The sequence below is a fragment of the Bacillus daqingensis genome, assembly GCF_042654445.1.
Classification (GTDB): Bacteria; Bacillota; Bacilli; order Bacillales; family Salisediminibacteriaceae; genus Alkalicoccus; species Alkalicoccus luteus.
In genome coordinates, this window is record NZ_JBHSGK010000021.1 from 57086 (window position 1) to 114756 (window position 57671).

Below are 57671 nucleotides of genomic sequence, written 5' to 3' on the forward strand. Positions count from 1 at the left end.
GATCAGTTTTTCTTTTATGTTCTCCGCGTAGTCTAGATATTCCTGCCTTGTCACATGTGCTGCCGAAGGAACCGGGACAAGAACGTAGGCCACTGCATGTCCTTCAGGTGCGAGTGACGCATCAATTAAGCTCGGCTGAAATACATAGAAAGAAGGATCTTCTTCCAGCTTCTTATTTTTGAATACGGACTGCATATGTTCATCAAGGCTCTTTCCCATGTAAAAACTGTGCACGTGCTCTGTCTGAAGGGGCTTGTTCAAGCCGAAATAAAGAAGCAGACATCCGGAAGACGGTTCATAGTTTCGAACTTGTCGTTTACGCACCAGCTTCTCCACTGCTGGAAACTCACCATTCATAATGACCCTGTCACAAGCAATTTCTTCTCCATTTACCTGGACACCCTCAGCGTGCAGCTCATCCTCAGACATTCTCAGACCGTTTACACTTGCTCCCGTGCGAATAACAATGCCTCTTTCCTCCATTGCTTCCTGAAGCACTTCAGCAAGCCGGGCATATCCCCCATCAACATACCAGATTCCGTGAAAATGCTCGCTGAATGGAACGAGCGAATACATAGCAGGAGTAGCATCCGGAGCTCCTCCTATATAGAGCGTCTGCAGCATGAACGCTTCCTGCACCCGCTTATCTTTGAAGTATGTTTTCACCTGCTTTTTTACGGACTGGTAAGCCTTGAGCCTCAGCAGATGCTGAATGTTTCTGCCTGTCCAAAAGTCTTTTTTCTTTACAAATGCTCTGCCGAGAAAAGAGGCACTTCCGATTTTAAATCGTTCTTCCATATCGGTCATATAAGCGGGAAACGCCGCCGCATCTTTTTCAGAGAACCGCTCCAGTTCCTGCTGCTGCTGTTCAATTCCGCTCATTTTCAATAACGTCGATCCATCCTGAAAATACATTGGATAAAGCGGATTGATCCTCGTCATAGCTATCCGGTCCTGCAGGTTGAGTTCTTCCAGTATGGTATTAATCATGTCAGGCAGCAGGACGATCGTAGGGCCTTCATCGATTTTATAGTTTCCGCGGTCATGATAGGCGAGCCGCCCTCCTAATCGCGGCTTTTTTTCAAACAAGATCACCTCATGCCCTGCCTGATTTTCATAAAGTGCGCTGATCATCCCGCCTATACCGCCGCCGCAAATGATCGTTCTCATGCTTTCACCTTCTTCCTGTCATGAATGGCTATCAAAGAAGAAGTAATCCGTGCAGATTCAAAAATTGTTGGCAAGCCGCTGCCAGGATGTGTGCCTCCGCCGGTCAGCCATAGTCCTTTGATATCATCGAACTCATTATGTGGCCGGAAATACATCATCTGCCCTAAATTATGCGCTAAATTGAAAGTAGCTCCTTCGTAAATAAGCTTATCCTCTTCCCAGCCTTGTGGAGACAGAACACGCTCCACTTCAATTCTGCTCTCCAAATCAGGGATACCTGCACGATCAGCCACCGTTTGGAGTACCAGGTCACGGAATGCTTTTTCGTGTGTTTCCCAATCGATGCCGCTCATATTGTTTGGAACAGGTGCGAGTATATAGAGCGCTGACTTCCCGTCCGGAGCAACCGTACGGTCAGTAACAGCGGCATTTTGCACATAGATGGAAGGATCATCCGGCAGCACTTGTTCTTTCATAATTTCATCTACGTTGCGTTTATAGTCTTCAGCGAACAGGACGGTATGGTGGTCCAAGTCCACCTCTCCGCTCACTCCTAAATAAATCATAAAAGTAGAACAGGAGTATTTTTTCTTCTTCAGTTTCTCATCGGAATATTTTCTCCGCTGGCCATTATCAATGAGGTGTTTCATGCTGTGCGCAAAATCAGCATTCATGACGATATGATCAAAGCGGTGAATACTCCCATCCTCAAGCTCAAGGGATTCTGCACGCCCATTCTCAATATTGATTTTTTTTACACCTGTTCCCGTTCGGATATCAGCCCCTTCTTCCTCAGCAGCTCTGGCCAGTGCCTTCGTCAACTGATTAACTCCGCCTTTAGGATGGAAAACACCGTACTCATGCTCCATAAAAGAAAGAATCGTAAATGCCCCGGGACAGTCCCACGGTGACATCCCCAAATATTTTGATTGAAATGTAAATGACAGCTTTAATCGTTCATCATCAAAATATCTGGACAACACGTCATAGAGAGAGCTGCCAATCTCCAGCTCCGGTACTGCTCTCAAACTTCGAGGACGAAGGTAGTCCAGAAGAGAGGCGTGCTTCTCCTGCAGGATCGGTGATAGAACAGCCAGCTTTTTTCTCGTATCTTTCATAAACTTGATGTATGCAGGACCGTAGCCCGGGAAATGCTTCTCAATTTCAGCAGACATCTGATCTCGATCGCTGCTTGCGCGAATAGTTAAATCTGAAAACTTCAATGTATACATCGGATCAAGACGGATTAACTCCACGTAATCTTCTAATTTTTTGCCTGCTTCTTGAAAAACTTCTTCCAAGATGTGCGGCATACTAAAAAATGTTGGACCTAAGTCAAAAGTGAAGCCATTTTCTGAAAAGGATGACGTTCTGCCGCCTACGTATTGCTGTTTCTCAAACGTTGTCACCTTGTACCCTTTTGATTGAAGCAGCATAGATGCTGCAAGGCCTCCGGGACCTGCCCCGATAACTGCCACTTGTGTCATTTTGAACACCTGCTCTCCTGCTTATCTAAATACATATATAGCTTTCCCCGATAAAGCATGATATAAACGCCACCGTATAAGTTTTGTTTATCTTTTTTACATACGAAATGATACGTTCTTTCCTTATACTTACAGCTCGTAAAAAAGCTGCCCTTGGGCAGCCGGCGGTCCGTTATCGCTTTTTCTTCATCGTGATTAAATACCATCCGCCTTCACGGATTAACGGCTTCATATCGGCAATTCGAAAGCCGGTTTTATCAGCATACTCTTTTAAATCATCCGGTGACGGAAGCGGGTATAGATTTTCATGGGCAGACATAAACGTATTGAATGCGCTCGTAAATGCCGCTCCGTATTTCGCTTTAACCAGCGGACAAATAATCGTAACCGTTCCCTCTCTTGCCAATGCCTGGTGAAATGTTCGAAATAAGTCGACCCGTCTTGACGGTTTGAAATAATAAAGCAGATTATGCGCCATAATCATATCAGTGCGACCATCAAAATTTTCCAGAAACTCTTCAATTTCGCTTTCCCTGATATCTATCTCATCCGGAAGCGAGGCATTTGCCTTTTTAACTACATCAGGGCTCAGCTCCACTCCGATCAATTCCGTTTTCGGGTACTTCGTGTGAATCGCTTTTAAGTACCCCCCAAATCCGCAGCCAAGATCGATCACACTTGAAGGCTTTTCCTTCTTTACCCAGCGTAAAATTGGTCCAACAGCCGCTTTTTCGAGCAGGGTGGACGTTTCCGCTACAATTTCAGCGAACTTATCGGATAAATATGTAAGCCGTTCATCCGATTCCATTATTTCGGGATACTCAAGCAGCGTAGGAATATGCAGCTCCATCATTTCGCTCAATAAGATGCCGACAGATTCACTGCTTTTCTTTGAAGCGTATTTAACCATTTTTCGTTTCGAGCTGATCTTTCCGCTTCTTGATTCTTTTAAATGGTTTACTTCTACCCCTACATCAACCCAGCGCTGAAGCAATTCTTTGGAGAGCTTTTCTGAAGCAGCTACCTCTCCTACAGATTTCGATTTCTTAAAATGATCAAATAAATCCAGCTTGTATCCTACATGTGCATGCCACGTTTGTAAAAAATTCTCATTTGTTTTCATCCAGTTACGTGCTTGAAGCATTCGCTGCAATTCACTCATGCCATCACCTGCTCTATCGTTTAAGTTGTCAATCTTTGTAACTGAATTCCCTGTTGTCAGTTTCCTTAAACCACTGGATGAACCGCTTGACCCTGCTTAGGGAACGGCAGAATTGTGATTACATCTTGCTCAATAAATATCCTTGCACTTGCCTGAATCGGCAGACATTCGCTTTCCCTGCGAGAATGGTCGCGGATTCCTTACAATGTCCGGAGGATCTTCCCTTCGATGTCGGCAGCTGACAGAAGCATCGCCTGATTTTTTTAGCGCGTGTCTGCAAATGCCATCTGAACCTTCTTCATGCAGCGTCTCTTATTCACTAGATAACGCTGGTGCTTCGAAGAAGCCTGTATCCGAGTGAAGCCGCGCCATCCTTCCATTCATACAGGAGTCATCCTGAGAATTAGCTGAAGGCCAGCCCCGTAAGAAAAGTTAGGCGCAGCAGGAATGCATATAAAATGAATGATCTGTTTGTTAGGCTAACGTTGTCAACAGCATGATCTCCCTTAGGAATGCGGGTTTCCTTATCATAAACAAAAAGCCCGGTTCATTATAAACCGGGCTTAGAAAACGTTTTTATTCGTTTAGTGAAAATACGTCGGATATTTTTTCTTCAATCGGACCAAAGCTTCTTCTACCTGCTCACTGTTCGCTACCTTCTCTTCTCCAATCAGCCTCAGTGTATGATCGGCGTCGATGTTTCCAGCAAACAGCTTAATGCTTGATTCTGAACTGCACTCTTCTGAAGAATACGATGCTACGTCACTGGCACAGTCAACACTCTCATAACGTTCATAAGCTGCATATACGCTCTCTACTGTTCCTGCGTCGCTTAGACGCTTCGTCTCAACTAATTCTTTCACGAGCACGATTGGTCATCTCCTTGAGTTGTATTAATCTACGCTTTAATCATACATACTCATTTAGAAAATTGCGAGATGAAATGTGACTTTTTTGTGAACAAAGCTAAAAACACGTCATGTAATCATTCACAATTGGTAATTTCAGGATGACAGCACGCTTTCTCGCTGTTGCATCATGATTATTTTTGTTTAAACGCATTACCCCCGGCTTTTTCTACAATTGAAGGCGCAAGCTGATATAAACGGGCAGCAGCGCCCATCCACCAAGGCATCATTCTGGACCTTTTTTTCCGGACGATGAGTTGTACTGCAGCGCGTCCAACTGTTTCCGGTGCCAGCATCATTTTCTCTATGTTCTGTTTGTAGCGTCCGCTTCGATCAGCCGTTTCAAAAAAAGCAGTATCCACCGGCCCCGGCATCAATATTCCTACGTGAATGCCATACGGCTTCATCTCCATCCGAAGAGCATCCGCATAGCCTGCCACCGCATGCTTTGTAGCACTGTAGATGCTCGTTTTTGGAGTAGGCAGCCTAGAAGAGATGGACCCGGTAAAAATGATGCTGCCTTCCCCGCGTGCTTTCATGAAGGGCATTACATACTTGGCCGCCGCAGCGCCGCTCAGTACATTAAGACGAAACATGTCTTCTGCCTGCTCTAATTGCACATCTTCTGCATAATCGAATGCCCCGAACCCGGCATTGTGAATATAAGAAAAGATTGGTCCAATATTGGCTTCAATTCGCTCAATCATGTTTTTTAAGGCTGAAAAGTCCGATACATCACACACTTCTACAACCGGCCGGATCCTGGTAAGCTGCTCTACTTTGTTTTGAGTTGCCTCAAGCCTGTCTCTAGTTCTTGCTACGATGACGGGAAGTGCTCCTCTTGCAGCTGCTGCGCAGGCAATTTCTTCCCCGATGCCGGTGGATGCCCCGGTTATCACGATAATTCTTTGCTTCAATGATTGCTTCAAACTGATTCCTCCTATTCTTGACGTTTAACTTCATGTTGACATTGCGTCTTACGAAGAGCATAATAAACGTAATTTTCAGTATACAGGAGTGTCAGAGATGAAACTATTTATTGCAGGTGCAGGATCAATGACAGAGGCAATGGTTAAAGGATGGATAAAAGAAGGCAGTATTCCGCCTGACCATATTACCATTACGAACAAATCGAATGACCAGGCACTTGCCAACCTCCGCAGCCTTTACGGAGTTCAGACCACACGTCATGCGCAAGCTGCAGCTGAAGCAGATATCATATTTCTCTCCTGCAAGCCAAAGGATTGGGAAGATGCTCTTGCTCCGCTTAACGGCATATTACGCAGCGACCAGCTTCTGGTGTCGGTTATGGCAGGTGTTACGACTTCATCTTTAGAAGTGGCTTCCAAGGGACCCGTTGTGTTTCGTGCGATGCCTAATACGTCCGCTGCCGTACGTGCGTCCATGACCTCCTTTGCCGGGGGAAGCGCCGCTGAAGACGTGCACATCCGTACAGTAGAGCACGTGTTCAGTTTGATCGGCGAAACAGCTCATGTAGAGGAACATCTCCTCGATGCTGTTACGGCGCTTACTGGAACAGGTCCAGCTTACATTTATTATCTAATGGAATCGATGGAAAAAGCGGCTCAGGCGATCGGGATTCCTGAAGAGCTCGGTCGAGACCTCGTAGCTCAGACCCTTCGCGGTGCTGCAAGAAGAGTTCAGGAGGAAGATACCACACCAGCTGAACTGTATAAGCAAATCATGAGTCCTGGCGGGACGACAGAAGCAGGGTTTAACGTGCTTAAAGAACAGCATGTTCAGGAAGCATTAATTGCCTGCATCGAAGCCGCAAATAACCGTTCCAAAGAATTAGGTGCTCCTGCCGCCAGCAGACAGCAAAGCTGATCCGACGTTTCCTTAGAGAGAAGGTAATCATGCTCCCGCTCACGAGCAGGAGCATTTTTGATGTGCCTATAAATAGTATACACGCATCATTTCTGCTTGGTTGTATATGCTGATTTGCCTTTCCGCGTGTTTTAAATCATAGTAAACTAGTAAGCAGCGTGTCGCCAACAGCCTATACATAAAGGATTTGATCTATTCATGGGGTTTCTTCCAGAACATATTCGAACGAAGCTGGAATACATTGTTGAGAACAACTGGTTCACCAACGCTGTCATTTTAATTATCCTATTTAATGCAGTTGTTGTCGGGATTGAAACATATCCTGGAGTTTATGAGGCAAATCAGTCCACCTTTTTCTTCATTGACAGAGTATTACTATGGATTTTTACAGTAGAGATTGCAATGCGTATGGCTGCCTCAACGTCGTTTAAAGGATTTTTCTCAAACAGCTGGAACTGGTTTGATTTTCTCATTGTCGCTGCGAGCCATATTCTGGTCGGAGCCTATTTTGTAACTGTTCTGCGCATCCTGCGCGTCCTCCGTGTTTTTCGCGCCATCTCAGTGATTCCGTCATTGCGACGGCTAGTCGATGCGCTGTTGATGACGATCCCCTCTCTCGGAAACATTATGCTTTTAATGAGCATCGTTTTCTATATTTTTGCAGTGATCGGCACTATGCTGTTCCAACAAACAGCTCCTGCCTATTTCGGAAATCTGCAGCTGTCGCTGTTAACCCTTTTTCAGGTCGTCACCTTGGAATCATGGGCCTCAGCAGTCATGAGACCCATTATGGATGAACTGTGGTGGTCGTGGATTTACTTTGTTTCATTTGTTCTTGTAGGAACCTTCGTTGTCTTTAATCTCTTTATTGGTGTCATCGTTAATAATGTTGAAAAAGCAGAGCATACGGGAGCCGAGAAAGAAGAGGACCCGGTTCAAAAAGAGCTCTCTGAAGTAAAACAGGAGCTTGCTGCCATTAAGAAGCTGCTTCAGCAAAAATCTGAAAACGAATGACGTCAGATTATCTGACAATTTTGCCCGCCCCCGTTTTCTATCGTGGTATAGTATAACAAACAAAGCTGATGGACGAGGAAGGACGGGGATTTCTTTGGCAGATGCGTCATCCTATAAGGATAAAAAAGTAATTGGAATTGGGATTGCCAGCGAACTAACCGGATTATCCGAGCGTCAGATCCGTTACTATGAGGAACGGAAGCTGATTTTTCCTGACAGAAGTAAAGGCGGAACGCGCAAATATTCGTTTGCAGATGTGGAACGTCTCGTAGATATTGCGAACAAGATGGAAGATGGCATGCAGACGTTTGAGATCCGCAAAGAAGAAATGAAACAATCTGATATTCGCAGTAAAATGCTGCGAGGTCAGCTGAATGCTGCGTTTAAAATGCGTAAATAACAAACAGAGGCGTGACAAGACCTAAGTCTGTTGTCACGCCTCTGTTTGTTTATTGACTTTTCCTTCTAAAAGCTCTACTATTATGCATGGAGATAGGTGGACAGGAAGCTGATTTCCAAATCACTGTCCCCGTTTAAGTACCTATTAATTTATAGAAAGTGTGCATATCCATGCCAAATATTCAAGAAACAGACGTGCTCAGCGGACGTATTGATACGTTTATCGTTCCTGCAGAGCAGGTGGCAAATGTCCAGCCTGATCATTCGTTGGAGCATGCCTTGCTTGTACTAGTAAAGTCTGGTTATACAGCGATTCCCGTTCTTAATATCGATACACAGTTAGTTGGTATTATTAGTAAGGCTAAAATACTCGACTCTATTCTCGGCATCGAACGGATGGAGCCGGAACGACTGAACAACTATTTAGTGAAGGATGTCATGAACGAAGATTTTGTTACTGTGCATGAAGACGCGCGGTTTGAACGAGTGATCAATCAATCGATTGAATATCCCTTTGTTTGTGTGCAAAACAGCAGCACCGTGTTTAAGGGTATTATCCCGAGGAGTAAAATACTTGCTCATCTGAACGGTTACCTCCACGAGCTGCGTCGAACATGCTTTAAACAGGATGAAGATTAGTAAAAACAGGCCTTTAATACAAAAAGCAGCCCTCCCATTTTTATGAGGGCTGCTTTTCAGCGTGTTGATAACGCCTTTATGCATGCCAGTCCCTGCAAGTACCTGTATCTGCGGAAAATCATTCTCCAAAAAGGACGGGCCCGACTTTACCTCCTGCTCCGCGAATCGTCGCAGCGTTTTTCAGATGCACCCTAAGCAGTTAGAAGGTTCTATATCACACGAACGGAGACGGTCTGTATTTAAGTGAAGCTGTACCCTTCTTACATTCAAAAGCCCGCAGCAGGCTGGAGAAGCGAAATAGGCGAGCATGGAAATGCAGAAGCAATTAACAGGCATGACTTTTTAATCGGGTCCAACGAAAACCTGGCAGAGGAGCGCGTTTGTAAAAAAATATTCAAAAATACGGGACGTTCTTATTCCACCGGCCCCAACAGACTGTTAAGCTTTCGTTTGCGGTCGCTGAACATTCCAAAGAGCATCAGCTTGACGGCTGCTGAAGGCACTGAAGCGTCAAACTGTACCATGTCAATCATCTTTGTGCGGCCGTCCGGCTCCGTTTTAAATGCATGAACGTGGCGCCACATCTTGAAAGGAAATGGTACCTCTATCCCTTCATCAATAAAATAGTTCGGTTCGGATACTTCACTGATTCTGCTTTTCCAGGAGAGCTTGGCAGCGTAAAAATTCATTTGCAGCTTAATCTCAGCTCCCTCTTCACTTCGCTCGGATCCCTTTACCGTTATTTCAGGAAAGGTGGTGATAGCCGCCAAATTTTCAGTCGCCTGAAAAAAATCCCATACCTCCTGAAGAGGTTTGTCTATAATCGTTCCGTAGTAGAATGTTCCGCTGGACATATACACCGCTCCCTTTTCAACAAACTAAGCCGGCTAGGGCTTTTTTTCTTTACCCGTTTATGATCTTGCTCATACCTGATTACGCATAGATATTAACGAGAAGACCCTGTATTTCTCCAGTTTGTTTTAACAGGTGGAGGCCTTTTTGTTGACCGCGCAGAACGCTGTCCGTCAGATCAATCAGCTTCGAATCTACTTCTTTTACGATTTTGTAAACCTTTGTTCGTCCCCGCCGGTTAAATCCTCTCTGCTCTTCAAGCTGCAGGCCGAGCTTCACCGCCTCATCCATGAACTCTTTTACCATTTTTTTATAAAGTCTCAGTTCATCGACGGTACGGGAATCTGCAAGTCGTTTTCCCTGCTTTTCAATCGCCTCCAGCTTTTGGCCGAATTGGTCATAGGCTCCCTGCCTTCTGCCGTCCTTCATTATTTCCTGAAACGTTATTTTCGCTTCCGTGCTTTTATTGCTGCCGTCCGAAGCCCGCGCGGCACCGGCAGCACGTATTCGCTGTATATCCATTACACGTGATCCCCCTGCAAAATACATGTATTGCTATTAGTATAACAGATTGGCCTGCAGGCTTTGTTCTATTTATTGAAGCAGCTGAAGAACGCCCTGAGGCAGCTGATTTGCCTGCGCAAGCATTGCTGTTGCAGACTGGTTCAATATGTTATTGCGGGTGAATTCCGTCATTTCAAGTGCCATATCTGCATCTCTGATTCGCGATTCTGAGCTTGTCAGATTCTCGTGCGTCACCTGCAGATTGTTAATCGTATGCTCCAGACGATTTTGAACGGCACCCAGCTTGGCACGGGCATCGGACAACATGGCAACAGCCCGGTCCAGCTTAAAGATCGCTTCACCTGCGTCTTTACTGGATGCTACGGAGATATCCGTTATACCTAGCGTCACCGTGTCCATCTTTGGAATATCGATCAACACTTCCTGCCCGGTATTTGGTCCAATTTGGAACGCAAGCGCGTTGTTGGAAAGTGAAAATTCCTGTGCAGGTTGTTCTGCAGCAAGAACGGAAGCGCCTACCGGGTAATGAATCCCCTCATACCGGAACTCTCCATTGACTGTTGTCACGGTCTTTTCCGCCCGCACCAGTGTTTCAGTCTCATCCTCATTCAATTTGTTAAGCTTCAGAGACGCCGTTGCTTCGAGCTTCACTCGTGCAGTGCCATTGCTGGTAATATCCGCAGTTTTGATTGAAACTCCTCCGACTGTTACATCCTCTCCTTTTTCAATGACCTTTGTTTCCAGCACTCGTCCCTGGGGCCCGATGACTTCTACTTTTGCCGATGCAGATTGTTCATCATATTCCCGGACATTAATCGTGTAACTACCAAACTGTCCGCTGCCATTCGGGTCAAGTAAAACAGATGATTCATTAAGACCGGCAGCCGGCTGCGTCATCTCTGCCGTTTGTACGACATTTTCCATTTGCAGCCTGTAGCTTCCGCTCGCATATTCAGCCGACTGTACATCCGGTGTTCCACCCAAGATCTGCTCCCCTGAGAGCGTAGTTACTAGTGCACTGCTCCCGTCAAGCAGCTTCCGCGTATTAAATTCCGTTTTTTCTGAAACACTGTCAATTTCTTTTTTCAGCTGATCGATTTCTTTTTGCAGTTGCTCTCTGTCTTCATCGGTATTCGTATCATTTGCTGCTTGAACAGATAGTTCCCGCATGCGCTGGAGCATCGCATGCACCTCCTGAAGAGCACCCTCTGATGTCTGCATAAGTGATATACCGTCAAGTGCATTTCGTTCTGCCATTTTTAAGCCTTTAATTTGTGATCGCATTTTTTCTGAAATCGCAAGTCCTGCAGCGTCATCCGCTGCCCGGTTTATGCGAAGCCCGGACGAAAGCTTTTCCAAGTTGCTTGATGTCGCCTGCTGATTTTGATATAAGTTGCGATACGCATTAAGCGCCTGAATATTATTATTGATTTTCATATTGATTCCTCCTAGTTTTCAATCCCAATATGCTGTTCGTAAGCAGACAGCTGTCGCTTAACTCCTGCTTGAGGCTTTACACCAGTTTGTGTCCGAACTGCCGAGAGCCAGTCAGAATAGAGCGGCTCCATCATCATTCGCAGCCTTTTGATTCGCTCTCTGTCTTTGGTGAGATTACACTGCATCAGCTCATCTGCCGTATACTGATAAACGGCTTCAAACTGGTCTGCCAGGATCCCCGCCTCGTAGCGGAGGCCTGTTCCCAGACGGACACAAATATCAATTGACTGCTGTAAGGCTTTGTTCGCTTGCATATATTCTTTCTCACTTATACTGCTCTCTGCTTTTTCCATTTGCAGGCACAACGCCTCAAGCAAAAGAGCAGTAAGCTGCTGCGGCGTTTTTTCATACAGTTCTTTCTCCGTAAGCATATTCTCTCCCCCTCATCCTTCAACTTTGATGCATGCGCTCCAGCTCTTCGATCATGAGTAATATTTCTGCAATAACCGCATAGAGCTGAGGTGGAATATCATCTCCTAAATCAAGGTCAATTAAATTTTCAATTAAATAAGGATCTTCCTCCATATGAATATGATGCTCCTGCGCTATCTCCTTTATTCGCTCTGCAACGTGGCCCCGTCCGCTGGCTAGCACTTTAGGGGTGCCGTCAAGCTCGTTATAGTGAATAACTGCTGCTGTACTGCCGTTGATCGCTCGCTTTTCCACTTGATTAAACCGGCGCTGTATCATATTTTGACATCCACTCCGTCCTTGAAGTTCTCTTCTGCTGCCGGATCTGCTGCCGGTGCTTGTTTCTCCTCTATTTCCATTGGCGCTGATTGGATGGACTGCACCTGATAGCCAATTTCTCTGATTGACGCTGCATATTTTTCCTTCAGCGGTTCGAGACGCTCAGAAAAGGTGGATTCATCATTATAAAAAGAAACTGTCAGCTGCCTGTTTTGCACAGATACGCGTATCCCTAGCGGGCCTGAGACCGGAGCTTCCAAATGAAAATAAAGCTGAATGTTCTCCCAGTCAAGTCCGCCCTGATGACGCTCATCGACGAATATTTTCAGTTCCTGCATCGTATCATCCAGCATCAGCGGCACGTGAAATAAAAGACCGCTTTGACTGTCCAAACGATTTCCCTGCTGATGCCCGTTTATGACTGCGAGAGCCCGCTGCGCTCCAGCCTCCTGTTCACCGACTGCCTGCAGCATCCTTCCTAATAGCCCTTTTAAATTGCGATTTTCTTCCGGATTCCTCATATCAGGTCTGACCAATTCTACCTCCCGGTTAAAACCGAACTGCCTGAGCGCCTCCAGCACGTTCCTGCCAGAATGCTCGTTTGCTGCAAGCGTTCTGCCCGTATTTTCTGTGAGCTGTCGAATCTGCTGAGTGATCGGGCGTTCTGAACCCGCTTCTTTATGTACGTGCTGATATCTGAAGGCAGACGGTTTATATTCCATCTGTTCGATCGTTTGCCGGACCCCGGCAGTGACAGCTGCAGCTTGTCGCAGCTGTCCTTGATTCATTAGCTGTTTCGCATGCGTCAGCTCTGAGCTTGCTTGCAGCAGCGTCCTTTCTTGTTTCATCGATGCGAATAACAGCCATCCGCTTCTGTTAATGGATTTATCAAGCTGCTGAATAACTTGTTCAAGCATCGGCTTCACTTGCGGAGCTGCCTGTTGCTGAAAGCGCTGTATCAACAGATCCATTCTCGCAAGACTTCTTACCGCTTCACGTTGAAATCCCTGAAATTCATCCCTAGCTGAGGCCATTGCCGGAGTTACTTCTCGTACCATTACCGTAATGCCAGAAGCCGACTGGACACGATCAGGAGGCTGGCTGGACGAGAGCTGTTGAAAGAGCTGGGCCGCTCGCACTTCTTTCCCTTCATCCAGCAAAAAAAGTACGTGCCGCAGCTGCTCCAGCGTTGAAGCATTTGCGGTTTGCTGTTGCTGCTGAAGCATCTGTTCTGCCGCAGTGCGAAGCGGAAGAGCAGGCGAATTTGCAGGAGCTTTGTCTAAAGCTGGAAAAACCAGCTCTCTCAGCTTATCAGCTGCAGTGCTCCTTCCGCCTTGAGATTGAGCAGAAAGAACGGTCCTCAACAGTTGATTCACTGCTTCAGCATGAACTGTTCCAGACGCCGACTGCTGCAGTGCAGTAACTGCATTTCTGACACCGGATCCACTTTCGTACGCCTGGAGCAGTGCCGGGAGCGTTTGCCGGAGTCCATGAACAGCAGGCGTGTCAGCACTGGCTCCTGCTGTCATGACCTGCTGCAATGCCTGCAGAGGTGTCGTATGAGCGGCGCGCTGGAAGCGATCCAGTACGTCGGCAGACAGTGCCGCACGCGTATCCATGGCCTGTTGAACCGCCTGAACTGAACCTCCCCGGCTTTCTGTCATAAACTGCACCACTGTGCGGACATTTTCACTCGTTAATCTTCCGTGAGCCTGCAGTATTCTAACAGCCTCCACTGTTTTAGCAACAGGCTGGCCGCCTGCCTCTCTGATTAACGCCTGAATATCGGGCCGTGAGCGATCCGACGCTTCAGCGGCTACAGCTGCGCGCAGCGTCACTTTCCCGTCTTGTATACGAGAAACATCTGCTTGCACGGTATCACCGCTGGGCACTCGCCCTTCAAATACGGCGTTGACCTCTCTGCCTCGGATTTGCACGACCGCTTCTCGCTCGCTGGTCCGTTCCACAATCACAGCTCTTACTGTTTCCCCTTCACGAGGTGCTGGCCGCTGCTCGTGTGAATATTGCTGGAAAGGCTGAATCTCCATATGACCATCCTCCTGCAGTCGGTACTGTGACCGTCTTTTATCTAGTTTCTATATCGGTTAAACATAAGAGCTCTTGAACCAATTCCTTGTTTTACTTGCTCTTCCGTATATCGCTTGACCCTAAAGAACTAGTACGGCAACGAGTTCAGCTACAAAAGCCGTCCGGTTACATCGGACGGCTCAGGCTGTTGTAAAAGTCTTTCAATTTACATATGTATTCGTGTGGTTGTATTTGCCCTCTGCTTACCCCAGCCTGCCGTGGCCTGGCCTTCAGCTATTTCTCAGAGGGCCTGGTATGGAGGGAAGAAAAGCAGGGGAGGATGGCGCGGCTTCACTCGGACTCAGGCTTCTCACGTGAAGCCTTCAAAAGCCGGTCCGGCTCCGCTCGTGTGATCTACCGCGAAAAAACAAAGCTGTAGAGAATCTTCAGACTGCTTGTTGCGCCTTCGCCGGAAACATTGGGGAAACCGCTTTGATTCTAAGAAAACAACGTCACGACTGGCAGAGGCGACTGCTTATTTACGTTTATCATGAATTCGATGATATACTGGCACCTCTATTTAACATCGAAACGTTTCCTCAAGAGGGTTCTATCGGTATGGAAGCCGATCGTGCAGTGCTAACCAGGCATGTGAAACGCACTGCCGGCCGCCGGATTCTCGACTCGTTTTAATCCCTCCAAGAGCGGAGTTCCTTCAGAGCCGACCACTCTCAGGGAAGTGACGAAGAATGGTACCATTTAACACGAGCCCGCCGTGTTAACGTTACCCAAACGACGTTTCGCTTTTAAGCTGCAGGGTGAAAGAGAGTCGAAAGGTTCACTGCCGCTCTGGTTTTGAGCGGTAGTTCATTCGTACGAAGGCAGCATGGGGAGTGAAAACATCTCGTGAAAAGCACTGCCCATATGAATCCATCCCCTTCTAACGTGCTATCTATTAAGTAAATTAGAAGAAGCCTTAAGCAGCAGCCTAAGGCAAATCTCTGTTTACAAGTGAAGATGGACGGCATGCGAACGAATTAATTTGCAGGTAAACTGATGTTGGAACAGCAAGCAGTTTAGACAGTCGATGTGGCACACCTGATTCTATTTGTAATAGCCTCGCCGAACAGCCGTTGGACCGAACCGCTCTTGCAGCTGTCTAACGTGTTCGTCTCGATCCCATTCTTCTTTGTCCTTCTGATAAGAAAACAAATCAAGCTGTTTTACTGCACTGCCTTTTTCAATCAGGTCAATTCCTGTTAAACCTAACAGCCTGACCCTGTCTCCGTTCCAAGATGTCTCCAGCAGCTCTTTGGCGCAGGATTCAATCGTCTGATGGTCGGAAAGTGGATATGGAAGTCTGATGGAACGCTGTATGGTTTCCCACGTACTGTATCTGATTGTAAGCTGCAGACCGGAAGCATAAACGTATTTCTTATGAAGTCGCTGTGCAACTAAATTGGACAGCAGATGAATTACTGGCGCCATATCCTGCAGGCTTACCGCATCTTCCGGAAGCGTGCGCGAATGACCGATACTTTTAAACTCTTCAGCTGATTCCGGATCAACGGGTCTGCTATCAATTCCCCACGCTTTTTCAAACATTCTGCCTCCACTCGAGCCGAACGTGCTTTTCAGCTTATCCTCTCCATAAGCTGCGATATCACCAATTGTTTCAATACTCAGCTGCTTCAGTTTTTCTGCTGTTCTCGCTCCAATTCCATGCATCTCCTCACAGGGCAGCGGCCATAAAAGGCGCTGCACATCCCGCTTTCGCAATACCTTAATACCTAGCGGTTTTTTCCAGTCACTTGCTGTTTTCGCAAGGAATTTGTTAGGTCCAATACCAATGCTGCAAGGAAGCCCCAAAGTATCCAGCACCTCCTGCTGAATTGATTGAGCCACGGCAACAGGATGCTTTCCATATAAGTATTTCGTCATATCCAGGTAGCCTTCATCAATCGATACCGGCTCCACTAAACCTGTTTTACTGCGCAGCACCTCAAAAAATTTTGCAGACATTTCCCGGTACCTTGGAAAGCGCGGCTCTCTGACAAGCAAATCGGGGCATGCCTTCTTAGCTTCCCACAGAGGCACCGGTGGCTTCACGCCCATTTTTTTAGCTTCGTAACTAGCCGTTACAACGATGCCTTTCCTTTTTTTGGCGTTTCCTGCAATAGCAAGCGGCTTGCCTTTTAGCGAAGGGTCATCAGCTGCTTCAACAGAGGCATAAAAGCTGTTCAAATCAATATGAAAAATGATTCGGTGACTCACGCTGACGCCCTCCTTTTCTCTCCATAGTCTCTTTTCATTTTATCAGATTTTGCTCCTGCACCGCTAAACGTTAAGCTACTCTTGCAAAGCTTTTTAGAGCAAAAAAGGCGGTAAAGCATAAACTGTTTTCAGCTATGATATGTATAAACTAACACTCAACTTCCTCCAAAGACGATAAGCCGCAAATAAGCAGGTACGATTCATGAAATTTACAAATTATTCACAACATTTTGTAAACATACGTTCGACCGTGACTATTATCTATGCTATACTACGTATATAGAAAGGTGGTCGATATTGATGAGGGAGCAATTTTATCAATCTCCTGTTCATCAATCGGTTCTTCACCTGGTTACGGAGGCCTTAAAGGAGTTTACGGCCGCCAGGGCGCCTTCACCTACGATTAGACAGCTGGCCCAGCTGATCGGCTGCTCAGAAGAGACGATCTTGGAGTCAATAGAGTTCGGCAGACAGGAATCGATTGGTCTTTTGCAGTGAATGGGATGCCCTTGAATTTGGAAATAGTTAAAAACGGTGCCGGTAATCCGGCACCGTTTTCAGGCTGTTGATAAAGTCAATTTGTTTACATGTTTATTCGATTGATTGACTTTCCCCTCTGTTTACCGAGCCTGCCGTGGGCTTGCCTTCAGCTATTTCTCAGGATAAACCTCTGAGAAAGGATCTTCAGGCTGCGCTAATTCCACGGGCACGCCGGACACAAAGGGAAAATGGATTTGTTTGATGGCGAAAAACGTTCCAATCGCTGGAAGCTGCAGCTTTTTTGGGTGGATACGTTGACGTTCATCCCGATTCGACATCGAAGCGCTGCCTAACGAAAGGTTCCCTCTAGATGGAACAAGCTCGTGTGAATCATCACCAGGGTTTTAACCGGACAGCCAGCTGCTAAATCGGAGGAAACCCGACTCCGAGAGGATCAGAACGAGGCGAAGATCCAGCGCTTCTGACGAAAGGAAGAAGCGGTTAGCTGAGGCCGTTCCCTCCGGAAAGCGAGGGTCCGCAGATGCAGGCAGATGCAAAGTCATTCACCTGAAATGACTTTATCAACACTCTGAAAACGGTACCGGATTACCGGCACCGTTTTTTGTTATGCGTGTGCTGACTGCTTCATCAATGCGTAAGTGAGCTCTGCAAGCTTATACAATTCCTGCTCGGGTATACTTTCAGCTGTTGTGTGAATGTCTTCATACCCTACGCCCAAATTGACAGTCGGGACGCCGTGTCCGGCTATAATATTCGCGTCGCTCCCTCCGCCGCTTTGCTTTAACAAAGGCTCTCTGCCGATTTGTTTAACAGCTTCAACTGCAAATTCAACAACCTCATCCGTTTCAGCCTGTTTAAAGCCCGGATAGACAAATTGAATATCCACATCCACAGTTGTCTGAAAGCGTTCAGCCGCCTTCTCGCATGCCTCTCGCATGGCAGCTGTCTGTGCTTCGAGCTTGGAACGGACGAGTGAACGTGCCTCAGCCTTCAAGTCGACTCGATCGCAAACGATATTTGTCTGGCTTCCGCCTTCAATTCTCCCAATATTTGCAGTTGTTTCCTCATCAATACGCCCAAGCGGCATGCGGCTTACCGCATCAGCAGCAACTTGAATAGCAGATATGCCACGTTCTGGCGCTACACCTGCATGCGCTTTTTGACCATGACATGTAATAAACAATTTTGCCTGATTTGGCGCAGCCGTCACAATGCTTCCTACGGCACCGTCACTGTCGAGTGCATAGCCGAAATCTGCGTTAACCAGCTCCATATCCAATTCCCTGGCGCCTGCTAAACCTGATTCCTCTCCTACCGTAATAATAAACTGTATCGTTCCATGGGCAGCGCCCTCTTCCTTCAGCGTGCGTACGGCTTCAAACATGGCTGCTATACCGGCCTTGTCGTCAGCTCCCAGAACGGTGGTTCCGTCCGAGCGTATAACCCCGTCCTCGACAACAGGCTGAACAGATAATCCTGGTACGACAGTGTCCATGTGAGATGTAAAATAAATTGCTTTCCCATTTGTGTTTCCTTCCAATGTCGCGATCAGATTCCCTGCTCCGTGTCCCGTTCGAGGCTGAGACGAATCCTCTACAACATCCATTCCAATGTCTTGAAGTTTTTGGATGAGTAAATCTGCTATTTCTCTTTCATATTTCGTTTCTGAATCAGTTTGAACCAGCTCTAAAAATTCATCCAGCAATCGTTGTTTATTCACTATCATGTCCTCCTCCAGCTTATGTACGTTTCTGATTGTATCATAAGGTATTAAAGAGGAATATTCCCATGCCTTTTTTCAGGACGCTGTTCCGATTTCACTTCCAGCATACGCAGACTTTGCATCAGCTTCATTCTGGTTTCTCTTGGGTCGATCACATCATCCACCATTCCGTTTGCCGCTGCAATATACGGATTGGCAAATTTCTCGCGATACAGTTCAATCTTTTCAGCTCTTACTGCCTCGGGGTCATCACTGTCCTGGATTTCACGAGCAAAAATCACGTTAGCAGCTCCGTGAGGTCCCATCACAGCAATTTCAGCGTTCGGCCACGCATACACAATATCTGCCCCGATCGATTTGCTGTTCAATGCTACGTACGCACCGCCGTATGCTTTTCGGGTAATGACGGTGATTTTGGGCACGGTCGCTTCTGAATAAGCGTACAGTATTTTGGCACCGTGCCGGATAATGCCGCCATGCTCCTGCTGCACTCCGGGCAAAAAGCCTGTAACATCCTCAAATGTGATTAATGGAATCCTGAAACTGTCGCAAAAGCGGATAAAGCGGGCAATTTTATCGGAAGAATTTATATCCAGACCACCTGCCATTACTTTTGGCTGATTTGCAATCAAGCCTGCGGGGCGGCCGCCGATTCTTGCAAATCCAATAACCGCATTTTTCGCGAAATCTTTTTGAACTTCCATAAAGCTGCCTTCATCTACCGTCTGCTTGATCATATGACGGACATCATACGGTCTTGACGGATCTGCCGGGACAGAATCGAGCAGATCATAAAGGAATTCATCCTTGTTCTCATAAGATTCGCGAGGTGCCTCTTCGCCCTGGTGCTGCGGAAGATAGGAAAGCAGGCGGCGGACTTCCTGCAGGACCTCTTCTTCTGACGTACCAGTAAAATGACAGTTACCGCTAACGGAGCTGTGAATACTGGCACCGCCAAGCTCTTCAGAAGATATTTTTTCACCGGTTACTGTTTCAATTACTTTTGGACCAGTGATAAACATTTGGCTCGTTTTTTCCACCATAAACACAAAATCTGTGATAGCCGGAGAATACACCGCACCCCCGGCACACGGGCCAAGTATGACGGATATTTGAGGGATAACTCCGGAATAAATAGCATTGCGGTAAAATACATTCCCATATCCATCCAGTGACAGCACGCCTTCCTGAATTCTTGCTCCACCTGAATCATTCAATCCAATAAATGGACATTTATTTTTCACCGCAAGATCCATTACGTTCGCAATTTTCCTTGCATGCATCTCTCCCAATGCGCCCCCGTACACGGTGAAATCCTGAGCAAAAAGGAAAATCCGGCGTCCGTTCACGTCTCCGTATCCGGTAACGACGCCTTCCCCAGGAGCTGACCCTTTCTCCATGCCAGGCTCGTCAAACCGGTGCTCCATGAATGGCTGGAGCTCTACAAACGTATCATCATCCAGGAGGAGGTCGATTCGCTCCCGCGCAGTGAGCTTTCCTTTATCGCGCTGCTTCTGCTGACGTTCATCGCCTCCCCCCATTTCCACTCGTCTGCGTTTATCGTAAAGCTCATTCAGCTTGTCATACATATCCATCCTGATCGTCCCCCTCTAACAGTTCCACCAGCGTTCCGTGCGCTGCTTTCGGATGTAAAAAAGCTATCGGCTGACCTGATGCGCCAGTTTTTGGCACATCATCAATAAGCGCTACTCCTGAATTCCGCATTTGCTGCAGCCGGTCTTGGATGTTATCCACCTCTACGGCAATATGATGCAGACCTCCGCCGCGCTTATCGAGAAAGTGAGCGATCGGGCTGCTCTCGCCGAGAGGCTCCAGCAGCTCGAGCTTCACGTTACCTGCTGGAATAAAGGCCACTCGAACTCCCTGTTCAGGTACATCAACGACCTTGTCAACCTTTAGCTGAAAGTGGGTCGAATAAAAGGAAGCAGCCTCTTCAATGGAGTGAACGGCGATGCCGATATGGTCGATTCGTTTTGCCGGAGCAAACGCTTCTGAGCCGCTTCCACGGACCGTTTCTTCAATATAGGCAGCGATTGTTCCAGTAGGGGTGCCCGGTGTAAATATTTTTTCGATACCATTCCGCTCCAGCTCTGCCGCATCATCTGCTGGAATGACGCCGCCGCCGATCACGATAATGTCAGCTGCTTCCTGCTTCTGAAGCTCTTTCACGACAGCTGGAAACAATACATTATGCGCTCCTGATAAGCTGCTCAGGCCGATGACATCTACGTCTTCCTGCACAGCTGCTCGTACTATCTGCTGCGGCGACTGTCGCAGCCCTGTATAAATCACTTCCATGCCGGCGTCCCGAAGCGCCTGAGATATAACAAGCGCTCCTCTGTCATGTCCATCCAGACCCGGCTTTGCAATCAATACTCTGATCCGGTCCATTGCTTCCATCTCCTTACGACGTATATTCTCCAAATACTTCCCGCAGAGCGTGACAAATTTCTCCAACAGTGGCGTAGGCCCTTACGCATTCCAAAATAGGATACATCAGGTTTCCGTTTCCGGAGGCTGTTCGCTTCAGCTCTGCAAGGCCAGCTTCCACCTTCGCAGTATCCCGTCTCTCCTTCAACCTCTCCAAACGGCTGAGTTGATTTTCCACAAACGCTTCGTCTACTTTCATCAGATCAGGCGCTTGTTCGTCCTCCGTTTGGAATTCATTCACTCCTACAACAATGTCATCATGTCGTTCCAGTCGTTTTTGCGCCTCATAGGCGGATCGGTGTATCTCCCGCTGCATGTACTGCTTCTCAACGGCACTGACGGCACCGCCAAGCGTATCGATATGATCGATGTAGAGGAACGCCTCTTCTTCCAGCCGGTCTGTCAGTGCTTCCACATAGTACGAGCCTCCAAGCGGATCGATCGTATTCGCAGCACCTGTTTCGTGAGCAATGATCTGCTGGGTTCTAAGCGCAATCCGGGCACTCTCCTCTGTCGGCAGCGAAAGCGCCTCATCCTTGGAATTTGTGTGCAGACTCTGCGTCCCGCCGAGTACAGCGGCCATTGCCTGAAGCGCGACTCGCACGACATTGTTTTCGGGCTGCTGAGCGGTGAGCGTGGAGCCTGCCACTTGTGTGTGGAAGCGCAGCTGCTCACTTCGCGGCGAGTTGGCGTTGAACCGTTCCCGCATCAGCTTCGCCCACATACGTCTTGCCGCCCTGAATTTTGCTGCTTCTTCGAAGAAATCATTATGTCCATTAAAAAAGAACGCCAGGCGCGGCGCAAAATCATCCACCTTCAAGCCCGCGTCGACCGCCGCCTCGACATAAGCAATAGCATTTGCCATCGTAAAAGCAAGCTCCTGCACAGCTGTGGAGCCAGCTTCCCGAATGTGATATCCGCTGATGCTGATCGTATTAAACGACGGGGCTTCTTCGCCGCAAAACGCAAATATATCGGTAATCAGGCGCATGGAAGGCTTTGGCGGGTAAATGTACGTACCCCTTGCAATATATTCTTTTAAGATGTCGTTTTGAATCGTTCCCCTTACATTTTCGTGAGGTACGCCCTGCTTTTCCGCCACAGCTATGTACATGGCAAGCAGCACAGCTGCAGAAGCATTGATCGTCATGGAGGTACTGACTTTGCCGAGGTCGATTTGATCGAACAGCATTTCCATGTCTTCTAAAGAATCGATGGCTACTCCTACTTTGCCGACTTCGCCGAGCGACATAGGATCATCGCTGTCGTATCCAATTTGAGTTGGAAGATCAAATGCGACTGACAGTCCCGTTTGACCTTGGTCTAGTAAATAACGGAAACGTTCATTGGTTTCCTGGGCAGAGCCAAATCCAGCATACTGCCTCATCGTCCAGAGCTGACCTCGGTACATCGTATGACGGATTCCTCTTGTATAGGGGTATTCTCCAGGAAATCCAGCTTTTTCTATGTAAGCGTTATCAATTTCGTCCGGAAAATATACTCGGTCTACCTCGAGTTGAGAGCCGGTTTGAAATAATTCCTTGCGTTCCGGCCGCTTATTCAGCTGCTTCTGCAGTTTCTCCTGCCATTTTTGATAGGCTTTTTCATACGTTTCCATCTGCACGCCCCTTTCCTGTTAATTCCTGTTTATTATAGCATACCCCCTGCTAATGTTCCCACCCTCTTGAAAACAGCTCGCTCAGCAGGTACAATATGAAAAGCATATGGTGCAGAGGAGGTTGAATCATGCCCCGTAAATTCCGAAAAGCGATCGTTTATATGATGATCATCGTAATGTTTTTAGGTACTGCCCTCATGGGAGTAAGCTACTTTTAACTTGCTGGATAAACGGGTTCTAAGTCAATTGTTGGGGTAGGTGGTTCTTCCGCCTGCCCCTTATCCAATTCCAGTCTTGATATCCTTGTACTGATGATGCAATAAGATGCGCATGCGAAAGCGATCAAAGCGCTGAAAGCCGAAGGCATTCCGCTTGAGCACTTTCGTCTGGTTGTTCAATCCCTCCACAAAGCCGTTCGTATATCCATAGGCAAAGCTGTTCATGATCTCCGGCTGCCAGTTCTGGAGGGTCTGGATGGCGGAAAGAAAGGCATCTAATCCGGATTTCTTTACCTTGCGGTAAAACGCATGCAGGGAGGTTTTGGTCGTCGCCAGATCCTGGTCGCCTCGTTCCTTTGCCTGATCCAGCCAAACACAGAACGATTCCTTTAACGCATGTGCTTGTCGCAGATCGTCTGACTTCGCCAGAAAGCGTTCCAGGTGCCAGCGCTGCTTCGCCGTCAGCTTCGCTTCCCGCTTGTAAAACACGTGACGCATCCGTTTACAGGTTTTGCGGTCGTAGTCATCAAATGACTGTTGGACCTGGCGCCGGACTCGTTCCAAAGCCCAATAAACATACCGGCAATAGTGAAAGCGGTCGGCGATAATCACCGGTCGGCCGAGTGCCTGGTTCACGGCATGCTTAAAGCTGTGGCTCATGTCCATCACCACCGTGGTGACCCGCTGGCCCTTCTCCCGCAAATACGCTTTAAGGGTATCCGCCCGGCGATCCGGGAGAATGTCCAGCGGCTGCCGGGTGACTGGATCCGCGATAATCAATTGAAACTTCCCTGCCCGTGTATCCCCTTTGTACTCATCAATCGCAATCACCGGAGGCAGTTCGGTTACCGCCTTCCATTGCGGGGCGGCCAGGGTGTCAAACCGGCGCATCACGGTCGTGGGAGAGGTACCGGCACTTTCTGCGGTATCGGTAAACGTTTTGGCTTTCACGACTTTTAGCGTAAGCATTTGATTCCACTCGATGGTCTGACGCTGATACCGTGCCACGAAAGGGGCGCTTTCTGCGAACCGTTTTCCGCAGGAACAGGCATAGCGGCGCTTTCGGTAAAACACGACCGTCCAGCGCTCCGCCTGTTTCAGATGATCCAGCTTTTGGATCCGGTAATCGTGGATCCGTCTTGTCTTCCGCTGACAGGCCGGGCAGGTATGTCGGCGTTTAGGCAGTTCGACATGAATCTGAATGGTTCGATTGTGATAAGTCCAGTTGGTCACGATGACGCCTTCTAATCCAATGGATTTTGTGATAACATGCAGGTGCACGCAGCTCCACTCCTTTGTCTTGTTTCTCAGCAATTCAAGTATAAAGGAATTGGAGCCTGCGTGTTTTTTTGCCACCATTGTGTTAAAACCCCAACAAATATTATAGAACCGATAAACGAAGAAAGCCGGATCAGAAGCGCTGATCCGGCTTTCTTACCTTTTTTATTATCCAGTATTAGTCTTTAAACAAGCAAAGCTTACATATTTATCAGCTTCCAGTTTCCAGTACCCCATACCTCTTTTTAGTCTTGAACTGCTGCTTGATGGCAAGATAATCATCCAGCTCCTTTACTACATGGGCAAGTGCTGATCTCGCTTCAAATTCTTCACGCGTCTCCGGGAGCTTCATGTTTCGGTACGACTCCTTTAATTCATCAAGCTTATCTATATACTTATATGCCGTATTTGCAGGGTGCACTCCGTCTGCGAGATCATCCATAAAGTCGGCCAGCATATCAGCCTGCTGCACATGATAATCGATAGACGTCAGCATCGGCATCAGCCGTTCAATGATATCGAGCTGTTTTTCTCTCATTTTAAAATAGTGATAAAAAGTGTCTTCATAGCGCATGATATGATTCTCAAGGTTTCGCATCGCTTCATTTTTCGCTTCCTGAATCAATGAAGACACTTTGGTGATTTCGTTTCCATCCCAGTTGGTATCCCCATTACGTATGTAATCGGCAAACCGATGAAAGATAGCTGCGTAATAATGTTCAAGCTCGGTTTGATACTTCTCAAGCTTCCGTTCATTGCTTGGAATGTAGCTGTTCATTAATAATGCAGTGCCTACACCTATCACGATCAAAGCCGTCTCATTAAGCAGAAGGCCCGCTGTCACAGTTCCTGCTGTATAGACGTGAAAAATGATAACTGTACTGGTGACGATTCCGGAAGTGATACGCATTTTGACACAAAGTGGTATAAAAAGCAGCATCAACAGCCCGATCGAGAGCGGATGGTAGCCAAGTAATTCGAAGAGCATGCTCCCTGCAGCAAGACCGAGTATACATGCAGCAAAACGCTCCCATGCGGTCATCAATGACTTTTTCCTTGTTCGCTGAATACAAAGGATGGCAATAATACCGGCCGATGCAAAAAAATCGAGCTGAAGTGCTTGCGCAATGGCAACGGCAGCGGCAGCACCTACAGCAGTTTTTAGCGTTCTGTAGCCAATCGGTATGGTCAAGTACGGTTTCTCCCTTCTCGCGGCTGTTCCTGTGCGACTGCAACTCACCGGAAAACGCGGCTGACTGTTTAAAAGCTGACATACGCTGCCTGAAATGACGGAAACCATGTGATATAAAAAAACCTCCAGGGAGTCCTGAAGGATTGCTAATCATATAGTGGCGCGCCCGCCAGGATTCGAACCCGGAACGCAAGAGCCGAAATCTTGTATGATATCCATTTCACCACGGGCGCAGCAAGTGCTGATTAATCAGCACATAAAATATTATACCAATATAACGTGTCGTCGGCAAGCTTATTCTTCTTTAAATTTTTCGTAGTCATCAAACATTTTTTCAAACGTCGCATTCATCTGTTCTTCGTTGTAGCCTTTTCGAGCAAGGCGTGCAGCAAAATTTTGTGCCCACAGCGTAAGACGCTTTGACATTTTTGCGTATTTCTTCGTTTCTTTTTGTGAAGTTGCCTCTTTAGAGCGGCCGTCAGCGTTAGACATGACGTTCTCGGAAATAAAGAGAGCCTTCCAGATGTCTTCTTCCTCAAAGCTGTCGGCGTGATCATTAAAATAGCTGATCACTCGCTTGTAAAAATCATCAAATTGTTTGAATCCTATCTCTTCTTCCTGGTTAAGATACATATGTATTTCTTTATAGAGATCCTGCATTGCGGTTTCACTCCTATACGTTTCAACGGTTAAGTGCTGACGATTTCAAATTATAGCATATCACCCAACGTTTGACCAGTCTATCCGATAAATATCCACGAAACGTTAAACCGTTGTGTTGAAGCGGTTTGAGCGTGTGCACTTTCAAGAAAAACCCGGAAGAGCTGCAGCTCTTCCGGACCTTCTACACGTTACTTTTTGAAGTGCTCGTCAAAGTAGCTTTCCAGCTTATTAACAACTTCAATCGGTTCATGTCCTTCAATTTCATGACGTTCAACCATCGCTTTAATTTCTCCATCTTTCAGCAGTGCAAAAGAGGGTGAGGATGGCGCAAATCCTGTAAAGTAAGAACGCGCTTTTTCAGTTGCTTCCTTATCCTGCCCAGCAAAGACAGTTACAAAACGGTCCGGCTGCACTTCATAATTCTTCATGTAAGCAGCGGATGGACGTGCGATACCTCCAGCACAGCCGCAAACAGAATTGACGACCACAAATGTGGTCCCTTCGGCCTCAAGTACTTTCTCTACGTCTTCGGCTGATGTAAGCTGGTCATAGCCGGCCTGATCCATATCCTGACGAGCGGCCTGCACCACATCGTTCATAAACATTTGGAATTCCATGTTGTTTCACCCTTTCTGATGAAGATTTCAATTCCCATTTTACACGTATCATCCACAAATGCCAAAGGCTTTGTCACTGCCGCTGGCTTTTTAGGAGGAACAATAATGAATTATGGCGCTAAACGTGCAGAGGCACTAGCTCTCGCTGTGGATTATCTCGTTGTTCGACTAATGTTTTTTATCCCGTTTTTCGATTCCCTTTCATTAGCAGCAGAAGCTGCTGCAGCTGCATTTCTGTTTGCTCTTATATACGGAGTCCTTCCTGCCGCCGGCATACGCTCGCCTGGCCAGCGGCTTCTGCGTGTCACGTTCAGTGGTCCTTCCCTGTCATTATTGATGCGAGGAATAACGATTTCATGTGTTTGGCTCCCTGCAAGGCTTTTGGCAGCATATCCGCTGCCATTATTCGGTTTCCATATCCTGACACTGTATTTAGTTTACATAATTATTGTTATCGTCTACTTATTCGCTTCTTATTTATCTTTAAAGCCATCTTTATTCAGCTGGTCTGTTTTAGTAACACGCTCGATCCGTTCCACTTCCTAGAAGCCTCCTACAGCTGCAAATCAACATAAGCAGATCGCAGAGCGGACCTCTCCCTGTTATGATTCGCGGCTATTTATGCTGATTTTAGTTTGCTTTCGTAACCGATCCTGCTATAAAAGCCGGAAATTGAACGATTATAGCAAAAAAACCGCACGAGGCGGTTTTTTTCTTTCGTTAATAAATTGATGTTGACTCATCCATCGTTTCAAGCGTCTGCTTCACTTCCTGCATAAACTTCCCGCAAATATACCCGTCAAGTACACGATGATCCAGACTCATGCAAAGGTTTACCATATGGCGGATAGCAATGGCGTCATTGTTCAATACGACAGGACGCTTTACAATTGATTCTACCGAAAGAATAGCGGCCTGCGGTGTATTGATGATTGGCTGGGATTGAACAGATCCAAAAGATCCGGTATTGTTCAGCGTAAACGTACCGCCCTGCATATCCTGTGAGGTCAGTTTTCCACTTCTTACTTTCCCGGCTATATCATTCAGCTCCCGGGCCAGACCTTTGATGTTTTTTTCATCTGCATTGCGGATAACCGGAACATACAGCTCATCTTCCGTTGCAACTGCCATCGACAAATGAACATCCTTGTAACGGTAAATTTTATCTCCTGCCCATGCCGCATTTACTTGTGGATACTTTTTCAGAGCATCCGTAACGGCTTTCATAAAGAACGGCATAAACGTCAGCTTAAAGCCTTCCCGAGCTTGAAATTCAGCCTTTTTCTTTTCACGCAGGTTGACCATATCGGTCACATCGACTTCGACCATCATCCAGGCGTGCGGAGCTGTATGCTTGGACTGTACCATATTCGAGGCAATGGCTTTGCGAACTCCAGTTACAGGCACTTCATCCCGACGTGCGTCAGAGGAAGGGGGAGCACTATCCTGTACAGGTTCAGTTTTCGCAGGCGCTGCTTCGGGCTGACTAGAACGAGCGGCTTCTTTCGCTTCCGGCTGGCCGCCTTCGTCGATGACCTTTTGAATATCCTTGCGGGTAATTCTTCCGCCTCTTCCCGAACCTTGAATTGAATTTAAATCCAATTGATGCTCCTGTGCCAGTCTCATCACTGCAGGAGAGTATCTGCCCTGCTGGGAGGTGTCTGCTTCAGAGGACGTCTCCGCTTCCTGTTTCTGCTGCTTTTCTCCTGGTCCGGGAGCTTCCGGCTTCGGCTCGCCGCTTCCCTCTGTTTCCATCGTACAAATGACTTGTCCAACTTCGACAGTCTGATCCTCCTCTGCGATGAGCTCGGTGATCGTGCCTGCAAAAGAAGAAGGAACTTCGGCATTCACTTTATCTGTCATCACTTCAGCAAGCGGATCGTATTTGTTTACTTTGTCGCCGGGCTTAACCAGCCATTTCGTAATCGTTCCTTCTGTCACGCTCTCCCCCAGCTGGGGCATCGTAATTTCTGTTGCCATCCGGATCCCTCCTCGTTAAAATTCAGCAAGCTCCCGCAATGCTTCTTCAATTTTATCGGTATTCACCATAAACTTTTTTTCAAGCGGCGGATTATACGGCATTGCCGGCACATCCGGTCCTGCAAGACGCTTAACAGGTGCATCAAGATCAAACAGGCAGTGTTCAGCAATAATCGCTGCCACTTCGCTCATAATGCTGCCTTCCTTATTATCTTCCGTGACGAGCAGTACCTTTCCTGTTTTGGAAGCTGCTTCTGCAATGGCGTTTTTATCTAACGGATACACCGTACGCAGGTCCAAAATATGTGTTTCAATGCCGTCTTCTGCAGCCTGTTCAGCAGCCTGCTTGGCAAAGTGCGTGCATAATCCGTAAGTGATGATCGTCAGATCGCTTCCTTCGCGTACTACAGCGGCTTCACCAATTGGTACTGTATAATCTTCATCCGGCACTTCTTCTTTCAGGAGACGGTAGGCCCGCTTGTGTTCAAAAAACAGAACAGGATCATTGGAACGGATCGCTGCTTTTAACAAGCCTTTAGCATCGTATGGATTAGAAGGGATGACAATTTTTAAGCCAGGGGTGCCTGCAAATAATGATTCAACCGACTGGGAGTGATAGAGAGCTCCATGGACCCCCCCTCCAAATGGCGCACGAATTGTGATAGGACATGTCCAGTCGTTGTTGGACCGGTACCGTATTTTTGCGGCTTCGGAAACGATCTGATTAACAGCCGGCATGATGAAGTCAGCGAACTGCATTTCGGCCACAGGCCGCATGCCAGCCATGGCTGCACCGATTCCTACACCGGCAATCGCTGATTCAGCGAGAGGTGTATCAATCACACGCTCTTCTCCAAAAGCATCGTAGAGACCGTCCGTTGCGCGAAATACTCCCCCGCGTTTCCCTACGTCTTCTCCAAGTACAAAGACATTTTCGTCGCGCTCCATTTCTTCACGCATAGCGGCTGTAACAGCTTCAATGTATGTTTTAACCGGCATTTAGTTCCCCTCCTCATAAACAAAGTCCGTCAGCGTATCCGTATCCGGGTAAGCTGCCTGCTCTGCATAATCCGTCGCTTCATCGATTTCCCTGCGAAGTCTGGCTCGAATTTCATCCTCTTTTTCCTCGCTTAAAATGCCGGCTTCGCGCAGGTAGTTACCGAACGTGTGAATCGAGTCGATTTTCTTCGCTGCTTCTACTTCATCGCGGGAGCGGTACGTGCTGTCATCGTCATCGCTTGAATGAGGAGTCAGACGGTACGATACCGTCTCAATTAAGGATGGACCAATGCCGTCAGCTGCTCGGTTTCTTGCATCCTTCACTGCTTTGTAAACAGCGAGTGGATCGTTGCCATCGACGGATTCCCCGTGAATGCCGTAGCCCGCCGCACGGTCTGCCACGCTTTCGATGTTTAACTGCTTATCGAGCGGCACGGAAATAGCGTATTTATTATTTTCACACATGAAGATGACTGGAAGATCATGCACACTTGCGAAGTTAATTCCTTCATGAAAATCGCCCTGATTGGACGAGCCTTCCCCGAACGTCGTGAAAGCGACTGATTCTTCCTGCTTCATTTTAGACTTCAGTGCAAAACCGACTGCGTGCGGCACTTGGGTTGTCACTGGTGACGAACCGGTGACGATGTTTTTCGCCCGGTAGCCAAAATGTCCCGGCATCTGGCGTCCTCCGGAATTTGGGTCTTCCGCTTTTGCAAATGCAGACAGCATCAGGTCCTGAGGTGTCATGCCGAAATGAAGCACGACCCCCATATCCCGGTAGTAAGGAAGAGCAAAGTCAATAGATGGCTCTAATGCCATCGCTGCGCCGACCTGAGCTGCCTCCTGTCCCTGACACGAGATGACAAATGGAATTTTTCCTGCGCGGTTTAAAAGCCACATCCGTTCATCGATCATGCGGGCTTGAAGCATGGTTTCATACATGTCCAGTACATCTGCATCCGTCAGTCCTAGTGCTTCATGTCTGTTATCTGCCACTTGTATGACCTCCTCTTGTTTGTTTGCCTTACCCATGAATCTGCATTCCTTCGACTGCAAGTGCTGCTTCGCCTACGGCTTCTGACAAACTAGGATGCGGATGAATGACAGCGCCTACTTCCCATGAAGCTGCATCCAGCAGCTTCGCCAGAGCCGCTTCGGAGATCATGTCGGTGACGTGCGGTCCGATCATGTGAACACCAAGCAGGTCGTCTGTTTTTTTATCCGAAACAAATTTCACAAATCCCGATGCATCCCCATGCACAAGTGCTTTCCCAATGGAAGAGAAAGGAAACTTGCCGACTTTTACGTCGAAGCCTGCGCTTTTGGCCTGCTCTTCTGTCATGCCGACTGCAGCTGCTTCCGGATAGGAATATGTACAGCGCGGTGTCATATCCGGGTCAACAGCATGTGCCTCAACTCCAGCGATATGATTGACAGCTGCAATGCCTTCATGCGAAGCAACGTGAGCAAGCTGCATGCCGCCAATACAGTCGCCGATAGCGTAAATGTGAGATTCCTTTGTCTGGTAGTGTTTATTCACTTTAATCGTGCCGTTCTCGACAATAATGTCTGTGTTCTCTACGCCAATATTCTGAATGCTGGCTTCTCTGCCAACTGATACGAGGAGCTTATCAGAGGTAATAGAATGCTCTTCACCGTCGTGATCAAAGCTTGCCTTAACACCATCGCTGCTTTTGGTTACACTTTCAGGGCGAACGGCAGCATTGGTATAAATGGTAACGCCACGCTTCTCAAGCGCTTTTTTCATTTCTTTAGATACGTCCTCATCTTCAGTAGGTAAAATTCGGCCGGCATATTCGATCACGGTAACTTCCATGCCGAAATCAATAAACATGGAGGCCCATTCGACTCCGATGACTCCACCGCCTACTATCGTGATCGATGCTGGCAGAGCACTGAGCTGCAGCGCCCCATTTGACGACATGATATCCTCTTCGTCCAACTCAAGTCCGGGAAGTGTCCGCGGTCTGCTTCCTGTAGCTATGATGACGTTTGCAGGAATCAGCATGTCGTTTTCCCGCTCATCTTCATATTCAACCGAAATCGTACCGGGTGTGGGAGAAAAAATGGATGGGCCAAGAATTCGGCCGAATCCTTTATACACATCGATTTTGCCTTTTTTCATCAGCCCTTGAACCCCTTGATGCAGCTTTGAAACAATATCATCTTTGCGTTTCATAACAGCTGGAAAATCAAGCGAGCTCCCTTCTGTTTTCACGCCAAAATCTTCAGCCTGCTTCACTGTTTTATACACCTCTGCACTTCGTAAAAGCGCTTTGCTTGGGATACATCCGCGATGAAGGCAGGTCCCTCCCAGTTCAGAAGCTTCTACTACCGCTGTCGTGAGTCCAAGCTGTGCAGCGCGGATCGCAGCAACGTATCCGCCTGTACCAGCTCCTAATATGACCAGATCATATTTTTCAGCCATACGATTCTCTCCTTTTTAGGATTCCACTGAAGGAATGTGATAGGATTTAGCCTTTTCCTGTCCCCGCAGAACTCTTAAAGCGCCTGCGGTCAATGCCTCAAGCTCATTTTCACCCGCATAAACAAGTACATCTGCAATCCATTCTACACGTGACTTGATTTTTTGTACAAATTCCTTCCCAAATGCAAGTCCACCAGTAAGAACGACCGCATCTACCTTACCCTCTAACACAGCTGCTGCCGCACCAATCTCTTTAGCGATCTGATACGCCATAGCTTCGTAAACAAGCTCCGCTTTGTCATCGCCTTTTGCAATTCTGTTCTCCACTTCAACAGCATCATTTGTACCAAGATGACCGACCAACCCGCCCTGACCGACAATTTTTTTCATGATCTCAGAAGAAAAATGATCACCGGAAAAGCATAAGGAGACGAGATCACCTGCGGGAACTGTACCGGCACGTTCAGGAGAAAAGGGACCTTCTCCATGTAGCCCGTTATTGACGTCGATGACACGGCCATAGCGATGAGCGCCTACGGTAATACCGCCGCCCATGTGCGTGATGATCAGCCGCAAATCTTCGTAATCACGGTTCATATCAGAAGCTGTTTTTCTGGCGACCGCTTTTTGATTCAGTGCATGAAAGATACTTTTGCGCTCAAAATCAGCAAACCCGGATACTCTTGCCAGGCCATGCATCTCATCTACAACAACAGGGTCAACGATATAAGAAGCAATGTTGAGCTGCTTGGCAATTTCCCAGGCGATAATACCGCCCAGATTGGAAGCGTGCTGACCGGAATATCCCTCCTTCAAATCGTGCAGCATGTCTTCATTGACTTCGTAAGTGCCGCCTTCAATCGGTCTGAGCAGCCCTCCGCGGCCGACGACTGCCGACAAACGAGACAAATTGATCCCTGCTTCGTCCAGCGTTCTTAAGATCATCTCTTTCCGAAAAGCATATTGATCAATAATGGAGTGGTAATCCTCAAGCTCCGCTCTGTCGTGACGGATCGTATGCTCAAGCAGCTCCGATTCATTTTCAAATACCCCAATCTTCGTTGACGTAGATCCCGGGTTGATCGCCAGAATCCGATGGTAGTGTTCCATGGTTTCCCTCCAGATTATCGTCCGCGAGATAAAATATTCATGCCATTCTGCAGGAATTGTCTGCGCGATTTCCTCATTGTTTCAATTCGCTCTTCTGCAAGTCTGTTTGCAGCTGCGTACGTTGGTATATTGTCTCGTTCAGATATAGCAAATATTTTTTCAATACTGTCATAAATCGTTTCTACTTTTTTCATTGCACGGTCTCTGTTATACCCCAACAGTTCATCCGCTACATTGATGACGCCGCCTGAGTTAATCACGTAATCGGGCGCATAAACAATGCCCTTCTCCTGCAAGATATCGCCGTGACGATTTTCGAGGAGCTGATTGTTGGCAGCCCCGGCAATGACTCCAGCTTTCAACCGTGAAATCGTGTCGTCGTTAACCGTTGCACCGAGAGCGCACGGAGAATAAATATCTGCTTCCACATCGTAAATGTCGTTCACATCTACAGCTTTAGCTCCGAATTCATTTACGGCACGCTGAACGGAATCCTGATTGATATCTGTTACAACGAGAGAAGCCCCTTCTTCATGCAGATAGCGGCACATGTTGTAAGCGACATTCCCAATTCCTTGCACTGCAACCGTCTTTCCTTTAAGGGAATCTGATCCAAACGCTTTTTTAGCGGCCGCTTTCATTCCGACATATACGCCGTACGCCGTTACCGGGGAAGGATTTCCGGAGGATCCGAACGCTGGGGAGACGCCCGTTACATAGTCGGTTTCCGAATAAACGAGATCCATGTCCTCTACGGTCGTTCCGACATCCTCTGCTGTGATGTACCGGCCGTTCAAGCCTTGAATAAACCGGCCGAACGCACGGAACATCGCTTCGTTTTTATCTTTTTTTGGATCTCCAATAATAACCGTTTTGCCGCCGCCGAGATTCAGGCCTGCTGCAGCATTTTTATAGGTCATTCCTTTTGCCAGTCTCAGCGCATCTTCAAATGCTGCTTCCTCTGTTGCGTAAGTCCACATTCTGGTTCCGCCTAGCGCCGGTCCGAGTGTGGTGTCATGGATCGCAATAATTGCTTTCAGTCCGGATTCCTGGTCCTGACAAACGACAACCTGTTCGTAATCGTATTCTTCCATGTAAGTAAATAGTTTCATTTGTAACGCCCCCTGTTATTTTTGAATCGTGCTTACAGCCATTAAAAGCGAAAACAGACGGCTTTCAGCTGTATCTGATCTGGAAGTTAACACGATTGGTGCTCTTGCGCCAACGATCATTCCTCCAACAGTCGCTCCACCGAAAAGAGTCAGTGACTTATACAAAGTGTTGCCGGTCTCAATATTCGGTGCAACCAATAGATCCGCCCGGCCAGCCACGTCTGTTTCCAGCCCTTTTTGCTTTGCTGCTTTAGCAGACACGGCGACATCAAGTGCGAGCGGTCCATCTACTAAACATCCAGCCAGCTGACCGCGTCTGTTCATCTGAGTCAGAACTGCGGCGTCCACTGCAGCAGGCATCGCCGGATTTACCGTCTCCACTGCGGCGAGCAACGCCGTTTTAGGCAGCTCCATCCCCATTTTTGACAATGCCTCAACAGCATTCTCAATAATTCCCTGCTTTTGAGTTAAATCAGGTGCAATATTCATCGCTGCATCTGTTAAAAAAAGCAGATCATCCTGCTCTGGAAGCTGAAACCCCGCCAGATGAGAAAGCAGTCGTCCGGTTCTAAGTCCTTTTTCCTTATGAAGCACCGCTTTTAAAAGCTTAGAAGTAGGGGTCATCCCTTTCATCAAAACATCTGCCTGTCCTTCGTGAACGAGCACGACCGCTTTTTGTGCTGATTCTGCTTCATCGGCAGCATCTGAAAATGAAAACCTGTCCGATTGTTCCACCGCTGCATCTTTCATAGCATCTGTCATTTCGGTTAGCGGACCAATAAAATGAAAGGAAGCCGTCCCCTTTTCGGCTGCAAGGCTGCAGGCTGTAAAAATCGAAGGTTCAACTGCATGCGCCACCGCTACTGTCACCTGTTCAGATTTGGTATGTACTTTATTCGATAAATCGGTTACGTTCATTCGATCACCGCCTTTTCACCCATTCTAAAATGAGTATACCAGAATGCTATCCGTTCATCCTGCGCAAAAACGCGCAATATTTTTCATACCACGAAAAATATTGCGCGCAATTTATTGCAATCAGGTTTATGATGTAAGTTATTTTAATTTGTAGTAGAGACTTCTTGTACTAATACCCAGCTTTGAAGCTGCTTTTGTTTTATTACCGTCCGTTTCAATCAGCATTTTTTCAATGACGGCCCGTTCAAAGCGGCGCAACTGTTCATCAAGAGGCTCTTCACTGATTTCAGGTGCCAATTTCGACTCTTCTTTACGTTCATCCGTTATAATATCAGCCGCCCGAATCATACTTGCATTTTGAGGGAGATGGATCATTGCCCGGCCTAATACATTTTCCAATTCTCTTACATTTCCTGGCCAGCTGTACCGCTGCAGCTTTTGCAGAGCTTCTGGGGAAAGCTTTGTGACCCGCCTGCCGTAATCCTGATTCAGCTTCATCATAAGATGCTCACTCAGCCTGCCGATATCATCTTTTCGCTCATTTAACGGCGGGATATAGATCGGTACTCGATTTAGACGGAAAAACAGATCCGAGCGGAATTCTCCTTCTTCTATCCGCTTTTCTATATTCATATTCGTCGCGGCAATAACGCGGACGTCCACTTTCAGCACTTGGGAGCCGCCAACGCGAACGATTTCCTGCTCCTGCAAGACGCGCAGCAGCTTTGCCTGCATTTTTGGTGTCAGTTCGCCGATCTCATCTAGAAAGATGCTGCCTTGATCAGCCTCTTCAAATACACCTTTTCTACCCCCGCTTTTTGCTCCGGAAAAAGCCCCTTCTTCGTAGCCGAATAATTCACTTTCCAACAGCGTTTCAGACAGCGAGGCGCAGTTGACCCGAATAAATTTGTTGAACTTACGGCCTGATTCGTTGTGAACGGCATGTGCAAACAGCTCTTTACCTGTGCCGGAATCACCACGAAGCAGGATAGCAGCCGGTGTTCTTGCGGCCACCTTCGCCTGGTCCACCGCCATTTTTATCTCCTGGGTCCGGCCTACGATATCATCGAAGCTGTATTTGGCTTCCAGCGTGCGAATGATTTTGCGAGCCTGCTCCAGTTCTTTTGTAAGCGCCTCCATTTCTGATACATCATGAACAACACCTACACTTCCCTTTACATCTCCATCCACAATAACCGGGGCGACGTTTACAACGACATCTTTTCGAGCCGGTCCAACCTTCATTCTCGCTCCGCGCACAGCAATGCCCGATTGCAGCACCTGCATATGTATGCTTTCTCCTTCGGATATATCCGTAGAAGCTGGTTTACCGACGACTTCCGCTTCCGAGAGACCGGTCAGTCTCGTGTAAGCAGGGTTAATCAACAGCCCGTTCCCATTTTCATCCACAACCGAGATCGCATCATCCGATGAGTGAATAATCGCTTCCAGCATTTCCTGGATGCTTTTCAGATTTGTTACTTCCTCGGCCATATTGACGATTTCTGTTATGTCGCGAAACACCCCCAGTGCACCGACAGGGCGCCCCTGGTCCATGATTGGCACCCTAGTTGTTACAATGGTTCTGTCGTTTCCTAGCTTCTGCTTACGGTTATGTTCCGTCTTTCCGGTTTGCAGTACTCTCGGCAGCATGCTAGTCGGCATCACCTCATGTACGTCTTTTCCTATATCCTGCACAGCGGAAAGGCCCGTCATTTCTTCAGCGCGTTTATTTAACAGTGTCAGCTGCGCTTTTTCATTGATGGCAATCATACCGTCGTGAGTCGCGTTTAGTACTTCTTTCAATCTTTCCGTCATCTGCTCCATTTCCTCTTTTTCAGCGTCCGCCTCCATCTGACGAAAATAGATGGGTGCACACTGCAGCGGAAGGGTGTCGTCCCTTACGTTTGTCTCAGCAAAAACAAATTCATACTGGCTTGATTTCCAATCCTCTTCCGGAACAGTCGTCAGCAGACTGCCGGTCCAGGCTGCATGATCTGTTACCCCTCCATAAACCTCTGCCCCTTCTGGTACGAGCTTTTCCAATTCTTCCAGCTGTGCTTTTGTGCCGATAAGTAAAATACGCTTCATCCGATCACCTGCTTCTTCTTCTCCGTTTTAAACGGATATTCTCGACAGAACTTGGTTTTTTCGATAGACTGGTACTGAACATGCACGCTTATGAAAGAAGGGACTTGCTTCATGACTATTCAACGATTTGCTGCGCTTATCGTCCTGCTCATTCCGATTTTTACAGCAGGGTATGGAATTAAGCAGATGCGTGATACGCTTTTTCAAATTCTGAACAGCCCGTATCCGACGCTTTACATTCAATTTTTCGCTGGCGCTGCTGCGCTTGCCGTGGGCGTATGGTTTATCGGCGGGTTTATTTTGCACAGGGACCGTAAAAACAATAAAGTCGCTCCGCGCTTTCAAAAAAAACAGCCTGCAGAAAGGTAATAACCTTCCGCAGGCTGTTTTTCGTTCAACGGTCAACGGCGATGCTCGACTCTCAGCTTATCTGCAACCATTGCAATAAACTCCGAATTGGTTGGCTTCGATTTTGCAGTATTGACCGTGTAACCGAACATTTTGGAGATCGATTCAATATTTCCTCTGTTCCATGCCACTTCGATCGCGTGACGAATCGCTCTCTCCACCCTGCTGGACGTTGTATTAAATTTATCCGCGATATCAGGATACAATACTTTCGTAACTGATCCCAGCAGATCAATATCGTCATACACCATCGTGATTGCCTCTCGTAAATACATATAGCCTTTGATATGAGCAGGAACACCAATTTCGTGAATGATACTCGTGATGCTGGCATCAAGATTCATCGGCCGGTTGTCTGTCGATACGTTTGGCTCGTAAACCGCTCCAGCGGATCCTGTCGCAATCTCTCTCACTTTCTCTACGAGAATATCCATGTCAAAAGGTTTTAAGACATAGTAGGAAGCCCCAAGCTGCACCGCTTTTTTCGTTACGTCTTCCTGTCCGAAGGCGGTGAGCATAATAATATACGGTTTTTTCTTCAGCTGCATCCGGTTGATTTTTTCCAGGACCGCAAGTCCATCCAAATGCGGCATGATAATATCTAATATAAGCACGTCCGGAATAGATTCTCCAAGATATTCCAAACATTCCTGGCCATTATACGACTTATGCAGAACCTGCATATCTTCTTCCTGATTTACATAATCAGCAAGGATGCCGACAAGCTCCTGATTATCATCTGCAACACTGACTTTTATCGTCTTCACACCGTGCTCCCCCTCTGACGCTACCTGCTATAATTAATGCCGAAATCAGTATACCATACGTACTGAGCACAATAAAAGTCGCATTCTTTCAGAGGGCCTTAAGCTACTTTTTCTGGGAAGCTTGTTCCAAAAGCTCTCTGGCATGCTCCCGGGTTACTTCTGTTACTTCTACACCTGAAATCATTCTGCCGATTTCTTCCGTCTGCTCTTCTTGTGTCAATGGGTGGACGCTTGTAATTGTTCTGCCGTCCTGTCCATATTTAGAAATATAAAGGTGTGTATCAGCCATCGCTGCCACCTGCGGCAAGTGCGTGATGCAGAGCACCTGGGAACCTTCTGCAATACGGTGTATTTTTTCAGCAATCGCCTGCGCCACACGCCCGCTGACTCCTGTATCTACTTCATCAAATATCAGAGATGTTACCCCTTCATGCTTAGCTAGAATCGATTTGAGCGCCAGAATCATCCGGGATATCTCCCCACCTGATGCGATTTTAGCCAGAGGCTTCAGCGGCTCCCCTTTGTTCGTAGCTACCTGAAATTCGACATCGTCTATCCCGTCTTCTGTGAATGGATGCTGTTTTACAAGCGCAGAGGCGGCCATGGAGCCGGGATCCCTTGGCGTCACAGAAGTTTGAAAAACCGTATCATTCATGTACAAATCCACAAGCTGCTGATGAATGGCATCCTCGAGTCCTGCAGCTGCTTTTTTACGAATCGAGGACATGTTGCTTGCTTCTACAAGGAGATCTTCTGCGGCCGCTTCTAATTCCTTCTCCCATTCATGCAGACGCTCATCCTTGTTCGTAAGGTTGTCCAGTTCCTCCTCGATTGATGCTGCGTACTCCAGAATTTCTTCGACAGACGTTCCGTATTTTCGTTTCAGCTGACTGATTTCACTCAGGCGTGCTTCAATTTCATTCAGTCGTTCCGGATCAAATTCGATGGCGTCGTAATATTCCCTCATCGTAAATGAAGCTTCTTCAAGTAAATAATAATTATTCGTCACGGTTTCCTTTAATTCGGCCAATGAGGGATCCATTTCTGCAGCCTCTTCCAGCTGGTTCATCGCCGTCATTACCCACTCCAGTCCTTTCCCTTCTCCATAAAGGGCTTCGTAGGATCCGTGAACCGTTTTATACAGCCCCTCACTGTTTGCAAGGCGCTGCTTTTCTTCTGCCAGCTCCTCATCCTCCCTCGGCTTCAGCTCTGCATTGGTAATCTCTTCATGCTGATAGCGGATCAGGTCCAGACGCTGCGCCATCTCCTGTTCATTTTCTGAGAGAGCTTTCAGCTGCGTCCGCTTCTTTTGAAAACGCGTGTACATTTCCCGGTACTCTTTTAAAGAGGCTGCCAGGTTCTCTTCAGCAAATCTATCCAGAAACATGCGGTGTTTATCCGTTTGCATAAGCTGCTGATGTTCATGCTGTCCGTGAATATCAACTAACTGCTGTCCAATCTGACGAAGAACAGCCAGCGTTGTCAGCTTTCCATTAATCCGGCAGATGCTTTTACCTGCACCCGTAATCTCTCGCCGAAGGATGATCGATCCTTCTTCAATTGGAACACCTGCATCCTCCAGGTAATGGTCCAGCTCTTTTGCCTCTCCATCTACCGTGAAGATGCCTTCAATCTCTGCACGTTTACTGCCGTGCCGAACGAAATCAACAGAGCCGCGTCCCCCTATCAGCAGTCCGATTGCATCAATAATGATCGACTTACCCGCTCCAGTTTCCCCGGTAAGTACCGTTAGTCCTTCTTCATAGGAAACCGTCAGTTCTTCGATAATAGCAAAATTGCGAATGGTAAGCTCCAGCAGCATGTTTTCACAGTCCTTTCTTCAACAAATATCAGACGGAAAAAAGGACTGAAATTCTGCTCCGCAGCTCCAGTCCTCTTTGTTCGCCAGGAAATGCTGATGCAGCAAGCTACAGCATTTCCAAAAATTTATCTGAAAGCTTTTCCGGGTCTTTGTCGGAACGGCAGATGATGAGAATTGTATCATCTCCACAAATTGTTCCCATTATTTCCTGCCAGTCCAGATTGTCAATCAGCGCTCCCACAGCATTTGCATTCCCCGGTAGCGTTTTGATAACAATCATATGCGAGGTATGATCGATAGAAACGAAACTGTCTACAAGAGCACGCTTCAGCTTCTGAAGCGGATTAAATCGCTGATCGGAAGGAAGACTGTATTTATACCTTCCGTCCATCATCGGAACTTTAACGAGGTGCAGTTCCTTTATGTCCCTGCTCACTGTTGCCTGGGTCACATTGAAGCCCGCTCGGCGAAGTTCGTTTACCAGCTCATCCTGTGTTTCTACATCGTTGTTTCCTATGATATCCCGAATTTTTATATGTCGCTGACCTTTGTTCATTGCTTCCCCCTTTATCTGCTCTCCGCCCCGGCTGGATCTGACTCATGAGCTAATGTTACAACCTCTTTGAAATCGGGCTCATCCGGGCAGGATGCAGTAGTTTTAATCAGATGAAGCAGAAATTCAATGTTGCCGCTTCCTCCCCTTATGGGGGACGATGAAGCTCCGGTCACACAAAATCCTGCCTCACGCGCCAGGGCAGCAGTCTGAACGAGCACCTGGTGATGAATCGCAGGGTCTTTAACGAGTCCATTCCGGCCCACCTGCTCCCTGCCTGCCTCAAACTGGGGTTTCACAAGAACCGCCGCCTCTGCCTCCTGAGAAAGCACGTCATGCATAACCGGAAGAATATGCTTCAGTGAAATAAAGGACACGTCAACCGATGCAAAATCAGGCGTTTTCACCTGAAAATCATCACGGGTGCAGTAGCGGAAATTCGTTTTTTCCATAACCACTACCTTCGGATTCTGACGCAGCTTCCATACGAGCTGGTTTGAGCCGACGTCCACGGCGTAAACGAGCTTAATGCCGTGCTGTAATGCACAGTCTGTAAACCCTCCCGTTGACGAGCCGATGTCGAGCATCACTCTGTCGTCAAGCGTAATGTTAAACTCCCGCAGCGCCTTCTCCAGCTTCAGGCCTCCCCTGCTTACATAGGGCATCGGCTTCCCTTTCATCGATAACACAGAGTCAGCTGCGATTTTCATACCTGCTTTGTCAATACGATGCCCGTCGGCCAGGACCTGTCCGGCCATAATCGCCCGCTTCGCCTTTTCCCTGGACTCAAACAGCCCCTGCTCCACGAGAAGAATATCCGCTCTTTCTTTTTTCATCAGGCACGCTGCTGCTTTCTCGGCAGAATGGATTTGATACGGGCAGCCGTATTATCTGCTGTTAAACCGATTTCTTTTAACAGATCGGACACGCTCCCGTGTTCAATATACCAATCCGGGATACCCATCCGCTCTACGGGAACATTATACAGATTTTCATTGTTGTAATATTCCAATACAGCACTGCCGAAGCCGCCCTGAAGTGCATGCTCTTCCAGCGTAAGCAGCGGTTTTCCTTCCTCATGCAGCCTCTTCAGCATCTCTTCATCCAGCGGCTTAATAGATCTTGCGTTGATCACTTCAACAGAAATCCCTTCTTTTGCAAGCAGCTCTGCCGCTTCTTCCGCTACAGGCACCATCGTACCGACTGCAAGCACGGCTGCATCTCCTCCGGATCGAAGCGATTCCCAAGTGCCAATGGAGAGTTCTTTCAGCTCCTCATCCATCGGAGCTCCGGTACCCGCTCCACGCGGATAGCGCACTGCAATCGGTCCATTGTTATACTGATAGGCTGTATAGAGCAAGTGCTGGAATTCATTTTCATCTTTCGGACACAGAAGGGTCATATTGGGCAGATGTCTCATATAGGATATATCAAACACACCCTGATGCGTTTCTCCATCAGCTCCAACAAGCCCTGCGCGGTCGATGGCGAACATCACGTTGAGATTTTGTCTGCAGACGTCATGCACAAGCTGGTCATAGCCCCGCTGCAGGAAGGTTGAATAGATGGCGAGAACCGGTTTCATCCCTTGTGCGGCTAATCCTGCAGACATCGTCGTAGCATGCTGCTCTGCAATTCCGACATCAAACATACGCTCCGGAAACTCTTTTGCGAATTTATCAAGTCCGCTTCCGTTCGGCATTGCCGGGGTAACTGCAACCAGCTTCTCATCCGAGCGGGCGATCGTTTTCATTGTTTCTGCGAAAACCCCGCTGTAGCTCGGAGGTCCCGGCTTTTTCACTACTTCGCCTGATTCAATCTTATATGGCCCGAGTCCATGCCAAGTTCCTTTTGCATCGTTCTCTGCAGGGGCATACCCTTTGCCTTTTTTCGTCACGACATGAATCAATATCGGTCCTTTTGTCTTTTTCGCATAGGACATATTTGCACGCAAATCGTGGAAATCATGTCCATCAACTGGTCCAAGATACGTAAAGCCCAGCTCTTCAAAAAACATACCGGAAACCAGCAGATATTTCAGACTGTCCTTCACTCGCTCGGCAGCAGCAGCAAGCCTGCCGCCAAATGCCGGCACTTTCTTAATAAGCATTTCCAAATCATCTTTGGCTTTTTGATACTTTCCTGCCGTGCGCATACGCCCGAGCATGTTGTGCATAGCACCGACGTTAGGCGCGATAGACATTTCGTTATCATTCAGAATGACCGTCATATCCCGCTGCTCATGGCCAATGTGGTTAAGCGCTTCCAATGCCATACCCCCGGTTAAAGCGCCATCTCCAATAATCGGAATGATGTGCTCATCCGTGCCCTTTAAATCGCGTGCAAGCGTCATCCCCATCGCACCCGACAATGATGTAGAGCTGTGCCCTGTTTCCCAGCAGTCATGAATGGATTCTGAACGTTTTGGAAATCCGCATAGTCCTTTATGCTGTCGCAATGTGTCAAACTGATCGGCACGTCCTGTCAAAATTTTGTGTACATATGCCTGGTGCCCGACGTCGAACAGAAATTTATCTTTCGGGCTGTCGTAGAGCTGATGAAGCATCAGCGTCAGCTCAACCACTCCTAAATTCGGTCCCAGGTGTCCGCCTGTAACAGACAGTTTGTCGATCAAAAACGACCGGATATCCTCCGCCGTTTGCTCGAGTTCGGCATCTGTCATATTTTTCAGGAAGGACGGGTCTTTCATATTCAATACGTCCAAGAGAAACCCTCGCTTTCTAACATTAAGCTTTCTTCCGTCTTTTCTTTTTATCCTTAAAAATGGTTATCTTCAATTTTACCTCTAACAAATGAAATAATCTACCCACACGGTAGATGATCTCAGTAGAATAGCGGATCGCAATTGTTTTGCCTACTGATTTACCACCTACAGTAAGCGCTGCAACGACACTCGTAAAAACGACAGAAATAACAAATTGCAGCGTCGATCCTTCGCTATGTCCAAGCTGCACGGCTAGCTGAAGGACCACATAGGCAGAAGCAGTACCGCTGATGACACCGGCAATATCCCCAATCACATCATTCGTAAAATTGGAGAACTTATCTGCGTTTCGTGTGATCGTAACCGCTTGCCTTGCCCCGGGCAGTTTTTCTGCTGCCATCGCGTGAAACGGCTTTTCTGCGGCCGCAGTTGCGGCAACACCTATCGTATCTGATATTACCCCTATCAGGACAATTAGAAACACAATCAGCATGCCGACGCCCCACGCGACACCGCTCAGGATTGCTGTGGAGACGACAGAAAAAATAGCCGCTAACACAAGAGTGATAACGGCAATCATCCAGCTCCATTTCAACGAATCGATCATTGACTGTTTCATTAAGGCAACCCGGCTTTCTTTAAAAGTCCTTTAGCATGCCGGCTTGACCCCGGCTGATATGTAAATATGTAGGAAGAGTGGTCACAAACAGGGTAAAAACTGCGCCATAGGTCCAGTAGGTTTTCCCAACCGGCTGCCGAAGCGTCGCCGCTCCGGTGGTTTCCCTTTAAAGCCGGCTTGATGCTGTCACCAAACATCAGACTGGATTACCACTTAGTACGCACTATAATCCCCTGTTCATGTACACGGAACAGTCTAGAAGTTTTCCTTGGCAGCTCCGGCCACCTTCTATCCTCTTTTGCAGAGATGATTTCATACGGCTGGCGGCCGTAATCCCCTCATACTCCACTCAAGGCAGGCTACGCTGCCCACGGGTTTCCCTTTCCCGCGCGGCAGGTTCATACCCATGAGCATAGCGCTGATGGGAACAGCACCACACTCATGGGCCTCCGCGGCTGCAGGGTCAACGCCCACATGCCATTGTGGATCGCCCTACAGCCTTTACTCCCAGTCAGGACCCAAGGCTGGGCGCCTCAAGCCGAGACTAGGAACTTCATCGATGTGCCCTTTAGTGGATTTTTAGGCCCGCTTTCGAAGGTGAAGAACTGACTAGAATACTGCACCACTCTCCTTTCTCATTATACCATGAGTAAAGAGGTACGGACAATTACTTCGTGCGCTCGCTGATGTATGCGGCGAGCTCCTTTAACACGGCCGTATTGCCGGAAACCTGCTCCAGTTCCGCAAACGCTCTGTTAGTGTGATAGCGGAGTTTTTCCCGCGCTCCCTCCACTCCCAGAAGGCGCACATAGGTGTTTTTATCATTCGTTTCATCGCTGCCGACCGGCTTGCCGATCTCTGATTCATCTCCTTCAACGTCCAGGAGATCATCTTTGATCTGAAAGGAAAGACCGATATGCTTACCAAAAGCCTCTAAAGCCCGCTGTTCCGCTTCCGGAGCACCCGCAATTACCGCACCGGCTTGAAGCGCCACCGATAATAAAGCACCCGTTTTTCGGGCATGGATATATTCCAGCTCTTGGACGTCTACTTCACGTCCCTCTGCTTCCATGTCGTCCAGCTGACCCCCTACCATTCCTGGTGCACCTGACGCCTCAGTTACAGCTGCAATGATCTGCACCTTTTTATCCGCAGAAAGCAGCTCGTCCTTTGCAATCAGCTGAAAACTTTGCGTGAGCATCGCATCTCCTGCCAATATGGCGCAGGCATCTCCATAAACACGGTGATTGGTTGCACGCCCCCGGCGTACGTCATCATCATCCATTGCTGGCAGATCATCATGAATCAGTGAGTACGTATGGATAAATTCGATAGCGCAGGCTGTCTGATCGGCTTTTTCCGGTGCTATTCCATATGTGTCCAAAACTGCATAGACGAGCAGAGGTCTGACCCGTTTCCCGCCTGCTTCCAATGAATAAAGCATCGATTCCTTCAGCTTTTGCGGCATTTCTGCAGAGCCTACGACGGTCGGAAACAGCTGCTCAACCCGATCTTTATAAACAGACATAAATGTTTTCAGTTGCACGCTACAACTCCTCCTCCGGAAGTTCTGACAGGGTACCGTCCTGCTCGAGCACTTCAGTCATCTGCTTTTCCACCTTGTGCAGTTTGTCATGGCAAGCTTTGGACAGCTTCATTCCCTCTTGAAACATGTCGATTGCTTCTTCAAGCGGCACGTCACCCTGCTCCAGGTTTTGCACGATGCTTTCCAGTTTTTTCATAGACTCTTCAAAGGTCATTTGTCCTCGCGCTCCTCTCTGATTACATTGACGACAGACGCATCAATGCGGCCATCTTTCATTTTCAGTGATACCTTGTCACCTTTCGCAACACTGTCAACCGATCTCAACAGATCACCATGCTTATCATAGGTAAGACTGTAGCCTTTTTTCATCAGCTGAAGCGGACTTAGGAGCTCCAGTTTGGACAGCTGCAGGTTCAGCCGATGACGCTCGTTATCATGCTGCCGTCTTATCGCGGTCTTTAAAGCCTGTTCGAGCTGCATGAGCTTGTTCTTTTCTTTCTCCGCCATCTGATTAGGATGTACATGAGAAAGCCGCTGCTCCATTTTTTCCAGACGAATTCGCTGGGACTGGGCATTCTCCTGAAGCGCACGACGAAGTTTATCCGTCCATATATCGAGCTCCTGCTCCTTTTGTTCTAAAAGACGCTGCGGATATTGAAATGCATACGAGCGCTCAAGTGCTTTCAGCTGCTCCTGCTTTCGATCAAATTTTAATTTCACTGCACGAAGCAGGCGGGTGTGGCGTTCCATCACAAATGCACGCATATCCTGTATATCCGGTACTGCAAGCTCGGCAGCCGCAGTCGGCGTAGGTGCTCGTAAATCAGCAGTGAAGTCACTGATGGTTACATCTGTTTCATGCCCGACCGCAGAGATCACCGGTGTTGTCAAAGAAAAGATCGTGCGCGCAACCTCTTCCTCGTTAAACGCCCAAAGTTCTTCCAGAGAACCCCCGCCTCTGCCGGCAATGATCACATCAAAGGAGGCTGTTTCTTCAGCTTGTCTCAGCGCTTTTATGATCGACTCTGGAGCGTTTGGGCCCTGAACCAATACAGGAAGAAGTGTCACCGCTGCGAGCGGATACCTCCGTCGTATCGTCGTCACAATGTCGCGAACTGCAGCCCCGGTTGGAGACGTGACGACCGCAATCCGTTCCGGAATTTTAGGGATTTTTTTCTTATGATCCGGCGAAAACAACCCTTCCGCCTCTAGTTTTTTCTTCAGCTGTTCAAAGGCCATATAAAGATGACCTATGCCATCCGGCTGCATCTCTTTAGCATAAAACTGATACTGACCAAAAGGCTCATAGACGGAGATATCTCCGCGGACCAGCACCTTCATTCCATTTTCTGGAGCAAAGGCAAGGCTGCGGTTGTTTCCGGCAAACATGACGCTTTGCAGTCGGGATTTATCGTCCTTTAGCGTGAAGTACATATGACCGCGGCTGTGCTTCTTAAAGTTGGATATCTCTCCCTGCACCCATACATTTTGAAGTCCGGCATGCCTGTCGAGCGTTTGCTTAATAAGCGTTGTGATTGCCGATACGGTAACGTGATTCATGTTGCGGACAGCTTCTTTTCAGCTGACATCACCGTGTTGTACATCAGCATGGTAATCGTCATCGGCCCAACACCGCCGGGTACAGGCGTAATAAATGAAGCCTTTTCTTTCACGCCAGCAAAATCAACATCTCCTGCCAGCTTCCCGTCGGATGTGCGGTTGACGCCTACGTCCACGACCACTGCGCCAGGCTTTACGTCATCTGCTGATATGAATTTTTCTTTACCGACAGCAGCAATGAGAATATCGGCCTGCAGCGTATGGCTTCTCATATCTTGTGTTCGGGAATGGCAGAACGTAACAGTCGCATTCTCTTTCAATAAAAGCATTCCGGCTGGCTTGCCGACTATATTACTGCGGCCAACCACGACAGCATGACGGCCTTCAATTGGTATGTTGCGTGACTTCAGCATATGTATAATTCCAAACGGCGTGCACGGTAAAAAACCGTCCTCGCCTGTCAGCATTTTTCCGGTATTGTAAGGATGAAAGCCATCTACGTCTTTAGCCGGGTCGATCGCCATAATGACTTTCTGCTCGTCGATGTGGTCCGGCAGCGGAAGCTGAACGAGAATCCCGTGAATTTCCTCGCGATTGTTTAAGCGCTCAATCTTTTCGAGCAGCTCCTCTTCTGTGATGGTCGCTTCAGGCCGGTCCACTTCAGAATGAATACCTGTTTCCAGACACGCTTTTTCTTTTCCACGAACGTAAGAGGCGGAAGCAGGGTCATTTCCTACCAGAATGACTCCAAGACCGGGTGTTATTCCTTGTTCCACCAGTTTCTCAGTCCGCTCCTTAAGACTTTGACGCGTCGCCTGTGCAAGCTCTTTACCGGAAATCACTTCTGCTCCCATATTCCCATCCCCTTTTTATTCGTTGTTTTCGTTTAATTCCGCAGCGATTCGGGACGCTACTCCATTTACAAATTTACCAGCTTCTTCGTCAGCGTTAAAGCCTTTGGCGAGGTCAATGGCTTCGTTAATACTGACATTGACCGGTACGTCCTCGAGGTTCATCATTTCAAAGACACACTGTCTGAGAATGGCTCTGTCAATTCTCGACAACCGATCAAGCGACCAGTGGTCAAGTGCCCCCTCCAGTCGTCCGTCAATCTCTTCCTGATGATCCAGTGTTCCATTTACGAGTTTTATTAGGAAGTCACTGCTCTGCTCGTCCTGTTCCAATGTGGCCTCTATGGCTTCAGCCGGGTCGACTCCGGTCATTTCCACCTGGTAAAGGGCCTGAACCGACTTGATTCTAGCCACTCTTCTGTTCATAAAATATCTTGCTCCTTTTTGTACTGCTCTGTCTGATTACCTTTTACATAATAGCATATCACTAAGCCTTCATGCACTATGTGAAAGGGGGCGTAAGCGCTTTAATCAAGAAAAAACGTTCTGCAGGCAACTAGCATGCCTGCAGAACGCTGCATTATTCTGGAGCGGCCTCAGCTTCCAGCTTTGTTTCAAACTGGACACCGGTTACGTGAATGTGCACGTTCTGTGCCTCCAGCGCTGTCATCGTTTTCAATGTTTGTACGATGTTTTCTTGTACCCGGCCGCCAACTTCCGGGATTGAATGCCCGTATTTTGTAACGATGTAGACATCGATTGTGACATTCTCCCCGTTCATGTCGACCTTTATCCCTTTGCTTAAGGATTTACGTCCCAGTTTCTCAGCAACTCCAGCCGCGAAATTCCCGTGCAGGTGGTCTACACCTTCCACTTCTGCAGCTGCGAGGCCCGCAATTATTTCCACGACCTCAGGTGAGATTTCAACCGTACCCAGTTCATTTTTATAATCGGCTATTTTTACTGTGTGGTTCTCAGCCATCTTACTCCTCCTCTTCAGCACGTATCGGGTAAAGCTCGAGGAACTTCGTATTGAAATCCCCGCTTCGGAATACGTCATGCTGAAAAAGCCTGATATGGAAAGGAATTGTCGTATGGACTCCTTCCACATAAAATTCTTTCAGCGCGCGCTCCATTTTGCTCACGGCTTCCGCTCGATCGGCCCCGTGTACAATCAGCTTTGCCACCATTGAATCATAAAACGGGCTAATTGTGTACCCATTATAACACGCGCTGTCGACTCTGACTCCTGGTCCGCCCGGCGGGAGATAAAAAGACAAGGTTCCCGGAGAGGGCATAAAGTTACGGAATGGATCTTCTGCATTGATCCGGCATTCGATGCTCCAGCCATTAAACGTCACATCTTCCTGGCGGACGCTGAGCGGCTCGCCGGAGGCCGCACGAATCTGCTCTTTAATCAAATCGACGCCTGTAACCATTTCGGTTACAGGATGCTCCACCTGAATCCGTGTATTCATTTCCATAAAATAAAATGATTCGGTATTATGATCGAAAATAAATTCAATCGTACCAGCTCCAACATAATCTACAGCTTCGGCAGCTTTAACAGCCGCGTCACCCATCTTCCGGCGTACTTCCGGACTCACCGCAGGCGATGGCGTTTCTTCCACCAGCTTTTGCAGGCGACGCTGGATTGAGCAGTCGCGCTCCCCTAGATGAATCGTATTGCCGTGCTTGTCAGCCAGCACCTGTATTTCCACGTGCCGGAAATCTTCGATAAATTTTTCTAAATAGACGCCGCCGTTGCCGAAGTTCGCCTTCGCTTCTTTTTGGGTAACAGAAATTCCTTTTTTTAATTCTGCTTCATCTCTAGCTACTCGAATCCCTTTTCCGCCGCCTCCGGCAGTTGCTTTAATGATAACAGGGTAGCCAATTTCAGCCGCTACTTCGGCTCCGTGATCTGGACCATCGACAAGGCCATCAGAGCCTGGTACGACAGGTACTCCAGCTTCCTGCATCTTTTTCCTTGCGACGTCCTTTGTTCCCATTTGACTGATAGCCTGTGGACTGGGACCAATAAACGTCACGTTACAGGCATCACATATTTCAGCAAAATCGGGGTTTTCAGCCAGGAAACCGTAGCCTGGATGAATTCCGTCAACATCCGTCAGCTTAGCAGCACTAATAATGTTGGTGAAATTTAAATAGCTGTCTGTGCTGGAGACAGGACCGATACAGACAGACTCATCAGCCATTCGAACGTGCAGCGCATCTTTATCTGCAGTTGAATAAACGGCTACAGTGCCAATGCCCATTTCCTGTGCTGCCCGGATAATTCGGACGGCAATTTCTCCGCGGTTTGCGACTAGTATTTTTTTCATATTCAATCCCTCTATTCTGCTTCGACGAGAAATAGTTCCTGGCCGTATTCAACCAGCTCGCCGTTCTCAACCAGTACTTTTACAATACGTCCGTTCACTTCTGCTTCGATTTCATTCATCAGCTTCATCGCTTCAACAATGCAGACGACGGAGTCCTTCTTAACCGTGTCTCCTTCTGCTACGTACGGATCCGAATCCGGAGAGGGAGAGGAATAAAACGTTCCAACCATTGGTGAGGTTATTTTATATGTACCTTCCTGATCGCTGCCAGTTTGAGGAGCTTCGGCCTTTGGCTCCGGAGCAGACTGTTTTTCAGGCGCAGGCGCTGGAGCCGGCTGAGGCGCTGGAGCTTCCTTTTGCTGCGGTGCAGGTGAAGATGCTTGTACGGTTTGACCGCCGTGTTTTTTAAGTGACACTTTTGCTCCATTTTGCTCGTACTTAAATTCATCAATGCTTGAATCGTCAATCAGTTTAATGAGCTCTCTGATTTCCTGAATTTTTAACATCATGATCCGCCCTTTCATCATTTAGCTTCCGTTACATGTAACGATAAACCATTAGGAGTTGCTCATAAATATGCTACCGTATTTCAGATAATTTGAAAACATCTTTTTGGTCAGACCACTTCGTAAGCGCTTACAATGACAATCTGAGTAAAGCGAAGGAATTCCTTCGCCTTACTCCATTCTTTCCAAGGTGACGCTTTACAGCAGAGATACGATCATCCTCGATCAAGCTTCGTTATTGCTGTCACTGCTTTCTGCAGCTTCTTCCTGCTCTAAGTCCTGCTTTTCCACTGTTTTGTAGTCCCGGAAAATCGGAAAGTCTGAAAGGTTATCCGGAATTTTTCCGTCTTCAAGCAAAATGATTTTAACAATGTTTTTATTGCGCGCCATATGATACTTCTCACCGTACTCGTTTTCCTGAGTGTATGCCTTCAGGCTTTTGTAGTCTTCTTCCTGAATAGAAACCGGCATGCCCCCCTCTGCTTCTTCTTCAGACTGAGAGAATCCTACTTCAAACTCCACAATCTGAATTTTATCGTTTTTTTGGCTGCGCGTCTGTTCCAATACTGCTTTTGCGCCTTCCGTTAATTCTGACCATTCCATGACTGCTCACTCCAATTAATTTAAATTCTCTGCTATCCGCGGGAAATGTATTTGCCGTCTTTTGTATCAATAATCAGGATGTCGCCCTGGTTTACGAAAAACGGCACTTGCACAGTCAATCCTGTTTCGAGTGTTGCAGGCTTCGTTCCGCCTGACTGCGTATCGCCTTTAATGCCTGGCTCCGTTTCCGTCACTTCGAGCTTCACGTTCTGTGGAAGTTCCACTCCAAGAATTTCTGTTCCGAATGAGAGGACACTTACCTCCATATTCTCTTTTAAAAACTTCAGCTGCCGTTCGATCTGGGAGGTAGACAGTTCAATTTGTTCATAAGTCGTTGTATTCATAAATGCGTGTTCATCACCTGACGAATACAAATACTGCATTTTCGCATTATCGATGTGCGCTTTTTCTACTTTTTCTCCTCCCCGGAATGTTTTCTCCTGGATGTTCCCTGAACGAAGGCTTCTGAGCTTGGAACGGACAAAAGCGGCCCCTTTTCCCGGCTTGACATGCTGAAACTCCAACACCTGCCAAATATCATTGTCTACTTCAATCGTTAGTCCTGTTTTAAAATCGTTTACTGAAATCATGTTATATCCTCCTTTTTAATGTAACAGTACGTTTATGCTTATAAAACGATCAGTTCTTTCGAAGATTTGGAAAGAATCCGGCAACCTTCCTCGGTGATAACGACGTCATCTTCGATTCTCGTTCCGCCGGTTCCCTCAACATAGATGCCTGGTTCGACCGTTACAACCATCCCAGGCTCCAGCTTTTTGTCGGAGCGATGTGAAAGCCCTGGACCTTCATGCACCTCCATGCCCATTCCGTGTCCGGTAGAATGGCCGAAATACTCGCCGTACCCTTTGTCCTTAATATAGTCTCTCGTCAGTGCATCTGCTTCACGTCCGGTGAGACCTGGCTTTAAGCCATTGACGCCCCGGATTTGCGCCTGGAGTACCGTGTCGTAGATCTCTTTCAATTCGTCTGATATATTCCCGACTGCCACCGTTCTCGTAATGTCAGAGCAGTATCCATTATAGTAAGCACCGAAATCCAACGTCACAAGTTCTCCAGGCTCAATGACTTTATCTGAAGCGACGCCGTGAGGGAAGGCAGAACGTTCTCCAGAAGCGACTATAATATCAAAAGAGGAAGAAACAGCCCCCTGCTTTCGCATGAAGAACTCCAGCTCATTCGATACGTCAATTTCCTTTACTCCAGGCTTAATGTATGTCTGAATGTGCGCAAACGCCTCATCGGCGATTTGCACCGCTTTTTCGATCACGCTGATTTCCTCCGCAGTCTTCACGAGTCTCATGTCTTCCACGATGCCGGATACTGGAACCAGTTCACAGTCCAGTTGATCTCGCAGTGCTTCATACTGTGTATAAGAAACGTGATCCTTCTCAAACCCAAGCTTTTGAATGCCCTGTGCCTTTACCTGTTCGGCCAGCTCTTCAAGCAATGGTTTTTTATGTTCAACGATCTCAAAACCCTCTGCCTGGCTGCGTGCCTGAACCGTATAGCGAAAATCCGTGATCAGCTGTGCTTTGTCAGCTGCGATTAGAGCTGCGCCAGCTGTTCCTGTAAAACCGGTCAAATACCTTCTGTTATATGTACTTTGCGTTACAAAAGCATCTACGCCATGCGCATCGAACCTGCTTCTTAGTTGATCTGTTCTCGTCATGCTAATTCCTCCCTGTAAAGAAAGTCGAGTGCCATGCAGTACCCTTCAAAACCGAAACCGCTTATCTGCCCTCTGCATACCGGCGCTGTAACGGACACGGCACGGAATGCTTCCCGGGCGTGAACGTTGGATAGATGTACCTCTACAACCGGAATGCCTATAGAGGCAATTGCATCACGAAGCGCGTAGCTGTAGTGTGTAAACGCAGCCGGATTTAAAATGACCGCATCTGCCGTTTCTTCAGCGGCATGCAGGCAGTCAATGATAGCCCCTTCACTGCTGTATTGAAAAAAAGTAACGGCTCCGCCAAGCTGGTCCGCATGTGCTGCCACTTTTTTTTCAAGGTCATGAAGCGTCTTTGCTCCATAAATATGCGGCTCCCTTTTTCCAAGCCGATTCAAATTAGGTCCATTAATGACATGAACGTTCAGCATGCGGGCATCCCGCCTTCCTGCGAAATTCTTTCACAACGAATATTTTATCATAGTAGCCTGGGAATGAATAGTTCATCAAGGTTGGCAATACAAGGTGTAAAATCCGTTGAAACAGGGAAAAGAACGGTAGATCATTCTAGCAGTATTCGATTTGCTCATGTAAAATGTAAGTATACGTATTCCTTCACCGGACTGATGATCCGTTTAACATTTATGGAGGTGGACCTAATGAAAAGCAGGCGCATTCATCCGCTTGTGGTTATCGTATTAGCTTTTGCTGCTCTCGGCATCGGGGTCTCCCTGTTCAGCGATCCCGCCGGATTCATAACCAGTATTTTCGTAACGATTGGAATTGTCACACTGCTTATTCTGCTGTTTAAAAAGTTTTTGCAGCCGAAGCTGATGCAGCGCCAGAGCGGGTTTCAAGTGCCTGTTAAGAACGGGCGGCCCGTTGTTAAGCAGCAGCAGAAAACCAAGCCGAAATCACGTCGGAGCCACGTTCCACTGAAAACGGTGAAACAGGAAAAGCGACATCCGAAGCCGCTGCTGAAAAGGCAGTCAGAGGTGAAGCTGACCGTTATTGAAGGTAAAAAGAACCCTAAGAAAAAGAGCCGGGCCTTGTTTTAATGCTTGGCTCTTTTCTTTTACACCCGATTAAGTCTGAAGTTCTTCAGGAAGCGGGGGATCAAGCTTGAGTTCCTATTTTGTCACTGTCTATTCACAGATACTCTTTGCAGTTTGGCTGATCACTGCCGGAGCGATTTTTTGGACGTTGGATAAACGATCGGGTTTTCAGCTTCTTTATCTGACGGTGCTTTCTCTGTCGCTCGGATACGTTATTCTGATGTATTTTCCATATTTGCTTTTAAGCAATGATCGCGTTCCCTTTACCCATCCTCATATTCAGGCAACGGTTACACTGTTTGCTTTTCTGCTGCCGCTGTGCAGGAGAAGAACAGAAGCAGCCCTTTGTATTGCTGCAGCTGCAGCCGTCAGCCTGATTTACCTGCTTGCAGGAGGCGTACCTGTTTTCACCGTTACCGGCGGTATACTGATTGGCGGTTTTATCAGTTATACCTTTTACCGCAGCCTTGAATGGATCGGATCTATGCCGGATGCTTATCTATTTTCGTTCTCTATTATCCTTCCCTTCTTTTTAGCTCTTCTCTTAGCTCCTGATGATTTGTTTTTGCTGCTCCCTGGTCTGCTGCTTGGAACTGGCATAGGAGCGGTGCTGGAGCAGTATAAAGTACGGATGTTTGTTGAACAGACCCAAGCTCCAGCCAAATGGCTTGCTTCCGCTATTGGGGCAGCCGGCATTTTATTTGTTCATTTCGGCGTCCGTCCTGCTTTTGAGGGCTTCCTGATCGGTGATGTAGCGGCCGGTTTATTTCTAGGCCTGTGGATAACGATTATTCTGCCTTTTATTATGGTCGTCTCAGGTTCGTACGCTCAGTATGGACGGGGCGAAAAAATTATTTAGGGATTAATCGAGAAGGAGCACCCTATCAGCGGAAGGCTGACGGGGTGCTCCTTATGGTTTATACGTCCTGAAGTAACGATTTACTGCTCTTCTCCGCCTTCTTCAGGGTCCTGTTTTCGCTGGGTCGCTTTCAATTCTTTGACGCGATTGTGATCTTCTTCAAAATACGTTACGAGATCCCCGATCCGGTCAATCGCTTCCCAACTGAGGTGGTGTTCAATTCCTTCCACATCACTGTAAATTCGTTTCTCATCGACACCAATAATGCGCATAAATTCCTCAAGCAGTTCATGCCGGTAGACGAGCCGTTTGCCTATCTTTTTCCCTTTGGCTGTCAGGACGAGGCCTCTGTATTTTTCGTAAACTAAATAATCCTCAGCATCAAGCTTCTGAACCATTTTTGTTACAGATGATGGATGGACGTCCAATGCATCTGCAATGTCTGATACTCTGGCATAGCCTTTTTCATCGATCAGTTGATAAATTCGTTCTAAGTAATCTTCCATACTGGGTGTAGGCATGTATGATCCTCCAGACAGCTTGCATTCATTGTGCATGTCACATTTTAGCATATGCGCCGGTCTATTTCTATGCTTTCTTGCTGCTCGGTCCATTCACAGCTTAACACTGGCGCCTTTACAGGATCGATTCTTATTGCGGCTGCGTGTGTTTCGCCCACCTCATAATATTATATTCTGTTCAAGCCCGAAAAGGACTGCAGGACTCGTTCATCGAGTCCTGCAGTCCTTTTGTTACCGCAATGTGAAATTTACAACCCGCACTTTAACTGAGCGCTGCAGTTCGTGCACGTATTGCAGCCTCCGATGTCTTCTACCGTTCCCTGTCGGCAAACCGGGCACGTATCTCCAACCTCACTTCCGTAATTTACAGAAGTGGAGCGGACATCGGTAATAGTTTCAACAAGCACAACCGGCTGCTTTGTTTCATTCTGCTGCTCTCCTCCAGTGAGGTCCACTGCATAGTTGTCGTTCTCTTCTGCTTTCAGCGTAAGCACTTGTGAATCACGGCTGCCGTCAACGTAAACTGTACCGCCTTTAGCTCCGCCTTTATAGAGACGCTCATAAACAGATTTAACTTGATCTACGGTATAGCCTTTTGGTGCATTAACCGTTTTACTCAATGAGCTGTCCACCCATTTTTGAATCACACATTGAACGTCTGCATGTTCTTCAGGTGAAAGCTCCATTGACGAAACAAACCAGTCGGGCAGCTCATTCGGATCTTGTTCCGGATGTTCTTCAAGATATTTTTGCAAAATTTCTGCCTTCACTTCGATAAACTTTCCAAGTCTTCCGCTTCGGAAATAAGAGAAGGAAAAATACGGCTCCAATCCAGTAGATACTCCGACCATCGTTCCAGTAGAGCCAGTAGGCGCTACTGTTAAGAGATGAGAGTTGCGAATGCCGTGCTTCTGAATCCCCTCCAGCACGTCTAGCGGCATTTTCTTCATATAACCGGTTTCCGTGAACTTCGATCGAAGGTACTGTGTTTCATCTGCGCTGTTACTCTCAAGATAAGGAAAGCTTCCCTTTTCCTCAGCAAGTTCGATTGAGGTACGATAAGCCGTAACAGCAATCGTTTCAAAAATCTTATCAACAAGGACATTTCCTTCGTCAGAGCCATAGCGGGTCTCCGTCTTAATTAACAGATCGTGCAGCCCCATAACCCCAAGACCGACGCGTCGCTCGCCGAGCGCCTGCTTCGTGTTTTGTTCCAGGAAATAAGGAGTTGCGTCAATGACGTTGTCCTGCATGCGGACGCCGGTAGCTACTGTCTCAGCCAGTTTTTCGTAATCTACTTTCTTCGCCTCTGTATCTGCCATTTCAGCAAGGTTTACCGCAGCCAAATTGCAAACGGAGTAAGGAGCGAGCGGCTGCTCTCCGCAAGGGTTGGTAGCAACTACTTTTTGCCCGTAGGCACTTGCATTTGTCATTTCGTTAGCATTGTCTATAAAGAAAATACCAGGTTCTGCAGAATACGTCGCACAGATATTAATGAGGTTCCAAAGCTCTTTCGCTTTAATGGTGCGGTAAGTGCGGACACCAAACCCAAGCTTTTCCCATTCACGAACATCTCCGTACTCCTGCCATTCGCGGTTATACGCCTGCATTTCCTCTGCTGAATAGTTCTCTACGTCCGGGAAACGAAGCTGGTAATCTGCATCCTGCTCAACAGCTTCCATAAACTCTTTCGTTATACAGACGGAAATGTTCGCACCAGTTAAAAATTCGGCATTGTTGACCTGATACGTTCCGCCATCCCGAAGCTTTTGTTCCGCATCACGGATTACTTTTGGATCAAAGCCTCCCTGGCCTTCAATATGCT

57 protein-coding genes, 1 tRNA gene and 2 pseudogenes (2 of these 60 running past the window's edge) are annotated in these 57671 nt (G+C 47.6%); 10 read left to right on the plus strand and 50 right to left on the minus strand.

Going from position 1 to position 57671, the window contains the following annotated elements:
* The 5 genes from ACFO4L_RS15780 to ACFO4L_RS15800 form a co-directional block, all read right to left on the minus strand.
* On the minus strand, positions 1 to 1170 hold the 5' portion of the coding sequence (locus tag ACFO4L_RS15780; protein WP_377910626.1) for a phytoene desaturase family protein. 297 nt of this gene lie to the left of the window's left edge; the window shows 1170 of its 1467 coding nt (coding positions 1-1170); the start codon lies at positions 1168 to 1170; its stop codon lies off the left edge, out of view.
* The gene (locus ACFO4L_RS15785) at positions 1167 to 2657 is read right to left on the minus strand and encodes a phytoene desaturase family protein (protein ID WP_377910627.1); all 1491 of its coding nucleotides are present in this window, start codon (positions 2655 to 2657) and stop codon (positions 1167 to 1169) included. Before ACFO4L_RS15785 ends, ACFO4L_RS15780 begins: the two co-directional genes overlap by 4 nt.
* 172 nt (positions 2658 to 2829) lie before the next feature.
* The gene (locus ACFO4L_RS15790) at positions 2830 to 3819 is read right to left on the minus strand and encodes a class I SAM-dependent methyltransferase (protein WP_377910628.1); all 990 of its coding nucleotides are present in this window, start codon (positions 3817 to 3819) and stop codon (positions 2830 to 2832) included.
* A 584-nt stretch (positions 3820 to 4403) separates the two neighbouring features.
* On the minus strand, positions 4404 to 4688 hold the full coding sequence (locus ACFO4L_RS15795; protein WP_377910629.1) for a hypothetical protein: 285 nt from the start codon (positions 4686 to 4688) through the stop codon (positions 4404 to 4406).
* Positions 4689 to 4861: 173 nt separating this feature from the next.
* Positions 4862 to 5656: an SDR family NAD(P)-dependent oxidoreductase gene (locus ACFO4L_RS15800; RefSeq protein WP_377910630.1), complete on the minus strand. Its 795-nt coding sequence runs from the start codon at positions 5654 to 5656 to the stop codon at positions 4862 to 4864.
* A 97-nt stretch (positions 5657 to 5753) separates the two neighbouring features.
* On the opposite strand from ACFO4L_RS15800, the gene proC reads away from it, so the two are divergent.
* From proC to cbpB, 4 genes are all read left to right on the plus strand, one after another.
* A complete protein-coding gene (gene proC, locus ACFO4L_RS15805) occupies positions 5754 to 6575 on the plus strand; it encodes a pyrroline-5-carboxylate reductase (RefSeq protein WP_377910631.1) in 822 nt (273 codons plus the stop codon).
* Between the two features lie 198 nt (positions 6576 to 6773).
* Positions 6774 to 7589: an ion transporter gene (locus tag ACFO4L_RS15810; RefSeq protein ID WP_377910632.1), complete on the plus strand. Its 816-nt coding sequence runs from the start codon at positions 6774 to 6776 to the stop codon at positions 7587 to 7589.
* A 94-nt stretch (positions 7590 to 7683) separates the two neighbouring features.
* A complete protein-coding gene (locus tag ACFO4L_RS15815; RefSeq protein ID WP_377910633.1) occupies positions 7684 to 7989 on the plus strand; it encodes a MerR family transcriptional regulator in 306 nt (101 codons plus the stop codon).
* A 170-nt stretch (positions 7990 to 8159) separates the two neighbouring features.
* A complete protein-coding gene (gene cbpB / locus ACFO4L_RS15820) occupies positions 8160 to 8627 on the plus strand; it encodes a cyclic-di-AMP-binding protein CbpB (RefSeq protein ID WP_377910634.1) in 468 nt (155 codons plus the stop codon).
* Between the two features lie 413 nt (positions 8628 to 9040).
* Here cbpB and ACFO4L_RS15825 read toward each other — a convergent pair whose 3' ends face one another.
* The 8 genes and pseudogenes from ACFO4L_RS15825 to ACFO4L_RS15855 all read right to left on the minus strand — a co-directional run bounded on the left by ACFO4L_RS15825 (position 9041) and on the right by ACFO4L_RS15855 (position 16493).
* Entirely contained in the window at positions 9041 to 9481 is a 441-nt protein-coding gene (locus ACFO4L_RS15825) for an SRPBCC family protein (protein ID WP_377910635.1), read from the minus strand.
* A 79-nt stretch (positions 9482 to 9560) separates the two neighbouring features.
* Complete coding sequence (locus tag ACFO4L_RS15830) at positions 9561 to 10001, minus strand: YaaR family protein (protein ID WP_377910636.1); 441 nt, start codon at positions 9999 to 10001, stop codon at positions 9561 to 9563.
* A 72-nt stretch (positions 10002 to 10073) separates the two neighbouring features.
* Positions 10074 to 10400, minus strand: a pseudogene (locus ACFO4L_RS17590) (flagellin); the annotation flags it as partial.
* 681 nt (positions 10401 to 11081) lie between these two features.
* Positions 11082 to 11441, minus strand: a pseudogene (locus ACFO4L_RS17595) (flagellin N-terminal helical domain-containing protein); the annotation flags it as partial.
* A gap of 11 nt (positions 11442 to 11452) precedes the next feature.
* Positions 11453 to 11872, minus strand: a complete 420-nt coding sequence (locus ACFO4L_RS15840; RefSeq protein ID WP_377910638.1) for a flagellar protein FliS — start codon at positions 11870 to 11872, stop codon at positions 11453 to 11455.
* Between the two features lie 19 nt (positions 11873 to 11891).
* Entirely contained in the window at positions 11892 to 12191 is a 300-nt protein-coding gene (locus ACFO4L_RS15845; RefSeq protein ID WP_377910639.1) for an EscU/YscU/HrcU family type III secretion system export apparatus switch protein, read from the minus strand.
* On the minus strand, positions 12188 to 14239 hold the full coding sequence (locus ACFO4L_RS15850) for a hypothetical protein (protein ID WP_377910640.1): 2052 nt from the start codon (positions 14237 to 14239) through the stop codon (positions 12188 to 12190). The genes ACFO4L_RS15845 and ACFO4L_RS15850 overlap by 4 nt, the downstream gene beginning before the upstream one ends.
* Positions 14240 to 15323: 1084 nt before the next feature.
* Entirely contained in the window at positions 15324 to 16493 is a 1170-nt protein-coding gene (locus ACFO4L_RS15855; RefSeq protein ID WP_377910641.1) for a DNA polymerase IV, read from the minus strand.
* A 300-nt stretch (positions 16494 to 16793) separates the two neighbouring features.
* Here ACFO4L_RS15855 and ACFO4L_RS15860 point away from each other — a divergent pair, with 300 nt between their 5' ends.
* Positions 16794 to 16991, plus strand: coding sequence for a hypothetical protein (locus tag ACFO4L_RS15860; protein WP_377910642.1), 198 nt, complete (start codon positions 16794 to 16796; stop codon positions 16989 to 16991).
* 607 nt (positions 16992 to 17598) lie between these two features.
* On the opposite strand, the gene ACFO4L_RS15865 is transcribed toward ACFO4L_RS15860, so the two are convergent.
* From ACFO4L_RS15865 to ACFO4L_RS15880, 4 genes are read right to left on the minus strand one after another with little or no spacing between them, the layout of a single operon-like run.
* On the minus strand, positions 17599 to 18717 hold the full coding sequence (locus ACFO4L_RS15865; protein WP_377910948.1) for a M20/M25/M40 family metallo-hydrolase: 1119 nt from the start codon (positions 18715 to 18717) through the stop codon (positions 17599 to 17601).
* 47 nt (positions 18718 to 18764) lie between these two features.
* On the minus strand, positions 18765 to 20312 hold the full coding sequence (locus ACFO4L_RS15870) for an acyl-CoA carboxylase subunit beta (protein ID WP_377910643.1): 1548 nt from the start codon (positions 20310 to 20312) through the stop codon (positions 18765 to 18767).
* The gene (mce, locus tag ACFO4L_RS15875) at positions 20299 to 21129 is read right to left on the minus strand and encodes a methylmalonyl-CoA epimerase (RefSeq protein ID WP_377910644.1); all 831 of its coding nucleotides are present in this window, start codon (positions 21127 to 21129) and stop codon (positions 20299 to 20301) included. Before mce ends, ACFO4L_RS15870 begins: the two co-directional genes overlap by 14 nt.
* 13 nt (positions 21130 to 21142) lie before the next feature.
* The gene (locus ACFO4L_RS15880; protein ID WP_377910645.1) at positions 21143 to 22786 is read right to left on the minus strand and encodes an acyl-CoA mutase large subunit family protein; all 1644 of its coding nucleotides are present in this window, start codon (positions 22784 to 22786) and stop codon (positions 21143 to 21145) included.
* Positions 22787 to 22914: 128 nt separating this feature from the next.
* Here ACFO4L_RS15880 and prli42 point away from each other — a divergent pair, with 128 nt between their 5' ends.
* Positions 22915 to 23004, plus strand: a complete 90-nt coding sequence (prli42, locus tag ACFO4L_RS15885; RefSeq protein WP_168006330.1) for a stressosome-associated protein Prli42 — start codon at positions 22915 to 22917, stop codon at positions 23002 to 23004.
* Between the two features lie 60 nt (positions 23005 to 23064).
* Here prli42 and ACFO4L_RS15890 read toward each other — a convergent pair whose 3' ends face one another.
* From ACFO4L_RS15890 to ACFO4L_RS15910, 5 genes are all read right to left on the minus strand, one after another.
* Positions 23065 to 24279 carry an ISL3 family transposase gene (locus ACFO4L_RS15890; protein WP_377910949.1) on the minus strand — a complete coding sequence of 405 codons (1215 nt, stop codon included), beginning with the start codon at positions 24277 to 24279 and terminating at the stop codon, positions 23065 to 23067.
* 214 nt (positions 24280 to 24493) lie between these two features.
* Positions 24494 to 25474 carry an aromatic acid exporter family protein gene (locus tag ACFO4L_RS15895; RefSeq protein WP_377910646.1) on the minus strand — a complete coding sequence of 327 codons (981 nt, stop codon included), beginning with the start codon at positions 25472 to 25474 and terminating at the stop codon, positions 24494 to 24496.
* Positions 25475 to 25632: 158 nt separating this feature from the next.
* A tRNA-Arg gene (locus tag ACFO4L_RS15900) sits at positions 25633 to 25707 on the minus strand.
* Positions 25708 to 25768: 61 nt separating this feature from the next.
* Positions 25769 to 26134 carry a hypothetical protein gene (locus ACFO4L_RS15905; protein WP_377910647.1) on the minus strand — a complete coding sequence of 122 codons (366 nt, stop codon included), beginning with the start codon at positions 26132 to 26134 and terminating at the stop codon, positions 25769 to 25771.
* A 191-nt stretch (positions 26135 to 26325) separates the two neighbouring features.
* Complete coding sequence (locus ACFO4L_RS15910) at positions 26326 to 26754, minus strand: BrxA/BrxB family bacilliredoxin (protein ID WP_377910648.1); 429 nt, start codon at positions 26752 to 26754, stop codon at positions 26326 to 26328.
* Between the two features lie 105 nt (positions 26755 to 26859).
* Between ACFO4L_RS15910 and ACFO4L_RS15915 the strand changes: the two genes are divergently transcribed.
* Positions 26860 to 27300 carry a hypothetical protein gene (locus ACFO4L_RS15915; RefSeq protein WP_377910649.1) on the plus strand — a complete coding sequence of 147 codons (441 nt, stop codon included), beginning with the start codon at positions 26860 to 26862 and terminating at the stop codon, positions 27298 to 27300.
* Positions 27301 to 27474: 174 nt separating this feature from the next.
* Here the strand turns inward: ACFO4L_RS15915 and ACFO4L_RS15920 are convergent, their stop codons facing one another.
* The 8 genes from ACFO4L_RS15920 to ACFO4L_RS15955 all read right to left on the minus strand — a co-directional run bounded on the left by ACFO4L_RS15920 (position 27475) and on the right by ACFO4L_RS15955 (position 37416).
* A complete protein-coding gene (locus tag ACFO4L_RS15920) occupies positions 27475 to 28734 on the minus strand; it encodes a dihydrolipoamide acetyltransferase family protein (protein ID WP_377910650.1) in 1260 nt (419 codons plus the stop codon).
* A gap of 15 nt (positions 28735 to 28749) precedes the next feature.
* On the minus strand, positions 28750 to 29733 hold the full coding sequence (locus ACFO4L_RS15925; RefSeq protein ID WP_377910651.1) for an alpha-ketoacid dehydrogenase subunit beta: 984 nt from the start codon (positions 29731 to 29733) through the stop codon (positions 28750 to 28752).
* Entirely contained in the window at positions 29734 to 30732 is a 999-nt protein-coding gene (locus ACFO4L_RS15930) for a thiamine pyrophosphate-dependent dehydrogenase E1 component subunit alpha (protein ID WP_377910652.1), read from the minus strand.
* A 28-nt stretch (positions 30733 to 30760) separates the two neighbouring features.
* Complete coding sequence (gene lpdA, locus ACFO4L_RS15935; RefSeq protein WP_377910653.1) at positions 30761 to 32185, minus strand: dihydrolipoyl dehydrogenase; 1425 nt, start codon at positions 32183 to 32185, stop codon at positions 30761 to 30763.
* A 15-nt stretch (positions 32186 to 32200) separates the two neighbouring features.
* Complete coding sequence (gene buk, locus ACFO4L_RS15940; RefSeq protein WP_377910654.1) at positions 32201 to 33295, minus strand: butyrate kinase; 1095 nt, start codon at positions 33293 to 33295, stop codon at positions 32201 to 32203.
* 14 nt (positions 33296 to 33309) lie between these two features.
* The gene (locus ACFO4L_RS15945) at positions 33310 to 34407 is read right to left on the minus strand and encodes a Leu/Phe/Val dehydrogenase (RefSeq protein ID WP_377910655.1); all 1098 of its coding nucleotides are present in this window, start codon (positions 34405 to 34407) and stop codon (positions 33310 to 33312) included.
* A 15-nt stretch (positions 34408 to 34422) separates the two neighbouring features.
* A complete protein-coding gene (locus ACFO4L_RS15950) occupies positions 34423 to 35325 on the minus strand; it encodes a bifunctional enoyl-CoA hydratase/phosphate acetyltransferase (protein ID WP_377910656.1) in 903 nt (300 codons plus the stop codon).
* 138 nt (positions 35326 to 35463) lie between these two features.
* Complete coding sequence (locus ACFO4L_RS15955) at positions 35464 to 37416, minus strand: sigma 54-interacting transcriptional regulator (RefSeq protein WP_377910657.1); 1953 nt, start codon at positions 37414 to 37416, stop codon at positions 35464 to 35466.
* A 117-nt stretch (positions 37417 to 37533) separates the two neighbouring features.
* Between ACFO4L_RS15955 and ACFO4L_RS15960 the strand changes: the two genes are divergently transcribed.
* Positions 37534 to 37785: a DUF2627 domain-containing protein gene (locus tag ACFO4L_RS15960; protein ID WP_377910950.1), complete on the plus strand. Its 252-nt coding sequence runs from the start codon at positions 37534 to 37536 to the stop codon at positions 37783 to 37785.
* A 32-nt stretch (positions 37786 to 37817) separates the two neighbouring features.
* Here the strand turns inward: ACFO4L_RS15960 and spo0A are convergent, their stop codons facing one another.
* From spo0A to aroQ, 18 genes are all read right to left on the minus strand, one after another.
* A complete protein-coding gene (gene spo0A, locus ACFO4L_RS15965) occupies positions 37818 to 38591 on the minus strand; it encodes a sporulation transcription factor Spo0A (RefSeq protein ID WP_377910658.1) in 774 nt (257 codons plus the stop codon).
* Positions 38592 to 38694: 103 nt separating this feature from the next.
* Positions 38695 to 40413, minus strand: coding sequence for a DNA repair protein RecN (recN, locus tag ACFO4L_RS15970; protein WP_377910659.1), 1719 nt, complete (start codon positions 40411 to 40413; stop codon positions 38695 to 38697).
* A 106-nt stretch (positions 40414 to 40519) separates the two neighbouring features.
* A complete protein-coding gene (gene ahrC, locus ACFO4L_RS15975; protein WP_168006358.1) occupies positions 40520 to 40969 on the minus strand; it encodes a transcriptional regulator AhrC/ArgR in 450 nt (149 codons plus the stop codon).
* An 11-nt stretch (positions 40970 to 40980) separates the two neighbouring features.
* Positions 40981 to 41802 (minus strand): TlyA family RNA methyltransferase, encoded by an 822-nt coding sequence (locus tag ACFO4L_RS15980; RefSeq protein WP_377910660.1) that lies wholly within the window; start codon positions 41800 to 41802, stop codon positions 40981 to 40983.
* Positions 41802 to 43676 (minus strand): 1-deoxy-D-xylulose-5-phosphate synthase, encoded by a 1875-nt coding sequence (gene dxs / locus ACFO4L_RS15985; RefSeq protein WP_377910661.1) that lies wholly within the window; start codon positions 43674 to 43676, stop codon positions 41802 to 41804. Before dxs ends, ACFO4L_RS15980 begins: the two co-directional genes overlap by 1 nt.
* A gap of 37 nt (positions 43677 to 43713) precedes the next feature.
* A complete protein-coding gene (locus ACFO4L_RS15990; RefSeq protein WP_377910662.1) occupies positions 43714 to 44310 on the minus strand; it encodes a CNNM metal transporter family protein in 597 nt (198 codons plus the stop codon).
* 667 nt (positions 44311 to 44977) lie between these two features.
* Positions 44978 to 45838, minus strand: a complete 861-nt coding sequence (locus ACFO4L_RS15995; protein ID WP_377910951.1) for a polyprenyl synthetase family protein — start codon at positions 45836 to 45838, stop codon at positions 44978 to 44980.
* Between the two features lie 19 nt (positions 45839 to 45857).
* On the minus strand, positions 45858 to 46070 hold the full coding sequence (gene xseB / locus ACFO4L_RS16000; protein ID WP_377910663.1) for an exodeoxyribonuclease VII small subunit: 213 nt from the start codon (positions 46068 to 46070) through the stop codon (positions 45858 to 45860).
* Complete coding sequence (gene xseA / locus ACFO4L_RS16005) at positions 46067 to 47416, minus strand: exodeoxyribonuclease VII large subunit (protein WP_377910664.1); 1350 nt, start codon at positions 47414 to 47416, stop codon at positions 46067 to 46069. Before xseA ends, xseB begins: the two co-directional genes overlap by 4 nt.
* On the minus strand, positions 47413 to 48270 hold the full coding sequence (gene folD / locus ACFO4L_RS16010) for a bifunctional methylenetetrahydrofolate dehydrogenase/methenyltetrahydrofolate cyclohydrolase FolD (protein WP_377910665.1): 858 nt from the start codon (positions 48268 to 48270) through the stop codon (positions 47413 to 47415). Before folD ends, xseA begins: the two co-directional genes overlap by 4 nt.
* A gap of 15 nt (positions 48271 to 48285) precedes the next feature.
* Complete coding sequence (gene nusB / locus ACFO4L_RS16015; RefSeq protein ID WP_377910666.1) at positions 48286 to 48693, minus strand: transcription antitermination factor NusB; 408 nt, start codon at positions 48691 to 48693, stop codon at positions 48286 to 48288.
* Between the two features lie 154 nt (positions 48694 to 48847).
* Complete coding sequence (locus tag ACFO4L_RS16020; protein ID WP_377910667.1) at positions 48848 to 49249, minus strand: Asp23/Gls24 family envelope stress response protein; 402 nt, start codon at positions 49247 to 49249, stop codon at positions 48848 to 48850.
* A gap of 1 nt (position 49250) precedes the next feature.
* Positions 49251 to 50609 carry an acetyl-CoA carboxylase biotin carboxylase subunit gene (gene accC, locus ACFO4L_RS16025; RefSeq protein WP_377910668.1) on the minus strand — a complete coding sequence of 453 codons (1359 nt, stop codon included), beginning with the start codon at positions 50607 to 50609 and terminating at the stop codon, positions 49251 to 49253.
* An 11-nt stretch (positions 50610 to 50620) separates the two neighbouring features.
* On the minus strand, positions 50621 to 51115 hold the full coding sequence (accB, locus tag ACFO4L_RS16030; protein WP_377910669.1) for an acetyl-CoA carboxylase biotin carboxyl carrier protein: 495 nt from the start codon (positions 51113 to 51115) through the stop codon (positions 50621 to 50623).
* Positions 51116 to 51340: 225 nt separating this feature from the next.
* Complete coding sequence (locus tag ACFO4L_RS16035) at positions 51341 to 51718, minus strand: hypothetical protein (RefSeq protein WP_377910670.1); 378 nt, start codon at positions 51716 to 51718, stop codon at positions 51341 to 51343.
* Between the two features lie 32 nt (positions 51719 to 51750).
* Positions 51751 to 52308 (minus strand): elongation factor P, encoded by a 558-nt coding sequence (gene efp, locus ACFO4L_RS16040; protein WP_377910671.1) that lies wholly within the window; start codon positions 52306 to 52308, stop codon positions 51751 to 51753.
* A 38-nt stretch (positions 52309 to 52346) separates the two neighbouring features.
* Entirely contained in the window at positions 52347 to 53408 is a 1062-nt protein-coding gene (locus ACFO4L_RS16045) for a M24 family metallopeptidase (RefSeq protein ID WP_377910672.1), read from the minus strand.
* On the minus strand, positions 53405 to 53842 hold the full coding sequence (aroQ, locus tag ACFO4L_RS16050; RefSeq protein WP_377910673.1) for a type II 3-dehydroquinate dehydratase: 438 nt from the start codon (positions 53840 to 53842) through the stop codon (positions 53405 to 53407). The genes ACFO4L_RS16045 and aroQ overlap by 4 nt, the downstream gene beginning before the upstream one ends.
* 228 nt (positions 53843 to 54070) lie before the next feature.
* Between aroQ and ACFO4L_RS16055 the strand changes: the two genes are divergently transcribed.
* On the plus strand, positions 54071 to 54469 hold the full coding sequence (locus tag ACFO4L_RS16055) for an SA1362 family protein (protein WP_377910674.1): 399 nt from the start codon (positions 54071 to 54073) through the stop codon (positions 54467 to 54469).
* A 64-nt stretch (positions 54470 to 54533) separates the two neighbouring features.
* Complete coding sequence (locus tag ACFO4L_RS16060; RefSeq protein ID WP_377910675.1) at positions 54534 to 55325, plus strand: hypothetical protein; 792 nt, start codon at positions 54534 to 54536, stop codon at positions 55323 to 55325.
* A gap of 80 nt (positions 55326 to 55405) precedes the next feature.
* Here the strand turns inward: ACFO4L_RS16060 and mntR are convergent, their stop codons facing one another.
* A complete protein-coding gene (mntR, locus tag ACFO4L_RS16065) occupies positions 55406 to 55846 on the minus strand; it encodes a transcriptional regulator MntR (protein ID WP_377910676.1) in 441 nt (146 codons plus the stop codon).
* Between the two features lie 248 nt (positions 55847 to 56094).
* Positions 56095 to 57671 carry the 3' portion of a vitamin B12-dependent ribonucleotide reductase gene (locus ACFO4L_RS16070; RefSeq protein WP_377910952.1) on the minus strand. It continues 979 nt past the right edge of the window, so 1577 of the gene's 2556 nt are visible here — the last part of the coding sequence; the start codon falls outside the window, past its right edge — the gene reads right to left on this strand; its stop codon occupies positions 56095 to 56097.

Bases quoted from the DNA above. Each gene is read 5' to 3' on its own strand.
- ACFO4L_RS15785 (WP_377910627.1), bottom strand. From the start codon at position 2,657: ATGACACAAGTGGCAGTTATCGGGGCAGGTCCCGGAGGCCTTGCAGCA.
- ACFO4L_RS15790 (WP_377910628.1), bottom strand. From the start codon at position 3,819: ATGAGTGAATTGCAGCGAATGCTTCAAGCACGTAACTGGATGAAAACA.
- proC (WP_377910631.1), top strand. From the start codon at position 5,754: ATGAAACTATTTATTGCAGGTGCAGGATCAATGACAGAGGCAATGGTT.
- ACFO4L_RS15810 (WP_377910632.1), top strand. From the start codon at position 6,774: ATGGGGTTTCTTCCAGAACATATTCGAACGAAGCTGGAATACATTGTT.
- cbpB (WP_377910634.1), top strand. From the start codon at position 8,160: ATGCCAAATATTCAAGAAACAGACGTGCTCAGCGGACGTATTGATACG.
- ACFO4L_RS15825 (WP_377910635.1), bottom strand. From the start codon at position 9,481: ATGTCCAGCGGAACATTCTACTACGGAACGATTATAGACAAACCTCTT.
- ACFO4L_RS15830 (WP_377910636.1), bottom strand. From the start codon at position 10,001: ATGGATATACAGCGAATACGTGCTGCCGGTGCCGCGCGGGCTTCGGAC.
- ACFO4L_RS15840 (WP_377910638.1), bottom strand. From the start codon at position 11,872: ATGCTTACGGAGAAAGAACTGTATGAAAAAACGCCGCAGCAGCTTACT.
- ACFO4L_RS15845 (WP_377910639.1), bottom strand. From the start codon at position 12,191: ATGATACAGCGCCGGTTTAATCAAGTGGAAAAGCGAGCGATCAACGGC.
- ACFO4L_RS15850 (WP_377910640.1), bottom strand. From the start codon at position 14,239: ATGGAGATTCAGCCTTTCCAGCAATATTCACACGAGCAGCGGCCAGCA.
- ACFO4L_RS15860 (WP_377910642.1), top strand. From the start codon at position 16,794: ATGAGGGAGCAATTTTATCAATCTCCTGTTCATCAATCGGTTCTTCAC.
- ACFO4L_RS15870 (WP_377910643.1), bottom strand. From the start codon at position 20,312: ATGGATATGTATGACAAGCTGAATGAGCTTTACGATAAACGCAGACGA.
- mce (WP_377910644.1), bottom strand. From the start codon at position 21,129: ATGGACCGGATCAGAGTATTGATTGCAAAGCCGGGTCTGGATGGACAT.
- ACFO4L_RS15880 (WP_377910645.1), bottom strand. From the start codon at position 22,786: ATGGAAACGTATGAAAAAGCCTATCAAAAATGGCAGGAGAAACTGCAG.
- prli42 (WP_168006330.1), top strand. From the start codon at position 22,915: ATGCCCCGTAAATTCCGAAAAGCGATCGTTTATATGATGATCATCGTA.
- ACFO4L_RS15905 (WP_377910647.1), bottom strand. From the start codon at position 26,134: ATGCAGGATCTCTATAAAGAAATACATATGTATCTTAACCAGGAAGAA.
- ACFO4L_RS15910 (WP_377910648.1), bottom strand. From the start codon at position 26,754: ATGGAATTCCAAATGTTTATGAACGATGTGGTGCAGGCCGCTCGTCAG.
- ACFO4L_RS15915 (WP_377910649.1), top strand. From the start codon at position 26,860: ATGAATTATGGCGCTAAACGTGCAGAGGCACTAGCTCTCGCTGTGGAT.
- ACFO4L_RS15920 (WP_377910650.1), bottom strand. From the start codon at position 28,734: ATGGCAACAGAAATTACGATGCCCCAGCTGGGGGAGAGCGTGACAGAA.
- ACFO4L_RS15925 (WP_377910651.1), bottom strand. From the start codon at position 29,733: ATGCCGGTTAAAACATACATTGAAGCTGTTACAGCCGCTATGCGTGAA.
- lpdA (WP_377910653.1), bottom strand. From the start codon at position 32,185: ATGGCTGAAAAATATGATCTGGTCATATTAGGAGCTGGTACAGGCGGA.
- buk (WP_377910654.1), bottom strand. From the start codon at position 33,295: ATGGAACACTACCATCGGATTCTGGCGATCAACCCGGGATCTACGTCA.
- ACFO4L_RS15945 (WP_377910655.1), bottom strand. From the start codon at position 34,407: ATGAAACTATTTACTTACATGGAAGAATACGATTACGAACAGGTTGTC.
- ACFO4L_RS15950 (WP_377910656.1), bottom strand. From the start codon at position 35,325: ATGAACGTAACCGATTTATCGAATAAAGTACATACCAAATCTGAACAG.
- ACFO4L_RS15955 (WP_377910657.1), bottom strand. From the start codon at position 37,416: ATGAAGCGTATTTTACTTATCGGCACAAAAGCACAGCTGGAAGAATTG.
- recN (WP_377910659.1), bottom strand. From the start codon at position 40,413: ATGCTGCTGGAGCTTACCATTCGCAATTTTGCTATTATCGAAGAACTG.
- ahrC (WP_168006358.1), bottom strand. From the start codon at position 40,969: ATGAACAAAGGTCAGCGACATATAAAAATTCGGGATATCATAGGAAAC.
- ACFO4L_RS15980 (WP_377910660.1), bottom strand. From the start codon at position 41,802: ATGAAAAAAGAAAGAGCGGATATTCTTCTCGTGGAGCAGGGGCTGTTT.
- dxs (WP_377910661.1), bottom strand. From the start codon at position 43,676: ATGAAAGACCCGTCCTTCCTGAAAAATATGACAGATGCCGAACTCGAG.
- ACFO4L_RS15990 (WP_377910662.1), bottom strand. From the start codon at position 44,310: ATGAAACAGTCAATGATCGATTCGTTGAAATGGAGCTGGATGATTGCC.
- ACFO4L_RS15995 (WP_377910951.1), bottom strand. From the start codon at position 45,838: ATGTCTGTTTATAAAGATCGGGTTGAGCAGCTGTTTCCGACCGTCGTA.
- xseB (WP_377910663.1), bottom strand. From the start codon at position 46,070: ATGACCTTTGAAGAGTCTATGAAAAAACTGGAAAGCATCGTGCAAAAC.
- xseA (WP_377910664.1), bottom strand. From the start codon at position 47,416: ATGAATCACGTTACCGTATCGGCAATCACAACGCTTATTAAGCAAACG.
- folD (WP_377910665.1), bottom strand. From the start codon at position 48,270: ATGGGAGCAGAAGTGATTTCCGGTAAAGAGCTTGCACAGGCGACGCGT.
- nusB (WP_377910666.1), bottom strand. From the start codon at position 48,693: ATGAACAGAAGAGTGGCTAGAATCAAGTCGGTTCAGGCCCTTTACCAG.
- ACFO4L_RS16020 (WP_377910667.1), bottom strand. From the start codon at position 49,249: ATGGCTGAGAACCACACAGTAAAAATAGCCGATTATAAAAATGAACTG.
- accC (WP_377910668.1), bottom strand. From the start codon at position 50,609: ATGAAAAAAATACTAGTCGCAAACCGCGGAGAAATTGCCGTCCGAATT.
- accB (WP_377910669.1), bottom strand. From the start codon at position 51,115: ATGTTAAAAATTCAGGAAATCAGAGAGCTCATTAAACTGATTGACGAT.
- ACFO4L_RS16035 (WP_377910670.1), bottom strand. From the start codon at position 51,718: ATGGAATGGTCAGAATTAACGGAAGGCGCAAAAGCAGTATTGGAACAG.
- efp (WP_377910671.1), bottom strand. From the start codon at position 52,308: ATGATTTCAGTAAACGATTTTAAAACAGGACTAACGATTGAAGTAGAC.
- ACFO4L_RS16045 (WP_377910672.1), bottom strand. From the start codon at position 53,408: ATGACGAGAACAGATCAACTAAGAAGCAGGTTCGATGCGCATGGCGTA.
- aroQ (WP_377910673.1), bottom strand. From the start codon at position 53,842: ATGCTGAACGTTCATGTCATTAATGGACCTAATTTGAATCGGCTTGGA.
- ACFO4L_RS16055 (WP_377910674.1), top strand. From the start codon at position 54,071: ATGAAAAGCAGGCGCATTCATCCGCTTGTGGTTATCGTATTAGCTTTT.
- mntR (WP_377910676.1), bottom strand. From the start codon at position 55,846: ATGCCTACACCCAGTATGGAAGATTACTTAGAACGAATTTATCAACTG.